The following is a 52,191-nucleotide window of genomic DNA, read 5'->3' as shown; positions in this document are numbered from 1 at the left end:
ATCGCGGCCCCGCCCGACTGAGGCGAACCGGCGCCCTCCTCCCGCAGACGATGAATGTCGAACAGCCGGGCCGGCCGCTCGCCCAGCGCCGCCAGTACGCTTTGGCCGAGCGCCATGTCCCCGACGTTCCGCCCGTGGAACGCCCCCAGCACGGCGATCTCGCCGGGATCCCAGCGCGGAAATAGCCCGGCCGTTGCGCGGCGGAGCCGACTGCTCGCCTCGCCCCGCGCACGGAGCGCCAGATAGCGCAACCGGTCCGCCGGGCCGATCGGCAATGGATTCGGCACGTCGTCCGAAGCGGCGGCGGAAGCAGGGGGAGAGGTCAGGAGCGACGCCCCCCGAGTTGCCCCAGTCGTTCCGCGAGCACCGGTCCGAACGCGGCGACGAGGCCCCGATAGGCCCGTCCGCCGATGATCGCTTCTCTCCCCGCCAACCCCCGGGCGGTTTGGAAGAACGGCGCCGCGTCCGCTCCGGCGAGGCCCGCGTGCAGGCACCGGCGCCCGATGCGCCAGAACTGACGGCCGAAGGCGTGAGCCATCTCCTCGGGCAGCGGCTCGCCGAACTTCTCCCGGGCCGCGGACAGGTGCCGATGGAGCGCCTCGAACCGTCCGCGAGCGACCTCCGGCCGACCGTCCGCCGTGCTGACCCGCGGGCCGCCGTGCTGTCGATAATGGAAGACGACGCCGGGCCGGTGCACGAACCGCACGCCGGCCAGCCACATCCGCAGGTGCAGGTCGTGCTCCTGTCCGCGGGGGACGCGGGCGTCGAAGCCGTCGACCAATCGGAGGTCCTCCACGCGATGCAGCGGGGGGGTGATCAGCGGCGGGTGTTCGATCATCTGCGTCGCTTCCGACAGCCCCGTCGGCGAGGGCGGGGTCGGCAGCGGCCGGCCGTCGGCGTCCACCCAGGCGCTGTCGCCGTAGACGCTGACCGACTGACCGGCGAACTCCGCCATCTGTTCGACCTGCCGGGCCACGGCGCCTGGTTCGAGCGTGTCGTCCGAGTCCAGGAACTTCACAAACGCCCCGTCCGCCGCGGCCAGCCCGGCGTTCCGGGCGACGCAGGCCCCGCCGCCGCTCTGGCGAATGACCGTCAACCGGTCGCCGGCTCGCTCCGCGAGGTCGTCGAGCAGTTTCAGGCTTCCATCGGTCGAAGCGTCGTCCACCGCCACGACCCGGCCGACGGCCGGTTCCGCCAGGGCGCTCTCCACCGCCTCCGCGAGGTACGCGGCGCCGTTGTGGTTGGGAATCACGATCGTGACCGGCCCGCTCATCCAGCGCCCCCCTGATCCGCCAGTTCTGACAGCAGGGCGTCGATCGCCTCTCCGCGGGCGTTCGGCGGGCAGAGGGCGGACACCCGCTCCCGTCCCGCGCGGCCCATCGCTTCGCAGCGGTCGGGGTCGGCGAGCAATTCCGCGAGGCGTTCGCCCATCGCTTCGTAGTCGTGTTCCCGCACGAGCAGGCCGGTCTCGCCGTCGGCGACGTGCTCCGGGATGCCGTTGTGCCAGGTGGAGACGATCGGCAGTTCCAGCAGTGCCGCCTCGGCCGGGCTGAGGGCGAATCCCTCCTGATCGCCGCTGACCGCGGTGACGCTGTGCTGGGCGAAGACCCAATGCCCCGCGACCGTCACCAACCCCTCCGCCCGCGGCACGCCGGGGGAAAGGCGGACCGCGTCGCTCAGGCCGAGCCGCTTGATGCGATGAACCACGCGGTCCCGCTCCGGTCCGTCGCCGATCATGGTCAACCGCGCGTTCGGCACGGCTCTGCGGGCGATCGCGAACGCCTCGATCAACGCGACCGGGTGCTTCTTCGCGGTGAGCCGGCCGAAGTAGGCGACGGACGGCGGCTGCGTGCGTCGCTCCGCCCACGGAACCGGTTCGACGCCGTCGGTGCGGACCGCCAACCGAATCACCCGGCAGCGCTCCGGGTCGGCGCCCTCCAGCACCAGCAAGCGACGCATGTGATGCGACGCCGTCACCAGCGCCCCGGCCCCGTCGAAGACGGCCGGCAACGACCGGCGATAGGCGTCGTCGGCCAGGGAGGTCGTCACGTCCGATCCGTGAAAGTGCACGGCGAAAGGGACGTTCGCCGCCGTCAGCGGACCGACGGCCAGCGACGCGGCGCGGCCGTCGTCCACATAGGCCACGTCCGGCCGCGCCTCGGCGATCGCCGGCCCCAGCGCCCGGGCCGCGGAACGCATCAGGCGGGGCCAGTCGCTGGCTCCGCGGAACGTGCGTTCCAACTTTCCCGCGAGCCGATCCGTCGCGCTCGTCAATTGGGCGAAACGAACCGCTTTCAACGCGACGCCCGGCGGCGGGACGACGTTCGGCACGGCGTCCGAACAGACGACCGTCACCTCCCAGTCGCGGCCGGCGAGATCCGCGACGAGGTCGCTGACGAACGTTTCCGACAGCGCCCCGTAATTCGTCGCAATATAGAGCAAGCGGCGCGGCGGGCGACCGCCTGACTTCTCCGGCGCGGGGGCGGCAGCGGAAACGGCGGGGGCGGCGGTCGACGTCATCCGCCGGTTTGCGGGGGTTCGGCGGACCGCACCGTCGGCGGACGATACGTCGGATCTCGCTCCAGTCGCCTGCGGGCGGCCTTGCGGGCGGCCCGCACGACCCAGCCGACGATCGGGAGTTGACTGGCGACCCGAATTTCCGCATCCAGCATTTTATGTGCGATACTGCGATCACGCAGCGTGCGAACCACTTGCTCCCGGGCGCCGTATCGCAGCAACATTAATTGCTGCTCGGCCCATAATTCGCCCCGCATCTGGACGTTCGTGGTCTTCGCCTGATCGTGGCTTTTGGCGGCGGCGAGCGGTTCGTTCAGCGTCTCGAACCGGAACTGCTTGGCGACTTTCAGCCACAGCTCGACGTCCATCACGTACCACAGTTCCTCGTTCAGCCCGCCGACCGCATCCCACACGCCCCGGGAGAGAAAACACCCCGGCTGCATGAAGTTGTGATTGTCCCAATCGACCAGCTTCTCGAACGTATATTCCTCCAGCACGGTCGAGTTATAAACGTGGCCGGACTCGTCGGTCTTTTGGCATAATCCGACCAGCGCGTCGGGGCGATGTTCCCGCCAGTATGCGGCGACCCTCGACAGCGCGCCCGGCAGATATACGTCGTCGCTATTGAGCCACGCAGCGATCGCGTTCGGGTCCTTCGAGACGTGCTCGAATCCCTTGTTGATCGCGTGGCTCTGGCCGCGGTCCTTTTCGCTGCACCAGAAGGTGAGGCGGTCGGCGTACTCGCGAATGATCGCCGCGGAGTCATCCGTGCTGCCGCCGTCGATTACGGCGTAGTCCAAGTCGAATTCCGTGCCGATCCCCTCTTGATTCAAAACGCTCTCCAGCGTCTCCCGCAGATACGCCCCCTGATTATAACTGGGCGTGACGATGCTGAACCGCGGCCGATCGGCGGCCTGATCCGCGGAATCGTCGTCGGGGGACGGGCTGGGCGAGGAGTCCGGCATACAGCAGGGGATGTCCGCGAAGGGACGCTCGGCGGGGAGAAGGACGGGCCGCTCGCCGGCGTGACGGACCGCACGCCCCCTGGTGTGCGCGATCCGTCCGGCGAACGGCCGGCACTCTACAGATTGGCCGCAAGTCCCGGAACCTCTCCCGTTCGCCCCGTAGGGCAATTGTGAAGTCGGCATATGCCGGCGAAAGACATGAGACGGTGTGGCATGCTTTCGCCGCGTCTGGGCCGCGTCCGAATCGCTGTGCCCCGTCATGGCCGCGGCGTAAGCATGGAGAGCGACGCCCGGCCGCAGAGAGCCGGCGAGCGCAACCCTCCATGCTCACTCGCCTGCGTTCCGCTTCGCTGCACTCCGGCGTGAGAGCATGCCACACCGGACATCGGACTTGGCCGTCGCCCTGCATCACGCAACAGCGGCGATTCAGCGACGATCCGCCAAGCGCTTCTGCAACCGCATGAGCAACGCTTCCGCGACCTCCGGCTGCGCGTTCGCCAGATTCCGCGTCTCCGCGTCCGGGGTGCGATGATCGTAGAGCTCCAGATGCCCGTCGCGGTGGGCGATCAGGCGGTGCGTGTCGGTCCGAATCGTGTTCGCTCTGGACGTATAGGAAACGGCGACGCCCCCCGCGGCGGCCGAAGCGTCTTCGGGATCGTTCAGCAGCGGCCGCAGCGATTCGCCCTGCGCGAACTCCGGCGCCGGCAGTTCGGCGAGGTCGCAGAGGGTCGGAAACAGGTCGATCGACTCCACGATCGCCCCGGTTTTGCGTCCCGGCCGTGGCATGTTCGGGGCGGCGATGATCAGCGGGGATCGCAGCGATTCCTCAAACAATGCGTGCTTGCCCCAGATCGCGTGCTCGCCGAGATGCCAGCCGTGGTCGCCCCACAGCACCACGACCGTGTTCTCCGTCAGCTGCAGTTCGTCCAGCCGATCGAGCAGTCGCCCCGTCATCGCGTCGGCGTAGCTCACGCAAGCGGCGTAGTGCTTGAGGACGGCCTCGGCGAACGCGGCGTCGTCGTTCGGGTTCTTGCCGAAGCGGTCGTACTTCATGAACTCGCCGGAGCCGTGCCAGGTCGTCTTGCCGGCCGGCTTGTTCGGGTGCGGGATCGGGGGAACGGCCGCGTCGGCGTACGGCTGCATGTACTCCGCCGGCGCCCCGAACGGCAGGTGCGGGCGGATCAGCCCGACGGCGAGGAAGAACGGCTTCTCATCGGCATTAAGCGTATCAAGCTGCGAGAGCGCCTCGTCCGTCGTCAGGCCGTCCGGGTAGATCGCCGCCGGGCCGTCTTCGGACTGAAACACGGCCATCTTCCCGGCGTTCGTGCGGATCTCCCCGTGAGCCAGCCCGTGCATCGCTCCGCGGGGGTGCTGCCAGGGGCCGACGGGCATCAGGTGGCGATCCCAGGAATCCGGCATCTCCGGCTGAGCAGGGTCGTCCCAGTTTCCCCCGCCGCGTCCGCCGGGATGATGCGAAACCTTTCCCACGGAGACCGTCGTGTAGCCGTTCTGCCGGAACCACGCCGGCATGCTGGGGGGCACGGAAGAGGGATCATTCCGCAGTCGTTTCGCCCGCTCGAACAACGCCCCGTTGCCCGCCGGACCGTAGAGACCGGTCAGCAGGGCGTACCGCGACGCCCCGCAAGTCGGCGCCTGCACGTAGTGGCGATGGAACGCTCGACCGCGGGCGGCGAGGGCGTCGATGTGCGGCGAGTCGATCCAGTCCGCCCCGAAGCTGCGCAGCTCCGGGCGGAGGTCGTCGATGCAGATCAACAGCACGTTCGGTCGATCGGCGGTCGCGTCGGGGGTTCCGGCGTCGCCCGGCCCCGCGGCGATCAGCGTTCCGGCAAGCAGCAACGACGCGGCGATCATCTTCGAATCTCCCAAAGACAGGCGAACGCCGGCGATTGTGCGAACCCGTCCGCGCGACCGCCATCCCGCTCGGCGCAGTTGCGATCCACCAACCCCGATCGGACAGTGCGACGACCCTTCTGCTGCCTGAGCCGACCACGATGCCCCGATTCTTCGCTCCGCTGCTCGCGTTCGGTCTGGCAGCGCTGTGGTCGGTCGCCCCGACGATCGCCGCGGATGCGCCGGATTACGAGGCGATCGACCAGCCGAGCTTCGGCGGGATCTATCCGCACCTCGCCTTCTTCAACAACGAGAACGAGTGCGGCACCGGCGCCGTCGTGCCGTGGGCGGGGCGGCTCTGGGCCGTCACCTATGCCCCGCACAGCCCCCGCGGCTCCTCCGATAAGCTGTACGAGATCACCCCGGACCTGACGCAAATCGTGCGTCCCGAATCGATCGGCGGCACCCCCGCGAACCGGATGATCCATCGCGAGAGCGATCAACTCTTCATCGGCCCCTACGCGATTCGCGCCGACGGCGAGGTCCGCACGATTCCCTACGAGGAGATGTTCGGCCGCCCCACGGCCAACGCCCGCCACCTGACCGACCCCGCGGGGAAGATCTACTACGCCTCGATGGAGGAGGCGTTGTACGAGATCGATGTGAAAACGCTCGCCGTCACGACGTTGTTCCGCGACGAAGCCGACCGGCGGAACGGTCCCCGTTCCAACCTGCCCGGCTATCACGGCAAGGGGCTGTACTCCGGTCATGATCGCGTGATCTATGCCAACAACGGCGAGCACGGCGTGGATGCGAAGTCCGACCCGACGACGCCCTCCGGCGTGCTGGCGACCTGGAACGGATCGCCCGGCAAAGGCGCCTGGACGATCGTGCGACGCAACCAGTTCACCGAGGTCACCGGCCCCGGCGGGATCTACGGCAACCCGAACCCCGCAACGGACCCGATCTGGACGATGGGCTGGGACGACAAGTCGCTGGTCTTGATGTGCCTGCACGAGGGCGAATGGACCTCCTACCGCCTCCCCAAGGGCAGCCACAGCTACGACGGCGCCCACGGGTGGAACACGGAGTGGCCCCGCATCCGCGAGATCGGGCCGAATGCTGACGGCAGCGACGACCTGCTGATGACGATGCACGGCACGTTCTGGCGGTTTCCCAAGGGCTTCCGTCCCGGCGAGACCGCGGGCATTCGGCCGCGGTCGAACTATCTGAAGGTCGTCGGCGACTTCTGCCGCTGGGGCGATCGGGTGGTCCTCGGTTGCGACGACGCCGCGGCCAGCGAGTTCCTCAACAAACGCCGGGCGAAAGGCGAGATCGCCGGCCCGCAGAGCCAATCGAACCTCTGGTTCGTGAAGCCGGACGACCTCGACACGTTCGGCCCGGCGCTGGGACGCGGGGCGGTCTGGAAGGTCGAATCGGTCGCCGCGAACGAACCGTCCGACCCCTACCTGTTCGCCGGCTACGACCGCCGCGGCGTGCACCTCACGACCGACCGGCCGACGACGGTGACGTTCGAGGTCGACCGCCGCGGCACGGGCGAATGGAGGGCGCTGGAGAGTCTGCGAGTCGACGGCGCCGCCTGGCACGCTTTTCCGGAGGACGCCGCGGGGGAGTGGGTCCGGCTGCGGCTGACCGAACCGGCGACGGTCTCCGCGGTGTTTCATTTCGCCGACCGCGACGACCGCCCGACGGCGGAGAACCTCGGCCCGGAGGCGGCGGGGCTGTTCGAGGGCCTCATCAAGCCCCGCGCGTTCCCGGAGGTCGCCGGCGGGGTGATCCGGGCCCGCGGGGGGAACGAGCGAACGCTGCACTTCGCCGCGACCACCGCCGCGGGGCCGCTGGGGCATTACGTGCTGGACGAGACGATGACGCTCACCCCGGACGGGGACGCGACCGCGGACGGGGACGCGACCGCGGACGCGTGGCTGCGGGCGAACGCCGCGATCCCGGACCGGGCCGGCGTGCTGTCGGTCGACGCCGCCAGCGTGCTGTACGTCGACGACGACGGGACCCGCTACCGCCTGCCGAAAGACGACGCGTTCGCCGCCCCGGACCTCTCCCTGGGCTTCGGCCGGTTGGCGCGGGAGGTCGCCACGGAACGCGACCTGCTGAACTGCCACGGCACGTTCTACGAGCTGCCGGCCCGCAACGCCGGCGGGTTCGCCAAGCTGCGACCGGTGTGCACGCACGGCCGGCGGATTCACGATTTCTGCAGCTACCGCGGGCTGCTGGTTCTCTCCGGACTCGACCTGGGCGCCGCGATGGCCAACCCGCGGATCGTCCGCGACCGGGCCGGGGACGTGGGATTGTGGGTCGGGTCGCTGGACGGGATCTGGAAGATGGGCAAGCCGGTCGGCCAGGGCGGGCCGTGGCAGAACAGCGCCGTGACGGCCGGCGAGCCGTCCGATCCGTACCTGATGACCGGCTACGACCGGAAGGCACTGACGCTCTCCGCCGACCGACCGACGGAGATCACGGTCGAAGTCGACATCGCCGGCGACGGTTCCTGGACGCCCTACCGCACCTTCCGCGTCACGCCAGACGGCCCGGTCGAACACACGTTCCCCGCAGCGTTCGGGGCGTACTGGGTGCGAGCCGTCGCCGACGTCGACGCCACGGCGACCGCCCAGTTGGCCTACGAGTGAGGCAAATGGCGAGCCGGGGGGTTCATCCCCCCGGCCCGGCGAACGCAGCGAACCGAACGCGAATCTCTGCCCGGTCCGGGGGGACAAGCCCCCCGGCTCGCGGCGGCTTACTCGTGATCGTGGTCGCTGTGGTCTTCGTCGTGGCTCGCTTCGCTGTGGCGGATGGTGCCGGAGTAGGCCCGGCCGTCGATCTTGATCATCAGCTTGGCGTCGTCGTGGCCGTGGTCGAGTTCTTCGCCCAGCACCGGGTCGGTCGAAACGAACAGCGACGCGGAGCCGTCGTCGCCGCCTTCCGGGGGCGAGGCGGCGAGGGTGAACGTCTTCCGCTCCCCGTCATGGGAGAGATTCACGGTCGCTTCCGGGGCGTCGACCATCACCTCTTCCTTCGCGGCGCCGTCCAGCACGTAGATCAGCACCTGGCCGTTCTCCACGTCGTGGACCAGTTCGCCGTGGTACTCCTCGTCGCCCAGTTCGATCAGCGAACCGCCGTGCGGGCCCTTGGTGGGATGGCCGTCGCCGTGGTCGTGGCCTTCGTGGTCCGCATGATCGTCGCCGCCGACGGGCGGGGTGTCGGTGACGACGGCGTCGTCCTCTTCCGGGGCGCAGCCGATCGTTAGCGTGCACGCCAGCAGGTACGCCGGGGCGAGGGCGAGAGAGGGGATCAGGGTCGAGCGACGCATGGTTTGGTTCCTTCCGAGCGGAGCGGGGACGGGGGAATCGATCAGTCTAGACGGTCGCCGTGCAGACGGAAGGCGCAGCATTTCCATCACGCCAGCGGGTCTCCCGCCGCGTCCGTCGCCGTCAGCCGGCGCCCGGCGCCGCGGCCATCACCTGCAAGCCGAAGTTCGCCGGTCCGAACAGCGTGTAGAGGACGAGGAACACCCCCAGCACCGACGCCGCCGCCAGCGGGGCGAACAGCCGTCCCTCCATCCCCTGCAACGCGAACAGCGGCAGGAAGAGCACCACGACCGCGGTGCCGAAGACGATCGACCCGCGAATCTCCGCGCTCGCCCCGTACACGACCCGCAACGGGTGCAGCCGTTCGTCCAGCGGCTTCAGGCGATTCTCGCCGAGCCGTCGATGGACGTTCTCCACATCGACGATCGCGTCGTCGACCAACTCCCCGATCGCGACCGCCAAACCGCCCAGCGTCATCGTGTTGATGCCGAGGTCGAATCCCGCGAAGACGGTCGCGGTCGCCACCACCGACAGCGGAATCGCGGTCAGCGTCACCAGCGTGGTCCGCAGGTTCAGCAGAAAGGCGAACAGAATCACGACGACCAGCGTGACCGGCACCCCGCCCCGGGTCGCCACGGGAACCAATCGCAGGACTTCGAGCGTGACGGCCCGCCCGAGTCCGCGGACCAGCAGTTCGGTCGGGCCGCGATCGTCGAGGTAGCCGCCGGTCGCGTTGCGGTTGGCGTCGTGGGCGGCCTCGCGGACCTCCTCCATCGTCACGCCGGGCGTCCGCAGGGCGTCCGGGTCGACGAGAATCTGGTACTGCGAGCGTCCCCCGCCCATCGTGAACACCTGGGCGACGCCGGGGACGGTCAGCAGGCGTTGACGAATCACCCAGTCGGCCAGCGTGCGGAGTTCCAGCGCGTCCCTCGCGTCCCCGCCCACGGCGTCCGCCGGATCCGTCCAGAGCGCGAGGATCAGCACCTGCCCAATGATCGAACTGACCGGGGCCAGCGACGGTTCGACGCCCTCCGGCATCCGATCGGCGACGGCGGCGATCCGTTCGGCGACGATCTGGCGGTCGGTGTAGATGTCCGTGCCGTAGGCGAACTCCACGTTGATCACGCTGATCCCCACGCCGCTGCTGCTGCAGACCGCCTCCACGCCGGTGGCGCCGTTGACGGCGGTTTCCAGCGGGAAGGTGATCAGGGCTTCGACCTCCTCCGGCGCCATGCCGGGGGCCTCCGTCAGCATCACGACCCGGGGTCGGTTGAGGTCGGGGAAGAGGTCGATCGGCAGGTTCGCCGTCTGCCACCCGCCGATCGCCAACAGCGTCGCCGCGAGGGCCAGCACGACGGCTCAGTTCCGCAACGCGAAGCGGATGACAGCGTTCAACATGCGAAACCGTCGAAGCGAAGACCGATTGATAGACAGGCGCATCGCCCGCTCGCGGATTCGCGGCGCCCGAGGGTTTGCGGACGCCCCGAACCCGCTAGCGACGGCCGCGGCCTCAGGGTAGCCGGCTTGGGAGATCAATTTCCCACGATTCGCGAACGCCGCGGGGTTGGGGCGTGTCGGGCGGGCGGGTATTCTTCGCCCCCACTTCCAGCCGAAGCGGCCGCCGGTTGATTCCGACGCCGCCTCGCTGAAACCCCGGAGAGGTGCCGGAGTGGTCGAACGGGCCGGTCTCGAAAACCGGTGTGCCTGTAAGGGTACCGGGGGTTCGAATCCCCCCCTCTCCGCTTAATGCTTGTTGCATGATGTTTGAGTCCCGGCGCCGCGACGCTCGACGTCGTGCGGCAGCCGTACGAGCGGGCGAGGCGTGCGTCGTCTCGCGTCTCGGTCTGTGACTTTTCCGTGAAGGCCCCGGAACGGCCTGCACGGTCCGGTTGCGCGGGTCGCCCGGATTCGCAGCCAGTGTGAAGAGCGGTTCCGCCGGTTCTGCACGAGACACGGGGAACGATCGACCGGGTTCGTCCGGCGCAAACCGATGTGACGAGCGACGCGACCAGGAGGGTCGCGACGTCACCGCCGCGCCACGGAGTAAACACGGATGTTTCCCCTTCCCTCACGTTGGATCGCCCGCGGGGCGTTCCTGGCCCCCGCCGCCCTCTGCTCCGTCGCTTGGGCCGACGACCCCGTGGCTCCCGCGCCGGTCGCGTCGGCGGCGGACTCCGTAGTCTCCGCCGAGGACTTTGCCGCCCTCGTGAACCGGCTCGATCGAGCCGAAGCGGAAGTCCGCTCGCTCCGCACGCGGCTGGATACGCCGCCCGTCGCGGCCGCCCAGTCGTATACGGAGCGGGCGAGTTTGACCTCGGCCCCGCTGTTCCGCTCGGCCGCTTTGCAGGACGTGACCCCGGCGGATAAGGGCGTCGCGGATCAGGCGCTCATCATTCCCGGCGAGGAATCCAGCACGGCAGCCTCGGAGGCCGGCGACAGTGACTTCGAGGCCCGCCTGACGGAGTTGGAAGAACTGTTCGGCGACGGGAATTCTGAGGCGCTCGATGAAGAATTCGAGTCCCTCTCCGAGCGGATCGACGACGTGGAGGGCGGTCTGTCCAAGTACGTCACCCGCGGGACGAAGAACTCCAAGGTGCAATTATTCGGTCGGTTGCACGCCGACTACTACGCCTTCCCGGACACTGACGACGGCGCCGCACGGTTCGAAGGCGAGAACCCCCAGGACCGCTTCCTGTTCCGCCGCCTGCGGATCGGGGTCAAGGGGGATATCAATACGAATATGTTCTATAAGATGGAGACGGAGTTCGCCTCGGTGAACGACTTCGAGGTGCGGGACGTCTACTTCGGCTTCCGCGATCTGCCGATTCTGCAGACCCTCACGATCGGCAACCAGAAGCGTCCCTACGGTTTGGACCACCTGAACAGCAGCCGGTACAACGTCTTTATCGGTCGTCCGAACGTCATCGAGGCGTTCAACGAGGACGCGCGTCGCTTGGGCATCGCCTCCTACGGCGTCTCCGACGACCTCCGTTATAATTGGCGGTACGGGATCTGGAATCTCGAACGGATCCAGGACGACGGCATTTATATCGGCGACGCCTATCAGTTGCAGGTCGCCGGGCGCCTGGCCACGACGTATTGGTGGGATGAGTGCTCCGACGGCCGCGGCTACGGGCACTTCGCGGTCTCCGGCACGGTGGCGGACCCGGACGAAACCGGCGGCCCGCTGAACAACAACGAGGCCCGCTTCCGCACCCGCCCCGAAGCCCGTACCGGCGATCGCTGGCTGAACACCGGCCGCATCGACGACGTGGAGCGATTCAGCCTCGTCGGCCTGGAGCACGTCCTGAACTACGGCGCCGTGCAGTGGGTGACCGAGGCGCAGGTGCTCTCCAACAATCGCAACAACGGGGCGGAGGACGCCACGTTCCACGGCGCCTACACCTATGTCAGCTACTTCCTGACCGGGGAGCACATGCCCTGGAATCGCGAGAGCGGCACGCTGGGCCGGGTGAAACCGCATGAGGATTTCTTCCTCGTGCGGGACTGCAACGGCCGTTGCGGCGGGGGTTGGGGCGCCTGGCAGGTGGCCGCCCGGTACTCCTACCTCGACATGAACGACGCCGACGTGTTCGGCGGCAAGGCCGACAGCCTGACGCTGGGCGTGAACTGGTACTGGAACGACGCCGCCGGCATGCAGTTCAACTGGGTGAACGGCGCCATTCGGGACTCCGCCGTGGTCGCCGGCGTCGGCGGGGCCGGCGTTCCGACCGACAGCCGGTACGACATTCTCGGCGTGCGTTTCCGGCTCGATTTCTAGGCCGCCAATCACGGCCCGACCCGCTCCTTTCCCACACCTTCTCACCCCAGCGAGCCACACGGATGTCCGTTCGCCTTCCCCTGTCCCGTTTGTTCCCCGGCGTCGCCGCCGCGGCGCTGCTGGCCGCGGTTCTCTCCCCCGCCGCGATCGCCGGTCCCCCCTGCGTGGCCGACGGCTGCACGACCGGCCCAGGCGCCTGCGCCCCGCCGACCCGGTACGCCTGCCGCGTGAAAGTCGGTCACGAACCGATCGAACGCGATTGTGCCGTGATCGAGACCGACGTGATCTGCATCCCGCCGATCACCACCTCCCCCCTGTGCTGCCTGAAGAACCTGCTGTGCGGCAAGAAGGACTGCGGCACGAAGAACCGCGGCTGCGGCGTCGACGGCTGCACGACCGCTGGCTGCGACGGTGCCGCCTGCGGCGCCCGCGGCTGCGTTCCGAAGAAGCCGTCCGGCTGGTTCGCCAAGCTGACCAACCACGGTTGCGGGTGCGGCGGCGGCCTCCGCTGCGTCAACACGCTGGACGTCCACGAGTACGAATGCGGCACCCGCTGCGTCTGTGAATGGTCCGCCGTGCCCGTCGGCGGCTGCGGCCAGGCTCCCTGCGAATCGGCCGTCGGCCAAGTCCCGGCGATGCAGGTTTACCCCGCCCCCGCGGCGCCGCGGTACGACCAGCGCCCCGTCGGCGGCGACGCCGTTCCGCCGGCCCCGGTCCCGGCTCCCCCGGCGACCACGTTCGACCTGCCGTCGCTGATCGACGCCCCGCCGGCCTCGGCGGAGTGAACGACGACGAGGAACGACTGACGCGATCTGAACGATCGATCGCGTGAGACCTGCCGCTCGCGGTTTCAGAGGATCCCAGAAGGGTCGGATCCCGAGAAACCGCGAGCGGTTTTACGTTCGTGAACCGCGGGCGATTCGAGGACGTATCCTCCGCTATGCCGAGTGACGCCCCCGACGCCGCCGCCGCCGCGCTCGAACGGGTTGGGATCCGCTTCGGAACGGTGTTCGTCGGCCTGTTCATGACGGCTTGGATCACGTTTTGGATCGGCGGAATCATCTTCGCCGCCGCCGTGATGTTGCCGGGGGCGAAGCTGGCGATCCGCAGCGCGAACTTCCCGCAGGTCGACGGGCGCGTTACGCGGTGCAAGATCGACGTGAGTCACGGCGGCGAAGACGGCCCCTCCTATGCGCTGGACCTCGCCTACGTCTATGAGGTCGCCGGCCGGTCGTACGTCGGCACGCGGTACGACACGACCGTCGTCTCGAACAACGACCGCGGCTGGCACGACCGCACCGCAAACGCGCTCAAGCCGGGGACCGTAGTTCCCGTCTACTACGCCCCGGACGACCCGTCGGTCGCCCTGTTGGTTCCCGGCGTCACCGGCGGGCACCTGTTCATCGTGCTGTTCGCCCTGCCGTTTCTGGCAATCGCGACGCTGGTACTCGGCGGCATGAGCGCTGCCGCCCTCGGGGCCGTGACGGGACGCTCCGCGCGGGGGGCGTTCGATGCGGGCGGGATGAAGCGGTGGGACACCGGCAGCCTGCCGAGCTTGGTCTCCGCGGCGGGGATGGCGGTCGCCGTCCTCGGGGCGGTCGGGTTCGCGGGGACGTTTCTCGTGGCGTTCACGGCCGGCTTTCGCCCGCCGCTGTGGTTCCCGGCCGGCATCCTGCTCCTGGGAGCGTTACTCGCCGGATACCTCGCGGCGAAGGTCTACCGGAAGCGGTCCAGCGGGGCGGAAGACGTGGTGCTCGACCCGACGCGCCGACTCGTCGCCCTGCCGATCACCGAGGGTCGCGAGTCCCGCGTGGTCGTCCCGTATGACGACGTGCGTCGGGTCGAAGTCGCCCGCAAGAGAGCGCATCGGGGTCGCGGCGTGAGCGGCGTGGCGCTGTACCTCGCCCCCGAAGCCGCCGCCGAGGCGGGCGTCGAACCGAAGCAGCGGCTCACGCCGTTCCGCTCCGGTCTCAAACTGTGCGACCGGGACCGCCGGCTCATGGAGTGGTTGGAAGAGGAACTCTCGTCGAACGCCGACCCCGACTTGCCGTCGCGTTCGGTAGTTTAATCCCCCCGCCGCGCCGACGGCTCCCCGATCAACGCGCCGGCGGCTCACCGATCAAACCGAGATCGACCTTACCGAGATCGCCGTGACCGCCCCTGCCGACCTCTTCGCCGACGACCCCGATCCCTGGGAGGCCCCCGCGCCCGATACATCCGCGCCCGGTACATCCGCGCCCGGTACATCGACGTCCGCGGCCGGATCGATCCGCCCGACACGCCGCGGCCCGGCGCCGAACGGTTGGAAGGCGGCGGCGCTGGTTCTGGGCGGCGGGCTGGGCGGGGCGATGGCCGCCTCCGTCGTCTGGTGCGTCGCCCTGCTGGGCGTGATCGCCGCCCAAGAGGACGACGAGGATTACTTGTTCGATGATTACGGCCCGACGGCTTGGGACGAGAGCGATACGGTCGCTCTGACTTCAGCCCTGAACGCGAATCCCGTCGTGCAGGAGTATCTCGGAACCGTCACCGGGGCGACGCTGAACGAGGACCGCTCTTACGCAGCCGATGTGGAGTACGACGAATGGTTCTACGACGTCGTCGGCGAGCACGGGACCGGCCTGATCCGCGCCCGGTTCGACACGCAGGAACACTACAAGGAGGCCGACCTCACGCTGCCCGACGGCACGGTCCTTCCCCTCGACCTGGCGATCCCGACCGGCGTCGACGTCTCGGAACCGCCCGCGGTCCCGGAGGCCGCCGCGGCAGGCGACGACTCGAACGACGACGCGGCGGAGTGAGCGTTCGGCAATCTCGTTTCCGACGCTGTTCGAGGCGGACCTCGAACGTCACAACGGCCGGATGAACGTTCCCGCTTGGCCGATACGCCCCGGCGTCATTTACCTGAACCACGGTTCGTTCGGGCCGACCTCCGAGCCGGTGTTGGCGGAACGGGAACGGTGGAGCCGCGAACTGGCGAGCCAGCCGATGGACTTCTTCGTCCGTCGCTTGGAGGACGAACTGGACGCCGCCGCCGAAACGCTGGGGCGGTTCGTCGGCGCCGACGCGGGGGGCATCGTGCCGGTGTCGAACTCGACGACGGGGATGAACCTCGTGGCTCACAACCTGTCGCTGGCGGCGGGCGACGAGGTTCTGCTGACCTCCCACGAGTACGGCGCCGTGTTCCGCCTGTGGAAACAGCGGGCCGAGCCGGTCGGGGCGAAGGTGATCTCCGCTCCGATTCGGGCCTCGCTGGATGATGCGGAGGGCGTCGCCGCGGACGTGCTGTCCGCGATCACGCCGCGGACGAAAGTCCTGGTCGTCTCCCACGTCACCAGCAAATCGGCCGCGATTTTGCCGGTGCAGCGGATCTGTGCGGGGGCGAAAGAACGCGGGGTGCCGGTGGCCGTCGACGGGCCGCACGCGATCGCGGCGCTGCCGCTGGAGCGGCCGGGCGAGGGGATCGCCGATCTCGGCTGCGACTGGTACACGGCAGGGTGTCACAAGTGGCTGAGCGCCCCGTTCGGCAGCGGGTTCCTGTGGATCGCCCCGCAGCGCCGCGAGGGGTTCGCGCCGCTGGTCGCGAGTTGGGGCGGCAGCGTCTCCGGTCGTTCGCCGGACTGGCGGGACGACTTCCGCTGGCCCGGCACGCCGGACCCCAGCCCGTTCCTGTCGATCCCCGCGGCGATTCGCGTGCTGGAGGAGGCGGGCCTCGAAGCGTTCCGCGCCCACTCCGCCGGGTTGGCGGGGGCGGCGGTCGAACGGTTGAACGCCCTCACCGGTCTCCCGCCGCTCGGACCGCGGTTTCCCGAGGGGCGCCGCCTGCCGATGGCCCCCGCCGCCCTGCCCGATCCGCCGGCCGGCACGCCGAAAGTCGGCCACGGCGACTGCGATCCGCTGCAGAAAGCCCTGTGGGAACGGCACCGGATCGAGATTCCCGTCGTCCATCGCGGCGGCCGGCGGCAGATCCGCGTCTCCTGTCACCTCTACACCACGCCGGCCCACATCGACTGGCTGATCGCGGCGGTCGAGGAAGAACTCGACCGCGGGCTGTGAACCGCCGTCGTCCCCCTGACGTTCCCGACGCCGTGACCGAACGCGAATCAAACGACCCGCAGTCCTTGGAGAGCGTCCCGCCGGCGGGGCGGGGCGATTGGCGACAGTTCGCGATCGTCGCGTTCTGGCTGCTCGGATGGGCGATCTTTCTGATCGCGTTCGCCGTTGGCGTGCTGCCCAACTACCGGCTGGCGGTCCGCAGTCTCGGGTTTGCGGAGACGCTCGGTCGGGTGATCGACTGCCGGGTGATCGCCCACCCGGGCGGCGACAACGGACCGACTTATTCGCTGGACCTCTCCTACGCCTACCAGGTCGGCGGACGAAAGTACCTCGGCGCCCGGTACGATGCGAACTCCCCGAAAAGCGGCGATCGCGACTGGTACCGCCGACGGGCCGAAGCGCTGCGACCGAACACGGTCGTCACCGTGCATTACGACCCGGCCGACCCGAAGAACAGCTTGCTGGCCCCGGGCGTCACCGGGACGCAGCTGTTCGCAGCGCTGTTCGCGGTGCCGTTCGCCGCGATGCTCGCCGTGGCCGTGCGGTTCCTCCGAATTCGGATTCAGCAGAGCCGAGCCTCGACGGGAGCCGCCGAGCCGCCGCCGACGGTCCACGACGGACGCTTGATCCGGGCGCCGCTGGCCCCATATCCGCCGTTCGTCGCCGGGGCGATCGGGGCGGGGGGCGTCGCCCTGATCGAGGTGTTCGCCATCTCCTTCACGTACGGTTCCCGGCCGCCGCTCTGGGTTCCGGCGACGGCGCTGTTGATCGCGGCCGCCGCGGGAATTGGGGGGGCCGTCGGGGTGACGCGGCGGCGGGCGACGGGCGTGTACGATCTGGTGATCGACCCGGACCAGGAGTTGCTCGCCCTGCCGATGAGCCTCGGCCGCCGCAAGCGGTTGGCCGTCCCCTTCGCCGGCGTGGAACGCGTGGGGATCGACAAACGCACCGACTCGGAGGGTTCCACCTACGCCGCCGCCGTGTTCCTCACGGACCAGGCCGCCGCGGATCTGGGCGCGAAGCGGACGCAGGCGCTGACGGTTCACTACGGTCCGTCGCCGCGGTGCCCGAGGCGGGACGGGTTGATTCGGTGGCTGCGGGGACACTTGGGGCGGCCGATCGACGAGGGGTTCGGCGACGAGGCGACCTGACGGTCCTTGCCGGACCGCGGCCCTTGCCGAACCGCGGGCGGGGGGCGACAGTCCCGTCCGCCCCCCCTCGCCGGCTCTCTGGTCGGTCGCTCAGGGGGCTGACGCCCCCCGCTCGCCGAACGTTCATGTCGCTGCTGTCCCTCGAAGACGTCACCTTTTCCCACGGGGAGGCTGCGCTGCTGAACGGCGTGACGCTGCGGCTCGAAGCGGGGCAACGGATGGCGTTGGTCGGCCGGAACGGCGCCGGCAAGAGCACGCTGATGAACCTCGCGGCGGGCAACCTCGCGCCCGACGAAGGCGCGATCAACGTGCAGAAGGGCCGCGTGCTGACGCGGCTCGAACAGGAAGTCCCCGCCGGCACCGCGGGCACGGTCCGCGAGGTCGTCACCCGCGGCGCCCAGGCCGCCGGCGCCCAGAAGGAGCACCCGCCCGAGGACTGGGAGATCGACATCGCCGTCGACCGCGTGATCGGCGAGTTGAACCTCGATCCCGACGAGCAGTTCGCCGACCTCTCCGCCGGACGGAAGCGGCGCGCCCTGCTGGCCCGCGCCCTCGCCCCGGACCCGGACGTATTGCTGCTGGACGAACCGACGAACCACCTCGACGTGGAATCGATCGCCGTCGTGGAGAAGCTCGCCGGGAGCCTGCGGGGCGCGGTGCTGTTCGTCACCCACGACCGGGCGTTCCTGAAGCGGGTCGCCAATCGCATCGGCGAACTGGACCGCGGCGGCCTCAGCGCCTGGGAGTGCGATTACGAAACGTTCCTCACCCGCCGGGCGCAGCAGTTGGAGGCCGAGGAGGCGCAAGCGGCGGCGTTCGACAAGGTGCTCGCCCGGGAAGAAGCCTGGATCCGCCAGGGGATCAAGGCCCGCCGCACCCGCAACGAGGGTCGCGTGCGGGCTCTGGAGGATCTCCGCCGGCAGCGGGCCGCCCGCCGCCAGAAGCTCGGCAACGCCAACATGGTCGCCGCCGCCGCGGAGAAGAGCGGTCGGCTCGTGCTCAAAGCCGACAGCGTGACCTTCACGTACCCGGGGGCGGGCGAACCCACCGTCCGCGACTTGAACCTGACCCTCTCGCGCGGCGACAAACTCGGTCTGCTCGGCCCGAACGGCTGCGGGAAAACGACCGCCCTGCGGTTGTTGCTGGGCGCTCTGACGCCCGATTCCGGCTCGGTGCGCGAGGGCACGAACCTCGAAGTCGCCTACTTTGATCAGCTTCGCGACACGCTCGACCCGACCAAATCCGTCCGCGAAAGCGTCACCGACGGGGCGGAGGAAGTCACGATCGGCGGCCGCAAGAAGCACGTCGTCGGCTACCTCGGCGACTTCCTGTTCCCCCCGGATCGGGTGAACGTGGCGGTCGGCAGCCTGTCCGGCGGCGAGCGGAACCGGCTGCTGCTGGCCCGGTTGTTCACCAAGCCGTCGAACGTGCTGGTGCTGGACGAACCGACGAACGACCTCGATCTGGAGACGCTCGAACTGCTGGAGGGTCTGTTGGTGGACTACACCGGCACCGTGCTGCTGGTGAGTCACGACCGGGACTTCCTCGATCACGTCGCCACGAGCGTGCTGGCCTACGAGGGCGACGGGCAGTTCAAGGAGTACGACGGCGGGTTCTCCGACTGGATGCGGGCCCGCGACGCCGCCGAGGCCGCCGGCGGCGTGACGCCCTCCGCCGGAAACTCGCAGGCACCCGCGAAGTCCAAGCCGGCCGGCAAGAAGCTATCGTTCAAAGAGCGGAAAGAACTGGACGGCCTGCCGGCAAAGATGGAGAAGCTCGAAGCGGAGCAGGCCGAGTTGCACGCCGCGATGGCCGAAGCCGGGTTCTATCAACGCTCTCAGGAAGAGATCACCGCCGCGACCGACCGCGACGCAGCCCTCACGAAGCAGTTGGAAGCCGCCTTCGAACGCTGGGAGACGCTGGAAGAACGGGCGACCGCGTAGTCCTGCTTGGCTGCTGTTCGACGGACCGCTGATGGCTCGGTCGCAAACCGCGTGCTCAGAACGGAGCCGGGATGGCTGCGTCGGCGCCGGGGGACGGCTCGTCGCCCATCTGCGGGAACGCCGGCGGCGGGACGGCGAGGGGAGCCGGCGCGGGAATCGGCCTCAGAGCGGCCGACGACGCGTCCGACGGATTCTGCGACCGAGCCGAGGGCGGGACGGACGACCTCGGCGGAGCGGTGAAGGACTGCGAGCCTTCATACGGAGACGGCGACGGCAGCGACCGCGTGCGGGTTGGTTCGCCGTACGTCGGCTCCGACCAGTGAGGGGCCGACGGCGGCGCCGGCGCCGGGGGAATCACGGCGCCTTCGCCGAACTCGCGTTCGCCGTAATGCGATTCGCCGTACTCCGATTCGCCGTACTCCGGGCCGATTAGCCCCGTCACGACCGGGGCGGCGAAGACCTCCGCCGGCAGATCACAGTGCGCTTCGCCCGATGTTCCCCAGGGACCGCGGCGCAGCGCCTTATCGAAGTGGCAATTGTCCCACGCGCAACGGTCTTCGCGCAACGCGGCGTCGGTGCCCATCGACTGCGGATGGAGGGGGGTCGCCTCCAGTTCGCTGTGACCGAACACCGCCACGCCGGTCTCGCGGTAGTCGCCGGAATAGCAGGGGCCGACGATCTCCGGCGTGAGGAACACCAGCAGTTCGCTCTCGCGAACTTCGAAGTCGTTCTGACGGAACAGTCGACCGGCCACCGGAATCGCCCCGAAGAAGGGCAGGCTGGTCTTCGTGCGGACCTTGCTCCGCTGACGCAGGCCGCCCAGCACCAACGTCTCCCGGTCGGCGATGCGGACCGTGGTCGTCGCCTCGCGGGTGTCGATGATCGGGGCGTTCGTTTCCGGGGTGAACCCGCTGAGGACGCTGAACTCCGGATGCACCAGCATCGTCACGGTGCGGTCCGGGGCGATGTGAGGCGTGACTTCCAACCGCACGCCGGCCTCGCGGAAGGAGGTCGTGCCGATCGCTCCGCCCAGGGCGCTCTGCGTCAGTTCCTGATAGGGCACCTCGGTGACGATTTTGATGTCGGCCCGTTCGTGGTTCAGCACGACGACGTTCGGGTCGGCCAGCAGACGGCTGTCCTTGCTCTCGTTGAGCGCCCGCAGCGTGCTGGTGAGATCGAGGTAGCGGCTGGCGGTGGCCGCGGCGACGACGGCCCCGGCGGCGGTCGGATTCACCACGCCGGCCGCCGTCACGCCGCTAAACGCGATGGATTGCATGGGCGTACCGTCCGCGGCGAAGCTGCGGCCCCGCAAACTGCCGCCCCAGTTCAATCCGAGATCGCGGCCGTCTTCGATCGCACAGTCGTAGATCAGCGCCCGAATGCGGACCTGCACCCGCGGCACGTCCAACGACTGCATCGCGGACTGAATCGCCCGGAGGTTCGCGGGGCTGTCCACGACCAGCAACCGATCTTCGTTGTCCATCGCGGAGACCCGCCCGTTCTCTCCCAACAACGGGGCGAGCGCGACGGCCATCTCGGCCGCCGGGACGTACAGCAGTCTCACCACCACGGAGTCCAACGGCTGGCCGTCGCCCGCCCCCGCTCGGCCGCCGGGCCCGCGGCTCGAGGGTACGGTCAGCAACCGCGCGGCAGCGGCCTGCTCCTCAACGGAGGTGCGACTCGCGGCGGCGGCGTCCAGGCGTTCCACCTGCGTGCGGATCGCGTCGATCCGGGCGGGGTAGTCGAAGACCACCAGCGAGCGGCCGGCGGTCATGGCGTGCGCCCGACCCTCCGGCGACAGCATCTCTTCCACGATCGGCAGCAATTGGATGGGGTCGACCGAGGGCGTCGAGAACACCTCCGAGGCCAGCAACGGGTTCCCCGCCCCGAGATCCGCGATCGGCACCACCACCAGCCCGTCGCCCACCGGCCGGTAGCCCAATCCGCGGGAGAGCAGCAGCGTGTCCAGCACCTCGTGCACGGGGGCGTCGCGGAACGAGACGTCCACCGTCCCGGCAAGTTCCTGATTGATGACCAGATTCAACTCCGCGACTTCGCGGACGCTCATCAAGGCTTCCCGCAGCGGGACGCCGGGCAGCGTCAGGGTGATCCGGCGATTGAGCTTCGCCCGGGTCGCCGCGGTCAGCCCGGGAACCGTGGAGGCCGCCGTCTGGGCGAACGCCGGCGCACGTTCCGAACAGAACAGCGCCGCAACCGTGAGACAGATCATCCCCGCGCAAACCGACGCCGAACGGCGGGGGGCGGTCGTGCGGGACATCGCCATGGGGGAGACAGGGGAAGAGGCGGTTCGACCGGCAAGTCCGGTCGCTCCGGAGTTATCGACCGTTCGGCCGCCCGTATCCCCCGGCGACCCCCTCGACACGAGCGAACCGCCCGAACCCCCTAACCGGACCCCGGCGCGGCGAACACGCCTCGCCGTTCGGCGCGTGCGTCGCACAGCGCAAAAACAACCGACCCGGAGGCGGTCGCCCCCGGGTCGGTTCGTTACTCAGCAGGACGGAAGGCTTACGGTGCACCGCGGTGAACGCAGCGTCGCCAGCCAGGGCCGCTCGGGCGGCCCGATCGCACTACTCGGCGCCGCCGCCGAGGTAGCCGTTGATCTCTTCGAATTTGGAGTTGGCGCTGGTGCCCAGCGTCTGGACCGTGGCGATGCAGGCCACCAGGATGAGGGCCAGCATGACGGCGTACTCGACCGCCGTGGGGCCGTCCTCGGTCTCGAGGAAGGTCTTGACGCTGGTCAGGAAGTTGCTCATGGGGGACTCTCCAGTAATCGGTTTGAAACGGCGGCCCCAGACCCCTCCGGGACGTGCCGCGGTAGGCCGGCAGACCGTGCGGAACGTCCGCACGGCGTCCGGCCCGGGACACCCTGCTGCGGCGCCGATCGCCGTGAGTCGCGTCCCCTCGGGATGCGTTCGCGTCGTTCGATCCGTCAGCCGGCAAAAGTACGTCGCCCCCGAAGACGTGCGGCCGCTTTCGGTCCGATCGGGCAAAATAGCGAAGATCCGCATGCCACGGGGCCGCAAACGGCTGGAGAACCCGTGCGGGCCGTGCGGCTCGTCGATCCCGCAAAAGTGGAACCGCGACCGACGGGGCACGTCGCCCCGCGATCGCGGTTCTTCAGCGTTTGTCTGGCAGAGAGCCGACGTCCGGCCGGCCCCCGGCGTCCTGTCGACTTACGGCAGCTTCGACGGCTCCCCGGCGCCGACTTCGTGCTCCATCGCCTGGATCATCCAGAGGTGCTCTTCCACCTGCTGGCTGACGGCGATCAGCAGGTCTTCGGTCATCGGGTCCGGGTCGGCGACGGTCTTCCGGGCGGTGCGAATCGTCTCCACCGCGGTGTGCAGACGATCGCCGATGAGGTGCAGCGCCTGCGGGACGGGTTCGAAGTCGGAGGAGTAATTCGCCAGCGGGCTGCTCTCCGCGACGGTGTTCCGCCGTCCGTCCGGGGCGATGCCGAGTTGGTTCATGCGTTCGGCGACTTCGTCGCTGGTCAGGCGGGCGGTCTCGACGATCGCGTCCAGCTTTTCGTGCAGACTCTGAAAGTTCGGCCCGAACAGGTTCCAGTGCGCCTGCTTGCCCTGCAGACCGAGGTCGATCAGGGAGACGAGCACTTCTTGCAGCGCCGAGCAGACGGTTTGGGCGTCTGCCTCGGGCAGGATATTGCGTTTCCAGAAAGTCATGGCGGGCGTGTGGTGAGATTAGAAAGGAGCCGCAAATGGAGGGATCGCCCCGCTTCGCGAACGGTGTACGCCGTTACTGTAGGGCCGCCCGCTCATTCTTCACCGGGCGGGCGCCGAGACTCCGGGTCGGGAAGATGCCGAGAACGACGCCGCCGGTCGGTGCGTCGGCCGAAGCTCGCGCGGCCGCGGCGCGGTCGGAAGGGGCGAACGAGTCGGTTCGCTCCGCGGGACGGCGTCCGGCGCCGGGACGAGGTCCGGGCTGTAGCTCCGCCCCCGCCACGCCGCCGGTTTGCCCAACAGCTTTCGCCCCAGCGCGTACCACTGCACGGCCAGGAAGAACGCGACCCCGAACGGATGCAGCGCCACCCCCAGCCACGGCTGCCGATAGGAAAGCGCCAGCGCCGCCCGCGTGCCGAACGACAGCCCCGCCGCCGCCAGCAGCGCCGCGATCGACCCATTTGAAAGCGTGATCGCCCCCAGGGCCCCCGCGATCAGCAACGGCAGCGGCGCCGCCTGCCCCAAACCCAACACGACGGTGAAGAACCCGATCAGCCCCGGCGCCGCGACGCCCTCGGTCGCGTTCTTCGCCAGCCCGGCGAAGGTCTCCGAGGCGCCGTGATACATCCGACATACGGCGAGATCCGCCGCGTCGACCACGTCGGTCGTCTGCCCGGCGGCCCGGTACGCGCGGGGGAGCGTCAGCCCGTCGTGCAAACTCGATTTCACCGCGTCATGCCCGCCGACGGCCTCGTAGGCGTCGCGGGTCGTGAGGAAAAGCTGCCCGCAGCCGGCCGCCCAGGCCGGGCCGCGCAACCGACGCGCCGCAGCGATCGGCAGGAACCCCAGCAGGACGAAGTGGATCAGCGGGATCACCGCCGCCTCCGTCGCCGTCCCGCAGGCTTCGCGGGGGAACCCGCCCAGCAGGCCCACATTCCGCCGCGCCCGTTCATCGCACAGCGTGCGGAGGGCGTGCGGGGCAAGTCGCACGTCGGCGTCGATGAAGCACAGCAGCTCCCGGGAGCGGTCCGCCCGCGCCGCCAGCGTGCGGCAGGCCCACTGCTTCCCGCACCACCCGGCCGGCAGCGGCGGCGCCTGTTCGAGTCGAACCCGACCGTCCTCGCGGGCCGCTTCCGCGACGATCTCCGCGGTGCCGTCGGTCGAGTGATCGTCCAGCACGACCACCTCCAGATCGACCCCTTCGCTGCTCAACGCCGCGTGCAGACACTCGCCGATCCCGCCCGCTTCGTTCCGAGCCGGGATCAGCAACGACACCCGCGGCGGCGCCCCGTTCCCTCTCCGCCGCGGCGATCGAAACGCCGGCAGGTTCAGCGCTGTTAATGCGGCCGGCAGCGCCGCGCAGGCCAAACAGGCCCAGGCGAGCCAATCGAGAGCGGTCTCCGGCGGGGCGAACGTCGGCATCGCGAACCGGAGTGCGGGGGTGAACGGTCAGGACCGGGCGTTTCCATCGAACCGCAGCGGACGGAACCGACCCGGATCACGGTCCGCCGACGCCGCGGAGAGTTCACTCAGAATGTCCTCCAAACGCCCCTCGAGGAACCGGGAGCACTCCCCGGATCGCACGGGGGCGTCCCCCCGCGCCTCGCTTCGCGGCGTCCCTTGCCCCAACGTGTCGTCCGCCGTCGGTACGTCGCTTCGCCGCACCGGCTCGCCGACCGCCAGCAGGAGTTCGGGGCGACGTTCACTCCAAAAGTCGTACCGCACGGCGACCGGCACGGCGGTCAGCCTCGGATTGCGGCTCAGCAGGTGTCCCAATCCGGGGGCGAAGGTGATCGGCCGCCGCTCCGGCGGGGCGAACGTCCCCTGCGGCGTGAGCCACAGATCGGCCGCGGGGTCGGTCAGCGCGGCCGTGGCGCCTCGCAGGAAGGCGCGAGCGCCGGCCGCAGCGTCGCGTTCCACCCCGAACAGCCCCAGCGCCCGCCCGCAGGGGATCGACCGAAGCGCTTCCGCATCGATCGGTGCGTACGGCGTGCGAAACGGAACGAGGTACGCCGCCAACGCCGCCGCCGCCAAGGGATCCCACCAACCAGGGTGATTCAAATAGAAGACCCGCGGACCGCCCGGTCCGCCGTCGTCAAACGGAACGGGGATCGGTTCCAGCAATCGCACGGCGTGGAAGTTCCGAGCGAGCATCCCCCGACCGAACGGGAACCCGCCCAGCAGATACCGCCGGAACCCCCACCGCAGGAATCGAGAGGTGGGGGGCGATGCGGCCATGAATCCCAAGGCGAGCGGCGGGGCGGTATGAGAATTCCGAACGGGTTCGGCAGCTGTTCGCGCTACGCTTCTCGCTTGCGGTTTCGCGGCGCCCGAGAGCTGTCGGCGCCGCGAAACCGCAAGCGGACGGTCCACGCGTCGCCTCCGTTCCGAGTCTCAGTGATCCTTCGTGAGAGCGACATTCTCTGATTCTTCCCCCGCCGCCGCCGAATTCGACCCCACGAAGCGGGCCACCGCGACGAGGATTCCCGCCGCCGGCGCCGCCAGCAACCAGCGCCACAGCAGGATGAAGCGTTCGCCGTTCGCGTCGGCGCCCCAGAAGAGTTGGGGGTAGGTGTTCCCGCTCAGAAAATCCCAGCGGCGCTCCACCCACAGCCCCGCCGACCAGCCGGAGGCGTCCGGATGCGGGATGATCACCAATGCCGCCCCCAGCGCCGCCGCGGACCAGAGCAGGATTCGCCCCGTGCGATGGGCCAACCGCCACGTCGGGGAACGGTCCGGCCGCTCCCGGGTCGCCCCATGCGTCGCTCCCCAGATCAATCGCACGGCCCCGGCCGCCAGCCCGGCCCCGAGCAGGAACCAGACGGGAACGGAAGCCCCTTTCCATGTCCGCTCGCCGCCGCTGTACCGGTACGCCCAGACCCGTATCCCGAGCCAGCCGTCCTCCCACTCGAACGCGCTCCGCCGCATCGAACCGGAATCATCAGTGATGAGGAGCGGCGTCGCACGCTGCGTGACGATCGAGACCGACAGATCGCGCGTCGCGATTGCGCCCGCGGCTCGCCAGTCGGTCCCGGTGATCGACGCCGTCGTTCCCTGCTCCGCCCCCGTGGCGAACAGCACGACCGTCACCGCGATCGCCGCCAGCACGACCGCGACGCTCTCCGCCAGCACGACGGCCGGGCGGCGGAGGCGGGCGAGGGTGGTCAACGGCGAGGGGCGCGAAGGGGCAGCGGCGGATCGATCGGGACGGCTCATGCTAACTGGAACGAGCAGTGTCAGCGTCCGGTTCTCCCCGCCGCCGCATCCGCCACAGCGTCACGCCGTTCGCCAGCAGCGCGACGAAAGCGAACCACCACAGGCTGAGGCCGACCACGGTTCGGCCCTGCCAAACGGGGTTGGAGACGATGCGGGGCAGAGTCGACCTCTCGTGCGAGAACCACAGCCCCGCCCCGGTCGCCGCCGCCGTTCTCGTCCCCCCTTCGTCGATCCACTCCGGCGGGGGTGAGATCCAGTCGATGCTCGCCTCCAGAACCCGCGGGTGCCGCGTCTCGACGGGGCCGCGATTGACGCTCGCCGTCGCATACCCCGGACCGACGGGGAGGAACTGCACGACCGTGACGAACGCCCCGATGCCCGCCGCCGACCAGATCCACGGGCGCGCGACACGGCAGACCGCTTCGAACCGCGACGCTCCCGTCGATGGAGTTCGCCCGACCCGCCGGCGCCAGCGGACCGCCGCGATCGCGATGAACAGGAGGGCCAGCGGCCACAGGCTGATCGCGGCGTCGTAGGTCCGATGCATCGTGCCGCGAGCGCTGTCCTCGGTGACGGGATAGGTCGACACTCCGCCCCGCTCCATCATGGCGACAATCCAGATCCACCCCCCGATCGCGCTCCCCCCGGAGTGGGATGCGTCGCCCTGCCGTTCGGGACCGGCGTTCTCATCCATCGGATCGCCGAAAACGGTCACCGACACCGCCCGCAGGTGCGGCGACCATGGCTCCCCGGCTGCAAGTCCCCCCCAAGCGAACAGGTACCGGCCCTCGTCGATGCTCACCTGCACGCGACTCTCCGTCCAATCCTCGTCGCTCTCCGCGGACCACATCGGCCCCGCCGGGAAGGCGATCAGCGCCGCCCCGATCGCGGCGAACATCCAGGCGAACGGCCGGAGCAGTTCCCCCAGCAAACGAGCAAACCGACGAGCCGGCGTCTGCCGGGCATGATCGTCGCGGGTCATCAAGCAGCTCTCTCCGGAGGTTCTCGGCGAATGCCCCGCAGCGTGACGGCGCCGGCGATCGCGGACCAGATCGCGACCATCGCCAGCGGCCACCACAAGCTCAGCCAGGTCGTCGTGTGGGTGAGGTTCGGCCAGCCGTAGAACCGGCCGCCGTGGTCGGCCATCTGGGCGACGCCCATCAGCTCGCCCTCCATCCGCAACCCCGCGGCGTGCGAACCCCACTCCCACGGACCGACCGTGTCCGGCGGGCGGGGCGGGTCGAAGGTGCGGGCGACGGTGAGCCGCAGCAGTCGGCGATGGGCGACGGCGTGATCCTCCCCCGCGGCGCCGGCCTGCACCGCGACCAGCAGCGGTTCATCCGACCGGATCGTCTCGTTGTAGCCGTACAGGCAGACCGCCCCCAGCGCCGCGGCCGACCAGACCCACGGCCGCGCCGCCGCGGCGAGGGCGGAGCGAATCGGCGTCGCCGCGCTGGGCGCCGTGCGTTCTGAGCGCCGCCAGGCAAGCCACGCCCACCACAGCAGCGCGAACGGCAGAGTAAGCAGCAGTAGACCGAGCGGGCCGGCCTGCAGCGTGGTCGCACTGCGATCGTGCGGCAGAAGTGTCCCGGCGGGCGATCCCCAAGACGCGGCGAGAATCAATGCGTCATCCGTGCGCCACCAGGACCAACGCTCGTTCGGAGACTCGCTCGTCAGCCGCGGCCCGCTGATCGCGACGTCGAAGTCCCCCCATTCGTTCACCACTGCCAGCGTGGGGCCGCTCGGTCCCCAGCGCCAGATCTGCGGATGCACGCCGGGCGTGCCGGTCGGCGGCATCGGCCCGGCGGGGAAGGTCGCCAGCAGCAGCCCGATCGCCGCGAGCGTCCCAACGAACGGGGCCAGCGCGATCCGCAGCGCCCCCCGCAGCCGAGCGAACGCGGTCTGCGGGCGGTCGTGGGCGCTCATCGGGCAACCGTGGCGTGTCTCGGCCGACTGCGGTACAGCGTGACGAGATTCGCCAGTTCCGCCGGCAGCAGCAGCCACCAGAGACTGAACTTCAGAGAGAGCTTGCGCCGAAGGTCAGCCCCGCCCGCTCCCCCGCCCAGGCCGCCGGCCATTCCGCCGCCGAATTGGTTGGAGACCGGCGGCAGGCTGAACATCCCGCCGCCGCCGAGTCCGCCGCCGCCAAAGCCAAAGCCGCCGCGCCGCTGTCGAGACCAACTCCACCACACGCCCCACTGCGGACAGGCGGTTTGCTCGTTCGGGGGATCGGCCGCGGCGGTCGGCCAGGCGAGATCGACGGTCACGAGTCGCGGATGGGGCGTTTCCGCCGGGCCGATCAGTCCGCCGACCTGCATCTCCGGCGCCCGCTCCGGTCCCCATGCGTCGGCGAACTCACCCACGATCGCCGATCCGCCCAGCAGGGCCATCGTCCAGACCCACGGCCGAAGCATCCGGCGAGCCAACCCCGCCGGCCGGACCGGCGCCGGCCGAAAGATTCGCCAGCCGCCCCACAGAACCGCCGGTAGCAGCAACGTCCAGACGCTGAACGTCACGATGTACCGGAACCGCGGCGTGACCGCATCGACCCAGGCTCGCTCCTCCGCCTCGGTCCGTTCATGCCAGCCGAGTTTTTCGCGGTGAATGCGCGACCTCAAGTCCCGATGGAACCATTCCCGCGGCATGATCCATCGGCGAGACCATGTGAAGCCGGCGTGCGGCGGCGCCCACGTTCGATCGACCTCTTCGCCGAGATCCCCGGGGATCTTCCCGCCGAGCGCCTCGACCTTTACCGCGGCCGGGTGCCAATCGGACTGAGAGAACGACGTGACGGACGCCCGCACCGGCGGGGCGGCCCAGCGCCCCGCCGCCAGTTCGTAGCGGTTCGGCACCGGCGGAACCGCGGCGAGCGCCAGCCCCACCGCCGCGGCGACCCACACGAACGGCCGCGCAAGCGTCGCCGCGGTTCGGCGGAGGCGGGAGAACGCAGTTTGCGGGCGGTCCTCGGCGCTCATACGGGCCAGCGTATCGGGCGGATCGCTCTGACGGGTTCTCCGCTTCGCCGTCGCCGGCAGGCGGCGCGCGTCCAGCGACGGCGCGCGCCGCCTAGCGGCGACGGCGAAGCGGGGGGCGCCGGAGCACTACCGAATCCGCTGGAACAGGCGGGCGAAGTTCGGGAGGAAGGGGACGCCGTGTTCCTGGTAGCTGGGGACGATCCGGCCGTCGGTGCCGACGTGGTAGAACCAGCGGTTCAGGCCCGGGATCCAGTCGGCGGCCCAGCCGCGGGTCACGCCGTCGTCATCCGCGAACCAGAACGGTTCGCCGTGCGGCCAATAGATCGCGAAGGCGGTCCCCACCAGCGCCTCCCGGGGGACGGCGTGGCGGCGGGGGGCGCCGCGGGTGTTCGACCACAGGCGGCTATCCAGGCTGCTGGGGCTGTTGTCGCCGAGCATCAGGAACTCGTCCGGGCCGAGCGTCATCTCGTACACCCGACGGTTCACCCGCGGATCGTCCGCCAGCAGCGTGCTGCGATACCGGCGGGCGTAGGCGGCCGGTTGGTCGGCCAGCGAGGCCAGTTCGCTCAACCGGCCCGTCTCGACGTCGTCGAACTCCAGTTTCCGGCCCAGCGAGTCCGTCTTCCGCACCACCGGACCGAGGTCGTTCGGGTCTCGGAAGCTGCCGCGGTAGTAGAGGTCGCGGCGGATCGTCATCTCGCTGGCCCGGGCGGTCAGGTTCTTCACCGCAAACCCGGCGGGCGTGAAGTCGCGGTCGGTCGGCTCCTGCACGCTTGTCGCGGCGTACGGCGGATAGAGGGTTTGCTCGACCGGTTCGCCTCCGCCGGCGGGCATGAATTCGATCGGGTCGCCGTCCACCCACAGGGTGAGGGCGTCGTCCACGTTGGCGAAGACCAATTCGTACTCGCCGGGACCGAAGATCTCCGTCGCCCCCTCGGCGAGCGTCGATTCGATCGGATCAAGCCGCCCGTCGGACGCCTCCGCCGCCTGCTCGGCGCCAGGGAGCGTGTCGTAGTAGCTCAGCGTCGCCTGCCCCGTGCCGGGATCGATCCGGCAGCGGTAGGTGCGGTCGCCCTCGACGAGTTCCAGCAGCACGCCGGCCCCGTCGGCGACGTCCGAGAGTTCCAGTTCCAGCGCCATCTCCAGATCGCCCACCCAGAAAGCGCCGTCCGGCTGGAGGGTGTCCGGATTGTAGGCGCAGTGATCGAGGATCAGCTTGGGGGTGACGTCGTTGACCGGCACGCCGTCGGCGACCTGCCGCCATTGCTCCGCGGTCGGGCGGAAGTGACGGTAGCGAACCCAATCCCACTGGTCGTCCGGGGCGCCGTCGGAACCGCCGCCCGAGCCGGCGCCGGGGGTCAGGCGGAGGGCGCGGGCCTCCGGCAGAGCGGACCAGCCGGTGGCGTCCTCGACCCAGCCGGCGACCGCCCCCGGGCCGGCGCTCTCGCCGCGATAGCGAACCGGGGCGAATCGCTCCGGCACGCCGGCGGCGAGCAGTTCGGGGGCCGGCTTGGCGTGTTCATAGACCGGCAGCGTCATCGCCCGCTGCTTCGCCGGTTCTTTCCGCAACATCTCCGCGGCGCCGGCGCCGTTTTCTCGGCCGACGATCCGATACAGATCGCCCTGCCGCAGCGTCAGCGTTTCGCCCGGCAGGCCGACCAACCGCTTGACGTAGTTGGTGGTCGGACTCTCCGGGAATTTGAAGACCGTCACGGCCCAGCGTTCCGGCTCGCCCAGCAAGAAGGGCCATTTGTTGACGAGGATGCGATCCCCCGCGAACGGCGGCAGCGGGGCGAGGTTCACCGGCCGATTGCAGTTCGGGCACTTGGCCGAGTGGACCCGTTCCCGGGAACTGGGTTCCGGCGGTTTGGGTCCGCGAATGCCGTCGGGGTCGAAGGAATGCAGGTAGCCGGCGTCGTCCACCTCCTGGCTGGCGCCGACGGCCCACTCGAACCCGCATCCGGGGCAGACGGCGTCCTTATGCCGACCGTACAGCGTGGGCGCCATCGACCCGGTCGGGATGACGAACGCCTCCGCTTCAAACGTCTTGAACAGGAAGCAGAACACGAACGCGATCACGATGGACTCCATCGTCTCCCGCGTGCCGTCCTTTTTGGGCGGCTTCTCGGGCGATGCGGCGGCGTCCGTGTCCGGTTTCGTCATGGCGGAGCGTGGGGGAGAGGTGTTGGAACCGCGACCGTCAGGGAGGCGGCTCTGGGAGGTTCGCGTCCGGAACGAGCCGGCTCCCTGACGGTCGCGGTTCTATTCTCGCAACGGCCGGCAGGTTAGCGAACGTACCGAATCCGCGACGGATCAGGGATGCGGACGGTGGTGGAGGAATCCCCCCAACTCAGCGTGCCGGGCTTGCTGGGGAGGTGCACGACGAACGGCTTGCCGACCAGCAATCGCTCCGGCACGGCGCCGTCGGTCCAGCCGCGGCTGTCCAGGCTGACCGGGCTGTTGTCGCCCAGCACGAACAGTTCGCCGTCGTTCAAGCGGTAGTCCTCCTCGACCCCGTGCACGCCGCGACCGCGGGTGTAGTGCACGTCGCGGTAAAGCATCAGGTGGCTCAGGCTCACGGCGCCGCGGGCGCCGACGACCGCGGGGCGGTGGTCCGGCGGCGGGGCGTCCTCCGGGCGCTCGAACGGCACGGCGGCGAAGGACGGAATCCCGTCGATCGCCGCGACCGCCTGTCGATCGAACAGACTGAACTCCACCTCGACCGGCCCCAGCGCGACCGAGGCCGGCAACGCGACGGCCCTGCGGGCCGAACCGAGCGGGCGCCCGCGGGCGTCCAGTTCAAACAGCGCCAGCGTGCCCGTGGGGAACCGATCGCGATGGGCCCGGTCGGCGATCAGCCGGAAGACGTTGTGACCGTCCGTGAGTTGCAGACCGACGGCCGCGTCCGCGTCGCCGGACAGATCGACCGTGGCGCTCAACGCGTAGTCCCGCACGCGGGCCGCCAACCGCGGGTCGGAGGTGCGGTTGTAGCCGTAGTCATCGGTGATCGGGGCGAACCGGCTGCGATCGGCCAGTTCCTCGACCGCGTTCCGCCACCGCGGATCGCGGGAGAACCGCCGCAGGCGAACGCGGTCGGCCTCCGTCAATACGCCGCGGCAGGAAAGCGTGTTCGTCCCCGGATCAAAGTCGAAAGACACCGGCGTCCGCGGCTTATCCCAAGAGAACCGACGCGGCGGCGGGTCGATCGTCACGGCGGTCTCGTGCACGCCCCCCGCGGCGAGTACGTGCTGGTATCTCAGTCTGGCCCAGTCGGTTTCGGTCTCTCCCTCCGCGGCGGCGGACGTCGTCTCGAACCGCACGCCGTCGGCGGGGGTTTCGCTCCGGGTCCAGCCTTCGCCGGCCCACCGCGGTTCGCGGTCGTCGTTCGGCTCTGCGGCCCCGTTCGCGATCTCCTGCGGGGCGAAGTTCGGATCGAACACCGGGATGCGGACGGCCCGCTGCGTCGCGAGCGGCTTGCGGCAGAGTTCCCCGTTCGCCCAGACGTCCCCGCCGGCGACCCGCACCGATTCGCCCGGCAAACCCACGACCCGCTTCACATACGCCTGTCGAGCGTCGTCGGGGTGACGAAACACGACCACCTCCCACCGCCGGGGGTGACGCCACGCGAAGGCGTGCTTCAAGACGAGCAACTGGTCGCCCTGCGTATCCGGGGCGGCGGTAACGTCGATCTCCGCCTGCCCGCAGTTCGGGCAATGGGCGAGCGTCGCCGGCTCCGTGCCTCCGTCTTCGTCGGCGGTGACCCGGCCGCCCCCTTTCCCGGCAGAAACCGAGCCGTCGAAGGTGACCCCGCGAGCGAACGTGAGCGCACAGGCTGGACAGACGACCCGTTTGTGATAGCCGAACAGCCCCGGGGCCATCGATCCGCTGCTGATGACGTACCCCTCGACCAGAAAGGCGTGGGCGACCATCACCGCGACCGCCAGCAGGGCAAGGGCGTCCGCCACGCTGCGGGTCGTCACCGCCCAACCACCACGCTGCCCCAGGCCGACGGTTCGCCGTCGCTGTCGCGGGACCGTGGACTGGTGCGTCGGCGGCGGCGGGGGCGGACCGGTCATCAGTTCCCAGTGTAGTTCGACGCCGGAACCGCGGGGAACCCGTCTCGTGAAACGCAGCGTCTCGGGACGCTGCGAGCGTCCGGGACGCTCGCAGCGTTTGAGCGGGCGAATCCGGTGTCGGTCGCTCAGCGACCACCTGTCCCGATCGGCATGCGATTCGCTGAACAACGCCCCCGTATCCCCCATCGCGCTTCACCACCTCCATCACCACCAATGGCTTCCACCGACCACGAATCGAAGACGACCACCGACCACGGGACCATCAAAAACTGGGCCGAGAGCCGTAAGGGCTACCCGGCGACCGTGGCGGACACAGAGAGCAAAGGCGGCGACCCCGGCATCTTGCGGATCGACTTCGAAGATCCCTCCGAGGAACAGCCGAACACCCCCGACAGCGGTTTGCACCGCATCACCTGGGACGAGTTCTTCGAGAAATTCGACGACGCCGGCGTCCAGTTCCTCTATCAGGAACACACCAGCGACGGCTCCGTCAGCCGCTTCTGCAAGTTCATCAGCGAGGACTGATACCAACGACGACTGAGCTTCCTCTCGGCGGCGGGTACCCTTTCGCGGCTCCCCCACTTCGCCGTCGCCGACAGGCGGCGCGCCCCGCTCACCGGCGTCCGCAATGCTGTCCGTCCCCGAGGCCCGCGCCGCGATCCTCGCCGCCCTCGCCCCGCGCCCCGCGACGCGCGTTCCGCTGGCGGAGGCCTGCGGTCGATGCCTGAGCGAACCGGCCGTCGCGACTGTCGACTCACCACCGTTCGCCAAGGCGAAGATGGACGGGTATGCGACGAACGCAGCCGAGTGTGGTTCTTCCCACGTGACGTTGACGGTGGTCGAGGAGATCCCCGCCGGCGCCGTGCCCACGCGATCCGTCGGTCCCGGCGAGTGCGCGAAGATCATGACCGGCGCCCCCCTCCCGGACGGCGCCGACGTGGTGATCCCGGTCGAATGCTCCGAGCGGATCGTCGATCGCGTGTCGCTTTCCCCGCCCCCGGCGGTCCGCCCCGGATCGTGCGTCATGGCCCGCGGAGCGGCGGTCCGCTGGGGTGAAACGCTCATCGCCGCGGGTGAACCGCTGACGCCCGCCGCGATCGGCTTGCTGGCGGAGCATGGCTTCGATCCGGTCGCCGTGACGCCGAAACTGCGGGTCGCCGTGCTGTCGACGGGGGATGAAGTCGTGCCCGCCAGCTTGCCCCCCGGCCCGGGACAGATTCGCGACGCCAACGGCCCGCTGCTGTGCGCCGCCATCGCCGCGGCGGGAGCGCTTCCTTTGCCCCTCGGCCTCGCCGGCGACGACCGGGACGCCCTCACGGCGAAGGTGCGAGACGGGTTGAACGCCGACGTCCTCCTCATCTCCGGCGGCGTCAGCATGGGCGACTACGACCTCGTCCCCGGCGTATTGGCCGACTGCGGCGTGCGTCGCGTGTTCCACAAGATCAACGTGAAGCCCGGCAAACCGCTGTGGTTCGGCGTGACGGAAAACGACCGCGGACCGACCGCCGTCTTCGGCCTGCCGGGCAATCCGGTGAGCTCCCTGACCGGCTTCGAACTGTTCGTCCGCCCCGCCCTCCGGCGGTTGGGGGGCTGGTCGGACTGCGAGCCGGCGCCGTTGTCCGCGACGCTGACGGAGGCGATCGCCAACCGCGGCGATCGCCCGCTGTACCGCCCGGTTCGGCTGACGGACGGCCCCGCGGGACTCTCCGCCGAACCGGTCCGCTGGGCCGGCTCCGGCGATCTGCGCGGCGCCGCGGACGCGAACGGGGCGGCGCTGATCCCCAGCGAATCGCAACTCGCGGCGGGCGATCGCGTCGACGCAATCCGCTGGGCGGGTTGCGGTTAGCTCGCTTCTCTCCGCCGGTTCGCCGTCGCCGCCAGGCGGCGCGCTGTTCGAGTCACCGCGGAGCGATTCAAAAACTTCCTCGCGCCCGGAGGATTTCTCTCAAGCCGCCTGCATCGGGCGACCGATGCCGTTCGCACCCGAACCGTCGCGCCCGGAGTTCCGGCGCGAAACGATCCCCAGGAGGGGGTTCGCGGTTCCCCGAGCCTTAGGTACGGACGCCCGCCTTGCCCCTCGCCGCCCGCTCTTCCGCTGCCTCGCGGTTCGCCCCCCGGTTTGCTCGCTTGGCCGCCGCGGCGTGCGTCGCCGCTCCGGCGTTCGCCGTTCCCACCCTGGCTCAGACGAACCCGGTCGGCGGGACGGTCGACACGGCCGTCGATGAGACGGACGAGGACTCGACCCTCAGCTTCCGCGAGGCGCTCGACGCCCTGCACCCCGGCGGGACCGGCGTGCGGTTCGACGTGCCGTTGTTCGCCGACCCGAACGTCACGCCCGTCATCGAATTGAACGGGGCGATTCCCGCGGGGCGCGAGGACGTGTTCGTGGATCTCGAACAGGGCGGTCGCGGGATCGAGTTGCTGGTGAAGCCGAACGGAAACGCACAGAGCGCCGCCGGACCGCACGCGCTCAATCCGACCTTCACCGGGTCCGGCACGATCGCGGTGGACCTCGGCAGCGGCTCCGCCGCGGAACTGACGCTCAACGGGCACAACGGCCATGGCCTCACGCGGGTGATCTCCGGCGTGGCGGTCGCGGGGACGGACACCGGCTTCGGCCGCGGACTGCACCTCGAAGCCGGCGCCGCCGGACGGCTGACCGGCGACAGCTACCTCGGCCAACTGACCGGCGACGGCACGCTGAACCTCGGCGCTCATCGGCTCGTCCTCGGCATCTTCCCCGCCAACCCGGGTCGGGGTTCCGCCGCGGACGGCCCCGGCTACAGCAGCGCGTTCGCCGGTTCGCTGGCCGGAACCGACACCGCCGGCCTCCTCAAGCTCGGCACGGGGACCGTCTCGCTGACCGGCGCCAGCACCTACGGCGGCGGCACCTCGATCCTTGCCGGGGTTTTGGAAGTCGGCTCCGCGGAGTCGCTGGGAACCGGCGACGTGCAGATCGGCAACGGGGCCGAATTGCGGTTGTTGGGCGTGCTGGACGATCGCCCCGGTCACGCCGCGGGACCGGCGTTTCTCCGCGAGATCAGCCTGATCGACGGCGGCGGGCGGATCGACCTGAACGGGCATGACCTGCTGCTGGGCGGTCGGGTCACCGGCGCCGGCGGGCTGTACGTCCACGGCGGAGCCGAACTGACCCTCGGCGTCGAGAATACCTTTCAGGGCGGCGTCGCCGTGGAAGACGCCACGCTGGTCGTGGCCGCCGCCGGCGCCTTGGGCGGCGGCGACGTGTACCTCAACGACGCCACGCTCCGCACCGCCCACACCAGCGGATCGCTGACCTACGCCGGGGGCGTCGCGATCGGCGAAGACGGCGGGACGATCGAAACGACGGGGGGCGCCTGGGTCATCAGCAAAGGCACGGCTGGCGGGGCGCTGACGAAAACCGGAGCCGGACAACTTTGGCTGGTCAGCGCCGGAACGCACTCCTCCACCACCGTGACCGGCGGCACGGTGGCCGCCGCCACCCTCTCCGCTCTCGGTTCCGGCACGCTGACCCTCGACGGGGGCGAGCTATTCGCCCCGCTGGCCTCCGGCGAGGACTCCGTGTTGGCGAACGCCGTCGCGCTGGGCGCCGGCGGCGGAACGATTCGCACCACCAGCCGCAACCTGACCCACGACGGCCGTCTCAGCGGGGCGGGACTGCTGACGAAAGCCGGGTCCGGCGTGCTGATCGTGCAGGGCACGAACGCGGCGACCGGCGGGTTCCTCGTCACCGGCGGCGCCCTGCGGGCGGACCGGCAGTCGGCGCTGGGGATCGGCCCGCTGACGCTGGCCGGCGGATCGTTCTTCACCGGCGGTCAGGTGACGCTCGGCGAGAACGGGTTCGCCGCCGCCGCGGCGGGCGGCGCTCTTCGAACCATCGACGCTGACGACCGCATCACGCTGGGCGGCGACGTCGATCTACAGGGGAATCTCGCGCTCAACGGCGGCGGGACGTTCGTCTTCGCTCCGGACGCCGCCACGTTCAACTCCGCCTCCGGCGTGGTCGCAACCGCGGCGAACGGCTCCACCGTGCGGGTGGACACCGTCGCCCCCTCGCTCGACCTCGCGGCCGACACCCGCCTGACCGGTCTCGGCGAAGTATTGGGCGACGTGACCACCGCCGGACGCATCGCCCCGGGCGCCGACGGCGTCGGCGGCCAAACGCTCGATGTGGCCGGCGACCTGACCCTGCGTTCCGGGAGCGAACTGGTCGTCGACCACACCCCCGGCGGCACGGATTCGCTGGTCGTCGGCGGCGCCGCGAACCTCTCCGGCGGAGCGGTGACGGTGAACGTCGGCGGGGGGAACGCGGCTCAACGGCGTGCCTTGGCCACGCAGATCGCTCAGCCCGGCTCCTCCATGGACCTGACCGTGCTGACCGCGGCCGGCGGCGTGACGGGCGGGCCGCGGGACGTGAACGTCTCCTCTTGGTCGCTGACCGGGACGGCGTCGACGGTCGCCGGCGGCGGCGGCGACGCCTTGGAAGTGCGGTTGAGCCGGGTCGCGAACGGGGCCGCGGTCTTCGCGAACGCCGAAGACGCCGCCGCGGCGGATGCATTGTTCACCCTTATGCCGAACGCCGAAGGCCCGGCGGCCGACCTGTTCGCCGCCGCCCTGCTCTCGGATGCCCAGGGCGCCCAGTCCGTGTTCAACGGCCTCACCGCGGCCCGCTCCGGCGGATTGGGGGGCGTCTCCCGGGCCGGCGCCGGCGCCGTGCGTCGCACTGCATTCCGCGCCCTGCGTCCCGGCAGCGCCGGCGGCGGGCTGTTCCGCGGCCAGAACGCCGACTCTCTCAGCGGGGCGAACGGCGGCGGGGCGAACGACGAGTTCGGCTTCGGCTCCTTCGCCCTCGCCACGGACATCGGGAACGAGGAGTCCGACGACGTCGACACGGGAGTCCGCAACGCCGACGCGGGAGACAGCGACTCCGATTCGGGAGTCAAACAGGCGTCGTTCACCCCCGGGGCCCGGGCCGCCCGGTCGCGCCGCGGGGGACGGGAACTGCCGTGGGGCGGGTTCGCGGAAGGCTACGTCGTCGGCGGCGAGGTCGGGTCCGGCGTCAGCGAAACCGAATACCTCAGCGGCGGGGCAGTGTTCGGCTTCGATCGACTGGTCGCCCCGGGAGCGAAGATCGGCGTGCTGTTCGGCGTCGGCGGGACTGGCGCGGAGAACGACGGCGGCGCCGAGAAATTCGAAGCGGACGTCGATAGCTGGCAGATCGGCCTGTACGGCACCAAAACCGCCGGCCGCTGGCACGGGGCGGCGGCGGCGGTCTATGGCGGCGACAGCTACGAGACGACCCGCTCCGTGACGGCCGGCGGGCAACGGTTCACGGCGAACGGCGACACGGACGGCTCCACAGTGACCCTCGCCGCGGAAACCGGTTATCTCCTGCCGATCGAATGGATGGACCTGCAACCGCTGGCCGGCATCCAGTACGTCCACTCCGCCCGCGACGGCTACACCGAGACCGGACTGGGCGCCGCGGACCTGCAGTACGGCGACGCCAGCGGCGACAGCCTGCGGCTGCAACTGGGCGCCCGGGCCGCGAAGACGCTGGGCGACGTCGGTAGTTTCGCCGTCATCCCCGAGCTGCGGGCCTGGTGGTTCGGCGAGGTGTCCGGCTCCGACAGCGCCGCCCCGGTGCGGTTCGCCGCGGCCCCGACCCTGCCGGCGTTCTCCACCGTGGGCGACGACCCCGCCAACCAGTGGGTGCTGGGCGGCGGTTTGACCGGGCTGCTGGGCCGGCACGTCCGACTCTACGCCCACTACGACCTGCTGCTGGGCGAGGACTCCCTCAGCCACGCCGGCACCGGCGGCGCCGAACTGCGGTGGTGAGCCGGTCCGCGGCCTGATTCCCAGAGGCCCGATTTTCAGAGGATTAGAGGCGACCGGGGCCTCCCCGGCCCGGTCGTGAGGGCCGGGACGGATCGGAGAACTCTTTGCAGTGAGAGCGCCGATAGCGTAGAATAGTGCGTTCCGGGTTTGCGGCGGTCTGCGGCTCCTCCCTTGGGAATAGAGCCTCGGCTTCCGCCCCCCGCGGCGAGTTTCGGTCCATGTCATCCCGACATGCCGGACGGCCCGCCCGGACCGACGATCCGTCCTCGGGTCTCCCGCCCTATAATATGCCCACCCTCGTTCCGAATCGCCCCGCCGGGGCGGCCGTCGCACTCGCCTGTGCCCTGCTGGCGCTGAGCGCCCCCCCTCTTTCGCTCGCTGCCGAGTCGCCCGAATCTCGTGATAAGGCCCGCATCCAGCGGGGGGCGGAACTGTTCGCCAACGTCTGTGCGGACTGCCACGGGGAGCACGGCGAAGGCGTCGACTTTCTCTACGAGAGCCCGCTGCACGGGGATCTGTCCGTCGGTCAGTTGGGGGACCTGATCGCCCGCACGATGCCGGAAGACGATCCCAGCTCGGTCGTCGGGGAGGACGCCGCCGCCGTCGCCGCGTTCGCCTACGACGCCTTCTATTCCCGCGTCGCGCAGATTCGCAACGCTCCCCCGCGGGTCGAACTGTCCCGGCTGACGGAGAATCAGTATCGCACCTCCGTGGCGGACCTCGCCGCGGCGTTCGTCGGGACGCGCAGCCCGGATGAACAGCGGGGCCTGAACGCCGAATACCGCCGCCGCGGCGGGCCGTGGGACAAGCGATTGGCCTTCAAACGGGTCGATTCGTCCATCGATCTGAACCTCGGTCAAGAGGTGCCCAAACCGAACGATGGGGACCAAACCGGCCCCGCGGTCGACAAGCTGAATGAAGACGGCTTCGAGATCACTTGGGACGGCGCCCTGCTGCCCCCGGTCACGGGCGAATACAAGTTTATCGTGGAGGGCTCCAACGCGGTTTCGTTCGATTTGAACGGCGTCACGCTGGTCGAAACGAAGGTCCGCAGCGGCGATCAAACCCGCTACGAGGCGTCGGCGTTTCTGCTGGCCGGTCGACCGACGCCGATCCGGGTGCGGATGGAGAAGCGGCTGGGCAAAAGCTTCGACAAAGACCCGCGGACGTACGACTTCGTCAGTCGGTTGTCCTGGGTCGTGCCGCACCGGGCGGAAGCCGTCATCCCGGAGCGTCACCTGCTGCCCGGCGGAACCCCGCGGACGCTGCTGGTCTCCGCGCCGTTCCCCCCGGACGATCGCAGCGTCGGTTACGAACGCGGTTCCGCGGTCAGCGCGGCGTGGGATGAAGCGACCACCGAGGCGGCGTTTGAAGTCGCGGACTCCCTGTTGGAAACGGACGAAGCAGTCCGCACCTTCCTGAAGATCAACGACAAGGACGCCCCCGAGAAGCAGACCGAAAAGGCTCGCGAATTCTGCACGAAGTGGGCCGAGCGCGCCTTCCGCCGCCCGCTGACCGACGAGCAACGCGCCGCCTACGTCGACGCTCACTTCGCCGACGGTCGCCCCTGGCGGGACGCCGTGAAGCGGTGTGTGTTGATGACGCTGAAAAGCCCGCACTTCCTCTACCCGAACCTGCACGCCGCGATCGCCGCGGCCCAGGGCGATCAGCCGGACGGCTACGACCGGGCGGCCGCGTTGGCGCTGGCCATGTGGGACGGTCTTCCGGACGACGCGCTGCGGAACGCCGCGGCGAAGGGTCAACTGGATCAGCCGGAGCAGGTCGCTCAGCAGGCGGACCGGATGAGTAAGGACCATCGCGCGACGGTCAAACTGACCGAGTTCTTCGCCGACTGGTTGATCCCGGAAGGGGCCGAGGGCATGGCCAAGGACGAAACGCTGTACCCCGGCTTCGACGCCGCGGCCGTGGGCGACCTGCGGACCAGCCTGGAACTGACGATCGCCGAAGGTCTCGCGGGGGATTCCGCGGACTTCAAGGCGCTGTGGAACGCGGACCACCTGTACCTCAACGCCCGTTTGGCGGAGTTGTACAAGGACGACCTCGTCGATCCGCAGGCGGCGTTGGGCGAGGGGGCGCCGCAGGACGGCACGTTCGTCAAACTCGCCGTGAAGCCCGGTCGCCGGGCCGGACTGCTGACGCATCCGCTGCTGATGGCCGGCTACGCCCACCACCGGGTGACCAGCCCGATCCATCGCGGCGTGTTCGTCGCGCGGAAGCTGCTGGGCCGCAACCTCAAGCCGCCCAAGGAAGCGTTCAGCCCGCTGCCGGAGGATTTCGGCGAAGGCCTGACCACCCGCGAACGGGTCGCCCATCAGACCGGCGACGTGGCCTGCTCGGCCTGTCACGACATGATCAACCCGCTCGGATTCAGTCTGGAGCAGTTCGATGCGATCGGCCGGTTCCGGACTCAGGAGCGGCTCGCGACGAAGACCGCCGACGGCGCCGAGGTGAAGCCGGTGGACCCGACTGGCGTCTATCCGACGCCGGACGGAACCGAGGTGAAGCTCGGCGGCGCCGCCGACCTGAGCCGGTACATCGTGGAAAGTTCCGAAGCCCGCACGGCGTTCGTGGAGCGGTTGTTCCATCACGCGGTCAAGCAGCCCGCCGCCGCCTATGGAATGAACACCCGCGAGACCCTCGCCGAACAGTTCGAGGAGAACGGCACGGATATGCGAGCGGCCTTCGCCGCCGCCGCGACCGTCGCCGCCCTCGGTCCGCCGATCGAACCCGCCGAGACCGCCCGCACCGCTGCCGCGGATGGAACCGGCAAGAACTGATCGCTCCGTCCCGGATCGCCCCGCACGTCCCGTATCCACCCTTATCCGCCGTTCACCATGCCTCGTTCGACTCCCTCGCCGTATCGTCTCGCCCGCCGGGACTTTCTGACGACGCTCGGTCTGTCGGCCGCCGCGGCTCCGTTCGTGCTGAACCTGCCGAGCCTCGGGTTCGGCCGCGCGTTCGCCAGCGAGGCCGGTCGCTCTGAACGCCCCGCCCCGCAGCGGCTGGTGGTGATCTTCAGCCCCAACGGCGTGATCCCCAAGACGTTCTGGCCGGACGTGCTGGACGCGAACGCGAAGAAGTACTCGGAAACGTCCGACTTCGAACTGACCGGCTCCCTCGCCCCGCTGGCGCCGTTCAAGGATCAGACGCTGCTGCTCCGCGGCGTCGACAACAAGATGCAGGGCGACGGCGACCGCCACATGCGCGGCATCGGCTGCCTGCTGACCGGCAAGATCCTGCTGCCCGGCAACATTCAGGGCGGCAGCGACACCCCCGCCGGTTGGAGCAGCGGCATCTCCGTCGATCAGGAGATCCGCAATCACCTGCAAGCCAGCGCAGCCACGGAGACGCGGTTCGGCTCGCTGGAGTTCGGCGTGATGGTCCCCGACCGCGCCGATACCTGGACCCGCATGGTCTACGCCGGTTCCAACAAGCCGATCGCGCCGATCGACGATCCCCGGCGGATGTTCAAGAAGCTGTACGGCCGGGCGCGGGACAATGCGGTGATGGCCACCGTGCTGGACGACGTGCGGGCCGACCTGGCCAAGGTGAAGGGCCTCGTGGCCGCCGAGGACCGGGCGATTCTGGAACAGCACGAATCGTTCGTGCGGGATATGGAGCGTCAGTTGGCGAAGACTGCCCCGGTCGGCAAGCCGGACGGCGGAGCCGACGACGCGGAGCACCTCGGCCACGCCCTGCCGGAGCCGGACCCGGCGCTGGAGCTGCTGAACGACCGCATCCCGGAGATCGCCGCCGCCCAGCAGGACCTGCTGATCGACGCCTTCAAACGGGACGCCTGCCGCGTCGCCTCGGTGCAGTACACCAACAGCGTCGGCGGGGCGAAGATGCGGTGGTTGGGGATCGACGAGAGCCACCACACGCTCTCCCACGAGCCGGACGGCAACGAGGACGCCTCCGAGAAGCTCACCCGCATCAACGCCTGGTACGCGGAGCAGGTCGCCGGACTCTGCAAGCAACTCGCGGAGACGCCCGAACCCGGCCATTCCGGTTCGATGCTGGACCACACCACGGTGGTCTGGACGAACGAAATGGGCACGGGGAACTCGCACAGCCTGAACGACATCCCCTGGGTGCTGGTCGGCGGCGGGCTGGGCTTCAAGACCGGCCGGGCGTTGCACATGGGCAACGTGCCGCACAACCGCTTGCTGCTGAGCCTCGCCAAGCCGTTCGGCGTGGACCGCAGCACGTTCGGTCAGGAAGACCTGAGCGAAGGCGGCGTGCTGAGCGGCCTCACCGCGTAACCGGCGGCGTCACCGCTGGCGTCATCGCCGGCGGGAGGTTCTGATGAGTCCGACGAGCGAGCGGTTGCCGACGGCGGCGCACGCGAACCGTCGGGATCGGCGCGATCGGCAACCTCCCCCGCGGCGACGCAGCGTCGGCGGCGATCAGCAAAGCAAATCCGACCCGCCTGCCCACGGTAGGCGATAGTCGGGTTACGATTGAGCTTTCGCCCCGCACTGCCCGACGAGTGTCCGTCTCCCCCAGCCCCGCCGCCTCGCTGGCTCCGGCCAGCTCTACCCCGACCCGGGCCGTGCCTGGAGGCCGGTGCGACACGGATTCTGAGCACGACGGCGAAGGCCGCGTCTCGAACGATTCGTTTGAGCCGCTCGGCAGCGCCGTGCTGGATCGGCTGACCCGCACCGCCGCCCGCATGTTCGGGCTGGAGACGGCCCTGCTCTCGACGTTTCAGAACGGACGTCAGCGGATCGTGAGCGCGGCCGGCGTGCCCTCCGGGGGAGACCTCGACGCTCAGGACGGAATCTGCGTCCAGTGCGCGACCCTCGGCGAAGTGCTCGCGGTGGACGACGTGCCGAATCACCCGGTCTTCGGCCAGTTGGCGGGGCCGGCCGCGTTCGGAGTGCGTAGCTACATCGGGGTGCCCGTCGCCCTGCCGGGAACTGCCGAGAAAGCGGCCCTGTGCGTACTGAGCATGTCGCCCCGGACGTGGACGGAGGAGGACCGGGCGGCTATCGCGGATCTTGCGGAAGTCGCCGCGGGCGTGATTCGGTCCGACCGATTGACCATCGCCCACGCCGCCGCCGAATCCCGCGCCCGTGCCAGCGAGGAACGCTTCCGCGACATCGCCGAGAGCGCCGGCGAGTACCTCTGGGAGGTCGATGCGGACGCCCGGTTCTCGTTTCTCACCGATCCGGCCGAGGACGTCTTCGGCCTGCCGGTGCAGGCGATCCTCGGATCGAGGCCGTGGGAACTCTATGAAAACTGTGACGAAGCGGACCGCGTGCGAGCGTGGTTCGACGACGTCCGTGCGAAGCGGAGTCGGTTCCGCAACCTGATCCGCCGCAGCGTCCGGCCGGACGGGCAGGAGCACTGGGTGCGGCTGAGCGGTTCCCCGATCCTGAGCGACGACGGAGAATTGCTCGGCTATCGCGGGACCGGTCTGGACGTCACCGTCGAGAAACGCGCGGAGCAGGCCGCCGCCCGAGCGGACGCGCAACGTCAGTGGGCGGAGGCCGCCGCCGAAAGCGCCCGCCGCGATCGACACGATCTGCTGGAACGGTTCATCACGCAGGCGCCGGCGGCGGTGGCGATGTTCGACCGGCGAATGCGGTACATCACCCACAGCCAAGCGTGGGTGGAACTGCACAACATGCCGCCCGGCACCGACTGGGTGGGGCAGAACTGCTACGAAGCGTTTCCCGCCCAGCCCGCCCGCTGGCGGGAGGTTCACGAGGCCGCTTTGAACGGGGAGACCCGTCGCGGCATCGCCGACGCGTTCACCCGAGCCGACGGCGCCCCGGGGTGGCTGGACTGGCTGGTCCAACCGTGGACCGACGACGACGGGAACGTCGGCGGCATCCTCATCTTGTCGACCGACGTCACCGACCGGCAGTGCAACCTCAGCCGCCTGCAAAGCGCCGTGGCCGCCGCGGACCTCGGCACCTGGTTGTGGGATCTGCGCACCGGCGTCCTGCTGGCCGACGGCGGTCTGCGAAAGTTCTTCGGCTTCCCCCCGGAGGCGGAAACGGTCGGGATCGCCCCGGATCGACTCTACGACCCGATCCACGCCGACGATCAAAGCCGCGTCGCCGCGGCCGTTCATCGGGCCTACGAAACCGGAGAGTTCGACACGGAGTTCCGCGTCCAACCTCCGGACGGGAAGCTGTACTGGCTCGCCGCCCGCGGCAAGGTCTCCCGCGACGAAGCGGACGACCCGGTCAGCTTCCACGGCGCCGTCGTCGATATCACCGATCGCAAACAGGCCGAGGAGGATCTGCGCAACGCCAAGGCGGAGGCGGAAGCCTCCGATCGCGCGAAAAGCGAATTCGTCGCGAACATGAGCCATGAACTCCGGACCCCGCTGACCGCCATTCTGGGGTTCTCGGACCTCAGCGCCGAGGCCGTCGAAGCGGCGGTCGGCGGGGACGATCGGACGGTCCGCGAGGCCCGTGACGAAATCGTCAGCCACGCCCGCACGATCCGGCGGAACGGAGAGCACCTGCTGCGGCTCATCAATGACGTGCTGGACCTGGCCAAGATCGAGGCCGGCAAGTTGGTCGTCGATCGCATGCCCTTCCCCGTCAGGCACTTGGCGGAGGAAGCGGCCACGCTGATACGTCCCAAAGCCGAAGCCGGCGGATTGACGCTGGAGGTGCAGGTCGCCGCGGAACTTCAGAACCGGACCGTGCTGGGCGACCCGACCCGCGTGCGGCAGGTGCTGTTGAACCTGTTGGGCAACGCCGTGAAGTTCACCAGTCGGGCCGGGGCGACGGAAGGCGGGGGGCCGACCCTGAGCGAGGCGGCGCACGGCGTCGCACATGGGGCGACGGGCGGGGGAACCGTGACGCTCTCGGTGAACCCGGTTCTCGGCTTCGGCGGCGGATTCGCGGGCGGACTGACCGCGGGCGGCGCCGGCGGACCTTACGACTGGCTGGAATACGTCGTCTCCGATACCGGCTGCGGCATCCCTTCGGAACAGTTGGAGCGCCTGTTCGATCCGTTCGAGCAGGCCGACGCGAGTACGACGCGGCAGTACGGCGGAACCGGGCTGGGCCTGTCGATCTCCCGTCGGCTGGCGGAACGCATGGGCGGCACGCTCACGGCGGAGAGCGCCCCCGGGATCGGCAGCCAGTTCCGTCTCCGCGTGCCGGCGCCGGCCTGCCAGCCGAACGACTCGGCGGCGTCCGTCATTCCGAACTTCCCCCCGCGTCCGCTGGCCACGAGGCCGATCGCCGTGGATCAGGTCGCCTTCGACGCCGCGGCGGACCCTAAGCCGTTGGTCGGACGTCGGGTGCTGTTGGCGGAGGATATGATGGACAGTCGCCGCTTGATCACCTTCCTCCTGACCAAGGCGGGAGCCGACGTCGAAGCGGTCGCCAACGGCCGCGACGCCGTCGACGCCGTCCTCCCCCGCGTCGACAGCGAGGGAAATGCATCGCGGGAGCACAGCCCGGAGATGGGCTTCGACGTGATTCTGATGGATATGCAGATGCCCGTGCTGGACGGATACGGCGCCTCGCGGGAACTCCGCAGTCGCGGATATCGCGGACCGATCGTGGCGCTGACCGCCCACGCGATGGAGGGCGACGCGGCGGACTGCCTCGCCGCCGGCTGCGATGCCTACGCCACGAAGCCGATCAATCAGGAGAAGCTGGTGACCTGCGTCCTGCGGGCCGTCGCGGGGCGTCTCGATTCAAAGCAGTTCACCCGAGCCGACTGCCCGGACGCCGCGCTGGAACCGGCGCCGCTGTAGGCGTCCGGCCGCGGTGCGCCGCCGTGTTTACTTGAACCGCAGATCCGCGGGGACGGGGAGGTCGTCCAGCGATCCCAGTCCGAACAGATCAAGGAAGCGGTCGGTCGTGGAAAACGTCGGCTCGGGCTTCGCCGGGGGCGGGGCTTCCTCATCGCCTGCTTCACGGGCGACAGTGAGATTCTCCACGGGTTTGTCGATCCGCAGCACGCCGAGCCGCACGAGTCGCCGCAGCGCCCCGCCGCTGGGTCGGTCGCGTGTGCGGTCGACGTCCGCCGCGGTGATCGGCTGCCGATAGGCGACGACCGACAGCGTCTCCAACACGTCCGGCGGCAGCGTGACCTCCCGCGGTCCCAGCCCGTACAGGCGCCGCCGCAGCGATTCGTACTCCGGCAGCAGTTTCAGCACGTAGCCGTCGTCGGTGGAACGCGCCCGGTAGGGACGGCCCTCCGCTTCGTAGCGCCGATTTAGCTCTCCAACAGCGCCGGCGAGGTCCGCGTCGGTGAAGGTGCCCCGCAGCAGTTTGCCGGCCCGTTCGGCGGTCAGCCCCGCCCCGCCGACGAACAGCGCCGCCTCCACGACCTCCCGCGGCCGGACCCGCACCGGCGGGACGGTCGGCGTGGGCACGGCCCCCGCGATCGCCGGGCCGCCGTCTGCCGGGCCGCCGTCCCCCGGGGATTCGTCACCCTTCGGTTCGGCCGGTTTGCGGGGGTCCGGGGCGAGCGTCGGTTCCGCCGCATCCACCACCGCCAAGGCCCGGCGATAGGCCGTTTCGAGATCCTCCCCGTCGCCGAACGACAGCGTGTCGTCGTCCCCGTTCTCGGAGTCCCCGTTCTCGGAGTCCCCGTTCTCGGAGTCCCCGTTCTCGGAGTCCCCGATCTCCGAGTCGAACCCCTCGTCGCTCCCGCCGGGGGGAAACGGCAGCAGATGCGGCGCGTCGGCGGGGTCGCCGGTCAAGCCGCCGGTCGGGGGGCCGGTCGATTCGGCGTCGGTGACCGGGTCGTCGGCCAAGGGAGCGTCGCGGGGAGCGAAGGGAGAGGAGCAGCCGCCGGGGATGTACTCCGCGACCCCGTCCGAGGGGAACCCGGTCGCCCGTGGATCGGTCGCGCGTCGATCGGTGGTGAGCCGGCCGGGTGCGAGTCGCCGGTCGCGGGCGGGGCGGCGGGGGTTAGGATACGGCGTCGCCCGTTCCCGCCCCTCTCCCCGTCGCCGGGAGTTTCCGTTGGCGCTCCCCTACGAAGCTCGCGAGAACTACGCCCGGATGCTGCACGCCGCGGCGCTGGAGAGCGGCTACGACGCCAAACTGGACGACGGCGACCCGGACTACGTCAACGTGCGGCTGGGCGGCGGCGGCACCTTTTGGGAAGGCGTGGTCTACTTCCACGACTACGTCGACATGTTGCTGAAAGACTCGGTCAGCGGGCTGCTCGTGCCCAAGGCGATGCGCTACAGCCACCCGGAGTTGCACGAAGATATGCACGGCTTCCTGCGAACGGAGTTCCCCCGGTTCCTCCCCCCCGAGGCGTGGGGCGACTGAACAGGGATGCGGCGGGGGCGTGACCCGGCCGCCCTTGTCGGCATTGCGACGCGCGAGTTATGCCGTGACGATCCCGCCCCCCGCTCCCCCGCGAGTCGCTCCGTGTACCACTCCCTTCACGCCGGCCGAGGAATCGCCGCCGCGGGGGTGGTGCTGTTTCACCTCGGGGGCATCTGCTGGGGCCGACAGTACTTCGGCACGGACTGGACGCTCGCCGCGACCGCGCCGGGCGCCGCGGGGGTCGAATTCTTCTTCGTGCTGAGCGGGTTCGTCATCGCGACCGCCCACGCGAAAGACCTCGCCGCCGCGGGCGGCACTGGGCGGGCCTCGTTCCGTGATCGCCTCAGCAAGACCTGGCTGTTCGCCCGGCGGCGGGTGGTTCGGGTACACGTCCCGTACGTCGCGCTGTTCGCCGCGTTCGCGATTCCGGCCCTGATCTTCGCCACCCTGCGGCCCGGTTCCATGCCGGAGCAAACCGCCCCGACCGATCCGCTGAAGCTCGTCGCCGCCGCGACGCTGCTGCCCCTCGATCACGATTGGGTCGGCGGGTCCGTGGGGCGAGCGGCGCCGGTGCTGGGCGTCGCCTGGACGCTGCAATACGAAGTGCTGTTCTACGCCGCGTTCGCCCTCGTCCTGCTGGATCGCCGGCTGATGTGGCCGCTGATCGCGGGGATGCTGGGCCTCTGGGCCGCGGAGCGAAGCGGCGTGGCGCTGGACTACCCGTTGGACTTCTGCGCGACCCCCTACCCGCCGCTGTTCGCCGCCGGCGCCGGCGTGGCCTGGGTCCGGCGCAAAATCACCGACCGCACGGGCGTGAAGTGGGCGGTCGGACTGCTGACGCTCGGCACGATCGGCCTCGTGATGGTCTCCGTCGAATCGATTCTCGCCGGCGGCCTGAAGCGGGGCGGGCCGTTCGGCTACTGGGAAGTGTGGATCCGCGGCGTCGCGTTCTCCGTGCTGGCGCTTGGGTTGGTGCTCTGCGAGGACCGCGGGTGGAAGATCGGCCGCTCCCGCGTCACCCGCTGGTTCGGGGACGTCAGCTATGCGTGGTACCTCGTGCACCAGGCGCTGTTCAGCATCATCTTCAAGGTCGGCGCGGCGCTCGGTCTGATGGCCTACGGACTCACGTCGATGTTGCCGCTGGCGGCGTTCGCCCTCGCCGTCAGCCTCGCCGCGGCCGCGCTGTTCCATCACTACTACGAGAAGCCCGCGGTCGCCTGGTGCCGCAAGCGGTTCCTGCCCCCGAGATCGAAGCCCGTCACGGCGGAGGGCCTCCGCGTGCATGGGTTGGAAAGTTCCGTCCGCCCGCAAGGCGTTTCATCCGAGCCGTCCGGGCCGCAAGCGATCGACTCGAAACCGATCGCGGACCAAGCCACCTCCCGCGTGGATACCGACCCGTCCGACGCCCGCGCTGCCGCCTGATCGGCTGGAGCAGTCCGCGTTGAGTCGTAGCGGCGGCATCCTGCCGCCGTCCGCGAGCGCAGCGAGCGGGGTTCGCCGGGACAGCCACGTTGAGAGCCGGCGGCTGGAAGCCGCCGCTACGACAAGCTCCGGTCGGCTCGAATTATCGCCCCCGCGGCGGCTGACTGCACAGGGTCTCGAAGGTCGCCAGGATGCGGGAGCGTTCCTCGTCGGTGGGCGGGAGGAACACCCGATGCGGGCCGCCCGCGGAAGGGGCGAAAGTCGTGCGGCCGTCGGCTTCGACCGTCACCCGCCCGAGTTCGCTGAAGTGGAAATAGCCGCGGTCGGGCCGCACCGCGAGCAACGCCGCCGTGAGATCCCACGTCGGCCGAGCGTGCGGCGTGGGCTTGTACAGTTGGTAGCTCTCCGGCAGCGGATGGGCGGCGGCGTACCGGTAGTCGCGGTCGATGCTCTCCGGCGGGTATGGCAGGGCGACGCCGATCTTGAAGCCGCTCCAATCAATCGGCGTGGGCCAGTCGTTCGCCAGTTTGGCGGCCGCATCGCGGTCCTCGCGGACGTTGTACTCCGGCCCGCCGCCGCCGAAATCGCCGGCCATGATGGCCAACCGGGCGACCTTCTGCGCCGCCAGGTCCCGGCCGGACAGCGGGCTGATCGCGTCCGGCGGACTGTCGAGCAAGCGGGCGAGGTTCGTGCTGAAGCCGACCTGCACCACCTCGACCGTACCGTCCGCCGCGTCGGCTAACGCCCGCCGCAACACCGTGACGGCGTCCGGGACGTTCGCCGGATCGTGCGACAGATCGTGGGGGAAGCGGAGCGAGCCGTCCGCGTTCGTCGCGTTCGCCAACTTCAGGAAGCGTCCCTCCGCCGGCGTCGGGCCGTTCAGAACGCCGTCGATCGAAACCGCCCCCACCGGGATGTCCGGTCGTCCGTAAAACGTGTTGATCGCATCCGCCAACGGGGCGGCCAGCGGGTGCGCTTTGGTGCAGGTGACGGCCAGTAGTTCGCACTCGCCCCGGTCTGCCAGGGCGTGCAGCATGCCCATCGCCAGCGCATCGTCGACGTCGTTGCCGAGGTCCGTATCGAAGATCACCGGCGTCGGAGCGACCGTCATCGAGGCTGGCTCCGCCGGATCAGCCGCGACGAGCAGGGCGAGGGCCATCGCGAGGTGCGTCATCCGGCTTTTTTGATCGAATCGAAGGAGGGATCGGACGCCGCCCCGGGGGCGTCCTCGGACGCCGAGAGCAGCTTGGGGTCCGGTTCGCGGTGCTTCGGACGGAAATACTTCCGGCTCTCCAGCACGCACACGCGACGCGGCGCCAACCGGACGGCGAACGTCTGGAGCTTCTCCTTGAAGCCGATCACCGCGACCGGCTTCTTCTTCTCCATCGCCCGCAGGCTGCGGCGGACGACCGTCTCCGGGTCCAGCGCCCGGCGCTTCTGCAACCAGCCTTGGACGCCGGCGACGTCGAAGAACTCCGTCCGCGTCGGCCCCGGGCAACAGGCGGTGACCGTCACGTCGCGATCGCGGGTCTCGGCCCACAGCGCCTCGCTGAAGTGCAGCACATAGGCTTTGCTCGCCGCGTAGGCGCCCATGTAGGCGACCGGCGTGAACGCGGCGACGCTGGCGACGTTCAGCACCGCCCCGTGCCCGCGGGCCAGCATCGGCGGGAGGAACCGGTACGTCAGATCGGTCAACGCCCGCACGTTCAGATCGATCATCGCCAGCACGTCGGCCCGATCGGTGCGGGGCACGTCCTCAGCGACGGCGAACCCCGCGTTGTTCACCAGCAGTTCGACGCCGTGCCCGTCCTCCGCGGCGGCGTCCGCGACGCGTTCCACCTCGCCGGGTTTCGTCAGATCCGCGGCGATGATCTCGCACTTGGTGCGGTGCTTGGCGTCCAGCTCCGCGGCGAGATCCCGCAATCGGCCTTCCCGGCGGGCGACCAGCACGAGGTGCATACCGCGCGCCGCCAGCGTCCGCGCGTACGCGGCGCCCAGACCGCTACTGGCCCCGGTGACGAGAGCGCGGCGATCGGCGTAGTCGTCCAGCAAGGGGCGGGCGGGGGGATAGGCG

The 52,191-nt window shown here is 69.9% G+C and carries 36 protein-coding genes, 1 tRNA gene and 1 pseudogene; 17 read left to right on the top strand and 21 right to left on the bottom strand.

What is annotated here, in order from left to right; genetic code table 11:
* The 5 genes from LzC2_RS04640 to LzC2_RS04620 form a co-directional block, all read right to left on the bottom strand.
* On the bottom strand, window positions 1–287 hold a 287-nt coding region (locus LzC2_RS04640; protein WP_171184260.1), incomplete at its 3' end, for a hypothetical protein.
* 35 nt (window positions 288–322) lie between these two features.
* On the bottom strand, window positions 323–1,273 hold the full coding sequence (locus LzC2_RS04635) for a glycosyltransferase family 2 protein (RefSeq protein ID WP_171184259.1): 951 nt from the start codon (window positions 1,271–1,273) through the stop codon (window positions 323–325).
* Complete coding sequence (locus LzC2_RS04630) at window positions 1,270–2,520, bottom strand: glycosyltransferase family 4 protein (protein ID WP_171184257.1); 1,251 nt, start codon at window positions 2,518–2,520, stop codon at window positions 1,270–1,272. Before LzC2_RS04630 ends, LzC2_RS04635 begins: the two co-directional genes overlap by 4 nt.
* Entirely contained in the window at window positions 2,517–3,482 is a 966-nt protein-coding gene (locus tag LzC2_RS04625) for a glycosyltransferase family 2 protein (protein ID WP_171184256.1), read from the bottom strand. Before LzC2_RS04625 ends, LzC2_RS04630 begins: the two co-directional genes overlap by 4 nt.
* Before the next feature lie 426 nt (window positions 3,483–3,908).
* On the bottom strand, window positions 3,909–5,354 hold the full coding sequence (locus LzC2_RS04620) for a sulfatase (RefSeq protein ID WP_171184254.1): 1,446 nt from the start codon (window positions 5,352–5,354) through the stop codon (window positions 3,909–3,911).
* A gap of 140 nt (window positions 5,355–5,494) precedes the next feature.
* Between LzC2_RS04620 and LzC2_RS04615 the strand changes: the two genes are divergently transcribed.
* Entirely contained in the window at window positions 5,495–7,999 is a 2,505-nt protein-coding gene (locus LzC2_RS04615) for a hypothetical protein (protein ID WP_206678555.1), read from the top strand.
* Between the two features lie 107 nt (window positions 8,000–8,106).
* Here LzC2_RS04615 and LzC2_RS04610 read toward each other — a convergent pair whose 3' ends face one another.
* Window positions 8,107–8,679: a hypothetical protein gene (locus LzC2_RS04610; RefSeq protein ID WP_171184252.1), complete on the bottom strand. Its 573-nt coding sequence runs from the start codon at window positions 8,677–8,679 to the stop codon at window positions 8,107–8,109.
* A gap of 187 nt (window positions 8,680–8,866) precedes the next feature.
* Window positions 8,867–10,030: pseudogene (locus LzC2_RS04605) on the bottom strand (efflux RND transporter permease subunit); the annotation flags it as partial.
* A 302-nt stretch (window positions 10,031–10,332) separates the two neighbouring features.
* Between LzC2_RS04605 and LzC2_RS04600 the strand changes: the two are divergent.
* The 8 genes from LzC2_RS04600 (at window position 10,333) to LzC2_RS04565 (ending at window position 19,605) form a co-directional block, all read left to right on the top strand.
* A tRNA-Ser gene (locus tag LzC2_RS04600) sits at window positions 10,333–10,419 on the top strand.
* A gap of 311 nt (window positions 10,420–10,730) precedes the next feature.
* On the top strand, window positions 10,731–12,458 hold the full coding sequence (locus tag LzC2_RS04595; RefSeq protein WP_171184250.1) for an OprO/OprP family phosphate-selective porin: 1,728 nt from the start codon (window positions 10,731–10,733) through the stop codon (window positions 12,456–12,458).
* A 62-nt stretch (window positions 12,459–12,520) separates the two neighbouring features.
* Window positions 12,521–13,243 (top strand): hypothetical protein, encoded by a 723-nt coding sequence (locus tag LzC2_RS04590; RefSeq protein ID WP_171184248.1) that lies wholly within the window; start codon window positions 12,521–12,523, stop codon window positions 13,241–13,243.
* A gap of 155 nt (window positions 13,244–13,398) precedes the next feature.
* Window positions 13,399–14,526: a DUF3592 domain-containing protein gene (locus tag LzC2_RS04585; protein WP_171184246.1), complete on the top strand. Its 1,128-nt coding sequence runs from the start codon at window positions 13,399–13,401 to the stop codon at window positions 14,524–14,526.
* Window positions 14,527–14,608: 82 nt separating this feature from the next.
* The gene (locus tag LzC2_RS04580; protein ID WP_171184244.1) at window positions 14,609–15,256 is read left to right on the top strand and encodes a hypothetical protein; all 648 of its coding nucleotides are present in this window, start codon (window positions 14,609–14,611) and stop codon (window positions 15,254–15,256) included.
* A gap of 61 nt (window positions 15,257–15,317) precedes the next feature.
* A complete protein-coding gene (locus tag LzC2_RS04575) occupies window positions 15,318–16,511 on the top strand; it encodes an aminotransferase class V-fold PLP-dependent enzyme (RefSeq protein ID WP_171184242.1) in 1,194 nt (397 codons plus the stop codon).
* A 32-nt stretch (window positions 16,512–16,543) separates the two neighbouring features.
* Window positions 16,544–17,662, top strand: coding sequence for a DUF3592 domain-containing protein (locus LzC2_RS04570; RefSeq protein WP_171184240.1), 1,119 nt, complete (start codon window positions 16,544–16,546; stop codon window positions 17,660–17,662).
* A 125-nt stretch (window positions 17,663–17,787) separates the two neighbouring features.
* On the top strand, window positions 17,788–19,605 hold the full coding sequence (locus LzC2_RS04565) for an ATP-binding cassette domain-containing protein (protein WP_171184237.1): 1,818 nt from the start codon (window positions 17,788–17,790) through the stop codon (window positions 19,603–19,605).
* 55 nt (window positions 19,606–19,660) lie between these two features.
* Here the strand turns inward: LzC2_RS04565 and LzC2_RS04560 are convergent, their stop codons facing one another.
* The 11 genes from LzC2_RS04560 to lepB form a co-directional block, all read right to left on the bottom strand.
* A complete protein-coding gene (locus tag LzC2_RS04560; protein WP_171184235.1) occupies window positions 19,661–21,835 on the bottom strand; it encodes a secretin N-terminal domain-containing protein in 2,175 nt (724 codons plus the stop codon).
* A 358-nt stretch (window positions 21,836–22,193) separates the two neighbouring features.
* Window positions 22,194–22,379, bottom strand: a complete 186-nt coding sequence (locus LzC2_RS04555; RefSeq protein WP_171184233.1) for a Flp family type IVb pilin — start codon at window positions 22,377–22,379, stop codon at window positions 22,194–22,196.
* A gap of 420 nt (window positions 22,380–22,799) precedes the next feature.
* Complete coding sequence (locus tag LzC2_RS04550) at window positions 22,800–23,306, bottom strand: Dps family protein (RefSeq protein WP_171184231.1); 507 nt, start codon at window positions 23,304–23,306, stop codon at window positions 22,800–22,802.
* A gap of 99 nt (window positions 23,307–23,405) precedes the next feature.
* Entirely contained in the window at window positions 23,406–24,725 is a 1,320-nt protein-coding gene (locus LzC2_RS04545) for a glycosyltransferase family 2 protein (protein WP_171184229.1), read from the bottom strand.
* A gap of 27 nt (window positions 24,726–24,752) precedes the next feature.
* On the bottom strand, window positions 24,753–25,541 hold the full coding sequence (locus LzC2_RS04540; protein ID WP_171184227.1) for a lysophospholipid acyltransferase family protein: 789 nt from the start codon (window positions 25,539–25,541) through the stop codon (window positions 24,753–24,755).
* 156 nt (window positions 25,542–25,697) lie between these two features.
* Complete coding sequence (locus tag LzC2_RS04535; protein ID WP_171184225.1) at window positions 25,698–26,471, bottom strand: hypothetical protein; 774 nt, start codon at window positions 26,469–26,471, stop codon at window positions 25,698–25,700.
* A gap of 49 nt (window positions 26,472–26,520) precedes the next feature.
* Window positions 26,521–27,501: a hypothetical protein gene (locus LzC2_RS04530; protein ID WP_171184223.1), complete on the bottom strand. Its 981-nt coding sequence runs from the start codon at window positions 27,499–27,501 to the stop codon at window positions 26,521–26,523.
* Complete coding sequence (locus LzC2_RS04525) at window positions 27,501–28,445, bottom strand: hypothetical protein (RefSeq protein WP_171184221.1); 945 nt, start codon at window positions 28,443–28,445, stop codon at window positions 27,501–27,503. Before LzC2_RS04525 ends, LzC2_RS04530 begins: the two co-directional genes overlap by 1 nt.
* Window positions 28,442–29,494 (bottom strand): hypothetical protein, encoded by a 1,053-nt coding sequence (locus LzC2_RS04520; RefSeq protein ID WP_171184194.1) that lies wholly within the window; start codon window positions 29,492–29,494, stop codon window positions 28,442–28,444. Before LzC2_RS04520 ends, LzC2_RS04525 begins: the two co-directional genes overlap by 4 nt.
* A gap of 126 nt (window positions 29,495–29,620) precedes the next feature.
* On the bottom strand, window positions 29,621–31,657 hold the full coding sequence (locus LzC2_RS04515; RefSeq protein WP_171184219.1) for a S26 family signal peptidase: 2,037 nt from the start codon (window positions 31,655–31,657) through the stop codon (window positions 29,621–29,623).
* 122 nt (window positions 31,658–31,779) lie between these two features.
* Window positions 31,780–33,570 (bottom strand): signal peptidase I, encoded by a 1,791-nt coding sequence (gene lepB / locus LzC2_RS04510; protein ID WP_171184217.1) that lies wholly within the window; start codon window positions 33,568–33,570, stop codon window positions 31,780–31,782.
* A gap of 213 nt (window positions 33,571–33,783) precedes the next feature.
* Here lepB and LzC2_RS04505 point away from each other — a divergent pair, with 213 nt between their 5' ends.
* The 6 genes from LzC2_RS04505 to LzC2_RS04480 all read left to right on the top strand — a co-directional run bounded on the left by LzC2_RS04505 (window position 33,784) and on the right by LzC2_RS04480 (window position 47,161).
* Window positions 33,784–34,095, top strand: a complete 312-nt coding sequence (locus tag LzC2_RS04505; protein WP_171184215.1) for a hypothetical protein — start codon at window positions 33,784–33,786, stop codon at window positions 34,093–34,095.
* 103 nt (window positions 34,096–34,198) lie between these two features.
* Window positions 34,199–35,416 carry a molybdopterin molybdotransferase MoeA gene (locus tag LzC2_RS04500; RefSeq protein ID WP_171184213.1) on the top strand — a complete coding sequence of 406 codons (1,218 nt, stop codon included), beginning with the start codon at window positions 34,199–34,201 and terminating at the stop codon, window positions 35,414–35,416.
* Window positions 35,417–35,640: 224 nt separating this feature from the next.
* Entirely contained in the window at window positions 35,641–39,408 is a 3,768-nt protein-coding gene (locus LzC2_RS04495; RefSeq protein WP_171184211.1) for an autotransporter domain-containing protein, read from the top strand.
* Window positions 39,409–39,695: 287 nt separating this feature from the next.
* On the top strand, window positions 39,696–42,206 hold the full coding sequence (locus LzC2_RS04490; RefSeq protein ID WP_171184208.1) for a DUF1588 domain-containing protein: 2,511 nt from the start codon (window positions 39,696–39,698) through the stop codon (window positions 42,204–42,206).
* Window positions 42,207–42,263: 57 nt separating this feature from the next.
* Window positions 42,264–43,691: a DUF1552 domain-containing protein gene (locus tag LzC2_RS04485; RefSeq protein WP_171184207.1), complete on the top strand. Its 1,428-nt coding sequence runs from the start codon at window positions 42,264–42,266 to the stop codon at window positions 43,689–43,691.
* 227 nt (window positions 43,692–43,918) lie between these two features.
* The gene (locus LzC2_RS04480) at window positions 43,919–47,161 is read left to right on the top strand and encodes a PAS domain S-box protein (protein ID WP_171184205.1); all 3,243 of its coding nucleotides are present in this window, start codon (window positions 43,919–43,921) and stop codon (window positions 47,159–47,161) included.
* Between the two features lie 27 nt (window positions 47,162–47,188).
* Here LzC2_RS04480 and scpB read toward each other — a convergent pair whose 3' ends face one another.
* Window positions 47,189–48,169: an SMC-Scp complex subunit ScpB gene (gene scpB / locus LzC2_RS04475; protein ID WP_171184202.1), complete on the bottom strand. Its 981-nt coding sequence runs from the start codon at window positions 48,167–48,169 to the stop codon at window positions 47,189–47,191.
* Between the two features lie 211 nt (window positions 48,170–48,380).
* On the opposite strand from scpB, the gene LzC2_RS04470 reads away from it, so the two are divergent.
* Both LzC2_RS04470 and LzC2_RS04465 read left to right on the top strand, forming a co-directional pair.
* On the top strand, window positions 48,381–48,695 hold the full coding sequence (locus tag LzC2_RS04470) for a hypothetical protein (protein WP_171184199.1): 315 nt from the start codon (window positions 48,381–48,383) through the stop codon (window positions 48,693–48,695).
* A 102-nt stretch (window positions 48,696–48,797) separates the two neighbouring features.
* Window positions 48,798–50,117, top strand: a complete 1,320-nt coding sequence (locus LzC2_RS04465) for an acyltransferase family protein (protein WP_171184197.1) — start codon at window positions 48,798–48,800, stop codon at window positions 50,115–50,117.
* Between the two features lie 142 nt (window positions 50,118–50,259).
* On the opposite strand, the gene LzC2_RS04460 is transcribed toward LzC2_RS04465, so the two are convergent.
* Together LzC2_RS04460 and LzC2_RS04455 are read right to left on the bottom strand one after the other, a co-directional pair.
* Window positions 50,260–51,291 carry a nucleoside hydrolase gene (locus LzC2_RS04460; RefSeq protein ID WP_171184196.1) on the bottom strand — a complete coding sequence of 344 codons (1,032 nt, stop codon included), beginning with the start codon at window positions 51,289–51,291 and terminating at the stop codon, window positions 50,260–50,262.
* The coding region (locus tag LzC2_RS04455; RefSeq protein ID WP_315854530.1) for an SDR family NAD(P)-dependent oxidoreductase at window positions 51,288–52,191 on the bottom strand (904 nt) is incomplete at its 5' end. The genes LzC2_RS04455 and LzC2_RS04460, both read right to left, overlap by 4 nt.

Origin of the sequence: Alienimonas chondri (assembly GCF_013036045.1) — a bacterium.
Lineage (GTDB): Bacteria > Planctomycetota > Planctomycetia > Planctomycetales > Planctomycetaceae > Alienimonas > Alienimonas chondri.
The sequence above is the reverse complement of the archived record's forward strand: the minus strand, read 5'-3'. Positions and strand labels throughout refer to the sequence as shown.

What these genes read in the sequence shown, in the direction of transcription:
- LzC2_RS04635 (WP_171184259.1), bottom strand. Translation starts at nt 1,273, where the DNA reads ATGAGCGGGCCGGTCACGATCGTGATTCCCAACCACAACGGCGCCGCG.
- LzC2_RS04630 (WP_171184257.1), bottom strand. Translation starts at nt 2,520, where the DNA reads ATGACGTCGACCGCCGCCCCCGCCGTTTCCGCTGCCGCCCCCGCGCCG.
- LzC2_RS04625 (WP_171184256.1), bottom strand. Translation starts at nt 3,482, where the DNA reads ATGCCGGACTCCTCGCCCAGCCCGTCCCCCGACGACGATTCCGCGGAT.
- LzC2_RS04620 (WP_171184254.1), bottom strand. Translation starts at nt 5,354, where the DNA reads ATGATCGCCGCGTCGTTGCTGCTTGCCGGAACGCTGATCGCCGCGGGG.
- LzC2_RS04615 (WP_206678555.1), top strand. Translation starts at nt 5,495, where the DNA reads ATGCCCCGATTCTTCGCTCCGCTGCTCGCGTTCGGTCTGGCAGCGCTG.
- LzC2_RS04610 (WP_171184252.1), bottom strand. Translation starts at nt 8,679, where the DNA reads ATGCGTCGCTCGACCCTGATCCCCTCTCTCGCCCTCGCCCCGGCGTAC.
- LzC2_RS04595 (WP_171184250.1), top strand. Translation starts at nt 10,731, where the DNA reads ATGTTTCCCCTTCCCTCACGTTGGATCGCCCGCGGGGCGTTCCTGGCC.
- LzC2_RS04590 (WP_171184248.1), top strand. Translation starts at nt 12,521, where the DNA reads ATGTCCGTTCGCCTTCCCCTGTCCCGTTTGTTCCCCGGCGTCGCCGCC.
- LzC2_RS04585 (WP_171184246.1), top strand. Translation starts at nt 13,399, where the DNA reads ATGCCGAGTGACGCCCCCGACGCCGCCGCCGCCGCGCTCGAACGGGTT.
- LzC2_RS04575 (WP_171184242.1), top strand. Translation starts at nt 15,318, where the DNA reads ATGAACGTTCCCGCTTGGCCGATACGCCCCGGCGTCATTTACCTGAAC.
- LzC2_RS04565 (WP_171184237.1), top strand. Translation starts at nt 17,788, where the DNA reads ATGTCGCTGCTGTCCCTCGAAGACGTCACCTTTTCCCACGGGGAGGCT.
- LzC2_RS04560 (WP_171184235.1), bottom strand. Translation starts at nt 21,835, where the DNA reads ATGATCTGTCTCACGGTTGCGGCGCTGTTCTGTTCGGAACGTGCGCCG.
- LzC2_RS04555 (WP_171184233.1), bottom strand. Translation starts at nt 22,379, where the DNA reads ATGAGCAACTTCCTGACCAGCGTCAAGACCTTCCTCGAGACCGAGGAC.
- LzC2_RS04550 (WP_171184231.1), bottom strand. Translation starts at nt 23,306, where the DNA reads ATGACTTTCTGGAAACGCAATATCCTGCCCGAGGCAGACGCCCAAACC.
- LzC2_RS04545 (WP_171184229.1), bottom strand. Translation starts at nt 24,725, where the DNA reads ATGCCGACGTTCGCCCCGCCGGAGACCGCTCTCGATTGGCTCGCCTGG.
- LzC2_RS04540 (WP_171184227.1), bottom strand. Translation starts at nt 25,541, where the DNA reads ATGGCCGCATCGCCCCCCACCTCTCGATTCCTGCGGTGGGGGTTCCGG.
- LzC2_RS04530 (WP_171184223.1), bottom strand. Translation starts at nt 27,501, where the DNA reads ATGACCCGCGACGATCATGCCCGGCAGACGCCGGCTCGTCGGTTTGCT.
- LzC2_RS04525 (WP_171184221.1), bottom strand. Translation starts at nt 28,445, where the DNA reads ATGAGCGCCCACGACCGCCCGCAGACCGCGTTCGCTCGGCTGCGGGGG.
- LzC2_RS04520 (WP_171184194.1), bottom strand. Translation starts at nt 29,494, where the DNA reads ATGAGCGCCGAGGACCGCCCGCAAACTGCGTTCTCCCGCCTCCGCCGA.
- LzC2_RS04515 (WP_171184219.1), bottom strand. Translation starts at nt 31,657, where the DNA reads ATGACGAAACCGGACACGGACGCCGCCGCATCGCCCGAGAAGCCGCCC.
- lepB (WP_171184217.1), bottom strand. Translation starts at nt 33,570, where the DNA reads ATGACCGGTCCGCCCCCGCCGCCGCCGACGCACCAGTCCACGGTCCCG.
- LzC2_RS04505 (WP_171184215.1), top strand. Translation starts at nt 33,784, where the DNA reads ATGGCTTCCACCGACCACGAATCGAAGACGACCACCGACCACGGGACC.
- LzC2_RS04500 (WP_171184213.1), top strand. Translation starts at nt 34,199, where the DNA reads ATGCTGTCCGTCCCCGAGGCCCGCGCCGCGATCCTCGCCGCCCTCGCC.
- LzC2_RS04490 (WP_171184208.1), top strand. Translation starts at nt 39,696, where the DNA reads ATGCCCACCCTCGTTCCGAATCGCCCCGCCGGGGCGGCCGTCGCACTC.
- LzC2_RS04485 (WP_171184207.1), top strand. Translation starts at nt 42,264, where the DNA reads ATGCCTCGTTCGACTCCCTCGCCGTATCGTCTCGCCCGCCGGGACTTT.
- LzC2_RS04460 (WP_171184196.1), bottom strand. Translation starts at nt 51,291, where the DNA reads ATGACGCACCTCGCGATGGCCCTCGCCCTGCTCGTCGCGGCTGATCCG.